The organism is Burkholderia ubonensis (genome assembly GCF_902833085.1).
Classification (GTDB): domain Bacteria; phylum Pseudomonadota; class Gammaproteobacteria; order Burkholderiales; family Burkholderiaceae; genus Burkholderia; species Burkholderia ubonensis.
The window spans coordinates 376,503-432,238 of sequence record NZ_CADFEB010000009.1 but is presented as its reverse complement, the minus strand read 5'-3'; the positions used below and the strand labels follow the sequence as shown (position 1 = coordinate 432,238).

Here is a 55,736-nt window from a genome sequence, read left to right as displayed (position 1 = left end):
CGGTCGACACGATCGCCGGCAACTGACGCAACCCCGGCGCGCGCGGCGCGGCGGCGATCCGTTCGCCCGCCTGCGCCGCGCGCTGCCGCCCGAAAGCCTCATGCCCGCCTTGCGCACGTTCGTGCTCCTGTAGAATCCCTCCACTCGCTTGACACTCGTCCCCGCTTGCCCGACCCGGGCGACGCGATGCGTGCGCCGTGCGCCATCCGCGCCCGGCGCACCTCGTCGACGAGGCAGGCCGCGCCTTGGAGACGCGGCGCCGATTCAGACAATTAATTCGAATACCGATCGCCCTGACCATGCAAGCTTCCGAATTGAGCGGCGCCCCGCGCGCCGCCGAGCGCGCGCTGACGCGCAGCGACTACAAGACCCTCGGCCTCGCCGCGCTCGGCGGCGCGCTCGAGTTCTACGACTTCATCATCTTCGTGTTCTTCGCGCCCGCGATCGGGCAGCTGTTCTTTCCGCACGACATCCCCGAATGGCTGCGCGTGCTGCAGACCTACGGCATCTTCGCGGCCGGCTATCTCGCGCGCCCGCTCGGCGGCGTGATCATGGCGCACTTCGGCGACCTCGTCGGCCGCAAGCGGATGTTCACGCTGAGCGTGCTGATGATGTCGGTCCCGACGCTGCTGATGGGCCTGCTGCCGACCTACGACACGGTCGGCATCCTCGCGCCCGTGTTGCTGCTGCTGTTCCGCATCCTGCAGGGCGCGGCGGTCGGCGGCGAGGTGCCCGGCGCGTGGGTGTTCGTGTCCGAGCACGTGCCGTCGCGCCACATCGGCTACGCGTGCGGCACGCTGACCGCGGGCCTCACGGCCGGCATCCTGCTCGGCTCGCTCGTCGCGGCCGGCATCAACCGCCGCTACGCGCCCGCCGAGGTCACCGCGTTCGCGTGGCGCATCCCGTTCCTGCTCGGCGGCGTGTTCGGCCTGTTCTCCGTCTACCTGCGCCGCTGGCTGCACGAGACGCCGGTGTTCGCCGAAATGAAGGCGAAGAAGGCGCTCGCGGCCGAGATCCCGCTGAAGGCCGTGCTGCGCGACCACGGCCGCGCGGTGATCGTGTCGATGCTGCTCACGTGGATGCTGTCGGCGGCGATCGTCGTCGTGATCCTGATGACGCCCGCGCTGCTGCAGAAGCAGTTCCACCTGTCGCCGGCCACGACGCTGTTCGCGAACAGCATCGCGACGCTGTGCCTGACCGCCGGCTGCATCACCGCGGGCTCGCTCGCCGGCTGGATCGGCGCGAAGCGCGTGCTCGGCCTCGGCGGCCTCGTGCTGGCCGCGTGCTATTACCTGCTGTTCGCGCAGGTCGCGGCCGACGCGTCGACGCTGCCGCTCTACTACGGGATCGCGGGCTTCGCGGTCGGCGCGATCGGCGCGGTGCCGTTCGTGATGGTGAAGAGCTTCCCGGCGGTCGTTCGGTTCTCGGGAATCTCGTTCTCGTACAACGTCGCCTATGCGATCTTCGGCGGCCTGACGCCGGTGATCGTGTCGCTGATGATGAAGTCGAATCCGCTCGCGCCGGTCGTGTACGTCGCGGCGATCTGCGTGCTCGGCGCGATCGCGGTGCAGTTCGCGAAGGACGCGGACTGAGCGAAGACGGCGCGACGCCTCACGCATGAAAGACAACGCCACGGTCGAAAGTCCGTGGCGTTGTCGTTTGCGGGGTATCGCAGGCGTCTGACCGGCGGCGTTCAGCCGTTCGCCGCGACGGCCGACGCTGGTGCAGCCGCCTTGCCGTAGTCGACCGGCTGGTCGGCCGGGCGCGGCGTCTCGCCGGCCCGCTCGATCCAGCCGCCGCCCAGCGCGCGATACAGGTCGACGAGGCTGGTCCAGCGCGCGAGCCGCGCGGTAATCAGCGTCTGCTGCGCCGCGTACAGGTCGGTCTGCGCGGTCAGCACCGACAGGTAGCTGTCGACGCCGTTCTTGTAGCGCAGGTCCGACAGGTCATAACGACGCTGCTGCGCGTGCTCGTTGCGCTCGAGCGCGCCGATCTGCCGGTCGTACGTGCCGCGCGCAGCGAGCCCGTCCGCCACTTCGCGGAACGCCGACTGGATCGCCTTCTCGTAGTTCGCGATCTCGATGCGCTTCTGCACGTTCGCGAGATCGAGATTGGCGAGGTTCGCGCCGCCCTCGAAGATCGGCATCGCGATCTGCGGCGCGAACGACCACGCCGCGGTGCCGGCCTTGAACAGCCCGCCGAGCGTCGGGCTCGCGGTGCCGAACGCGCCCGTCAGCGAGATGCGCGGGAAGAACGCCGCGCGCGCCGCGCCGATGTTCGCATTCGCAGCAAGCAGGTTCTGCTCCGCTTCCATGATGTCCGGACGACGCGCGAGCAGGTCCGACGGCAACCCGGCCGGAATGTCGGTCAGGAAGTTCTGCGCGTCGAGCGGCATGCCCGCCGGCAGGTCGTCCGGCAGCGGCTCGCCGATCAGCAGCACCAGCGCGTTCACCGCCTGCGCGCGCGCACGCGCCTGCGCCTGCTGGTTCGCTAGCGCCGTTTCGACCACGGTCTGTGCCTGGCGCAGATCGAGCTCCGAGCCCGTGCCGTTGTCGAACCTCAGCTTCGTCAGGTCGTACGATGCCTGCGCGGTCTTCAGCGTGTCTTTCGTCACCTTCAGCAGGTCGTCGGTCGACAGCACCGTCAGGTACTGGTCGGCGACCTGTGACACCAGCAGAATCTCCGACGCCTTGCGGGCCTGCGCGGTCGCGAGGTATTTCGCGAGCGCCTGGTCCTTCAGGCTCTGGAGCCGGCCGAACAGGTCGAGCTCCCACGACGCCTGCAGCCCGACGTTGTAGGTCGTCGTAATGTTGCGTCCCGGAATGGCCGTCAGCGAGTTCGGCAAGCGTGTGCGATTGCCGGTGCCGACCGCGTCGAGCGTCGGCATCAGGTCCGCGCGAGTGATCTGATACTGCGCACGTGCGGCGGCGACGTTCAGCACCGCAACCCGCAGGTCGCGGTTGTTCTTCAGCGCGATCTCGATCAGCCGCTGCAGGCGCGGATCGACGAAGAACTCGCGCCAGCCGATGTCGGTCGCCGCCTGGCCGTTCGCGCTGCGCGCGCCGGCCGCCGCGGCCGGCTGCGTCGCATAGACGCCGCCGGACGGGAACGCCTGCGCGACGGGCGCATCCGGCCGCTGGTAATGCGGCGCCATCGTACAGCCCGTGGCGAAGAGCGCGACCGCCGCGGCGGCCGCAACACGGATCCGATTCATGTTTCTCCCGTTGCGCGCCGTCGCGGCGCGCGTTGTCGATGGCGCGCTCATACGGTCTCCAGCACGCGCGCGCGTTCGCTCGTCGCCGCCTCGCGATGCCGCTTCGCGATCAGCGTGTACACGGTCGGCAGCACGAACAGCGTGAACAGCGTGCCGACCAGCATGCCGGTCGAGACCGTGATCCCGATCGCGAAGCGGCTGGCCGCGCCCGCGCCGCGCGCGAAGATCAGCGGCACGAGCCCGGCGACCATCGCCGCGGTCGTCATCAGGATCGGCCGCAGCCGCACGGCGGCCGCGTGCTCGATCGCCGCGCGCCGGTCGAGGTTCTGCGTGCGCTGCAGCTCGTTTGCGAAGCTCACCATCAGAATCCCGTGCTTCGAGATCAGCCCGATCAGCGTGACGAGCCCGATCTGCGTATAGATGTTCAGCGTCGCAAAGCCGAGATACAGCGGCACGAGCGCGCCGCACACCGACAGCGGCACCGACACGAGGATCACGAGCGGATCGCGCAGGCTCTCGAACTGCGCGGCGAGCACGAGGAAGATCACGACGAGCGCAAACACGAACGTGACGGTCAGCCGGTTGCCCTCCTGCACGTACTGGCGCGATTCGCCGAGCCAGTCGATGTCGTAGCCGGGCGGCAGCGCCTGCTTCTGCAGGAACTCGACCGCCTGCCCCATCGTCACGCCCGGCGCTGCCACGGCCGACAGCGTCGCCGAGTTCATCTGGTTGAACTGCGTGAGCGCGTTCGCCTGGCTGCCGTTCGACACGTGCACGACCGTCGCGAGCGGCACCATCTTGCCGCTGCGCGTCTTCACGTAATAGCGGTTCAGCATGTCGGACGACAGGCGCTCCGCGCGCGCGACCTGCGGGATCACGTCGTACGAGCGACCATTGTGGTCGAAGCGGTTCACGTAGTTCTCGCCGACGAGCACCGCGAGCGTATCGGCGATGTCCTTCATCGTCACGCCGAGCGCGTTCGCCTGGTTGCGGTCGATCGTCACGCCGACCGCGCGGCTGTCGAACGTCAGGTCGCTGTCGACGACCGCGAACAGCCCGCTCTTCGACGCGGCGGCCTTCAGCTTGCCCATCGTCGCGAAGATGTCCTTGAAGTCGGCCGGCGCGCGCAGCACCATCTGGATCGGCAGGCCGCCGCTCGACGCGGGCAGCGACGGCAGCAGGAACGTGAACACCTGGTCGCCGGCGATCGCGTTCGCGCGCGCCTGCACGAGCGCCTGCAGATCGGCGGCGCCGCGCGTGCGCTTCGACCAGTCGACGAGGTTCACGCCGGCGAAGCCGAGATTGGCGCCGCCGACGCCGTTCAGCACGAAGCTCGTGTCGGCTTCCGGCAGCGAGCGGAACACCTTCTCGACTTGCGGCGCGTAGCGTTCGAGGTAGTCGAGGTTCGCGTACTGCGGCGCCTTCACCTGCAGCATGATCGAGCCCTGGTCCTCCTGCGGCGCGAGCTCGCGCTTCACGCCGCTGAACAGCAGCCCGATGCCGAGCAGCACGCCCGCGCCGAACACCAGCACCGCCGGCCGCGCGGCCAGGCTCGCGTGCAGCAGCAGCCGGTAGCCGTGCGTGACGCGCGACAGCGTGTGCTCGATCGCGCGCGCGATGCGCCCTTCCGACATCCGGCTGTCGAGCAGCAGCGAACTCAGCATCGGCGACAGCGTCAGCGCGATCAACGCCGACACGCACACCGCGCCCGCGAGCGTGAACGCGAATTCGCGGAACAGCGATCCGGTCAGCCCGCCCATCAGGCCGATCGGCGCGTACACGGCGACGAGCGTGATCGTCATCACGATCACGGGCGACGCGATCTCGCGCGCGCCGAGCAGCGCCGCGCGCGCGGGCGGCTCGCCGGATTCGATGTGCCGGTGGATGTTCTCGACGACGACGATCGCGTCGTCGACGACGAGCCCGATCGCGAGCACCATCGCGAGCAGCGTGAGCAGGTTCAGCGAAAAGCCGGCGGCGAGCATCAGCGTGGCGGAGCCGACGAGCGCGAGCGGAATCGTCACGACCGGGATCACGACCGCGCGGAACGAGCCGAGGAACAGGAAGATCACGATGACGACGATCGCGATCGCCTCGACGATCGTCTCGCGCACCTCGTCGATCGACGCGTTGACGAAGCGCGCGACGTCGAACACGTCGCCGATCCGGATGCTGGCCGGCTTGTTGCGCTCCATCGTCGGCAGCAGCGCCTGCACGCCGCGTACGATGTCGAGCGGGTTGCCCGACGGCGTCGCGTTGATCGCGATGTTCACCGCGCGGTGGCCGTTCATCAGCGCGCTCGCGTTGTATTGCTGCCCGCCGAGCTCGATGGTCGCGACGTCGCGCAGCCGCACGAAGCTGCCGTTCGCATCGGACTTCACGACGAGGTTGCCGAACGCGCCGACGTCGGTCAGGTCGGTATTCGCGGAGATGTCGGCGACCGTGAGCGCGCCCTTCACCTGGCCCGGCGCGGCCTGCACGTTGTTCGCCTTCAGCGCGCCTGCGACATCCGCGGCCGACAGCCCGTGCGCGGCGAGCCGCGACGCGTCGAGCCAGACCCGCATCGCGAGATTCTGCCCGCCGACGATCTCGGCCGACGCGACGCCCGGCACGGTCGTGACGAGCGGCTGCGCGACCCGCACCACGTAGTCGGTGATCTCCGGAATCGACAGCGTGTCGCTCGAGAAGCCGAGATACATGACGGCCGTCGGCGCGTCGGTGAGCTTCGTGATCACCGAGTCGTACGCGCCTTCGGGCAGCTTGTACTTGACCTCCTGCACCTTCGCCATGATTTCCGTCATCGCGCGGTCGGCGTTCGCGTTCAGGCGCAGCCGCGCCTTCACGACGCTCTTGCCCTGCGTCGACGTGGAGCTGAGGTATTCGATGCCGTCCGCGGTCGCGATCGACTGCGCGATCGGCGTCGTCACGAAGCCCTGCATCAGCGCCTGCGACGCGCCGGGATACGCGGTCTCGACGCTGATCGTCGCGCTCTCGAGCATCGGGTACTGGCGCACCGGCAGCGCGCCGAGCGAGCGCAGCCCGATCAGCAGGACCAGCAGGCTGCAGACGAGCGACAGCACCGGCCGCCGGACGAAGATGTCGGTGAAGCGCGCGCCTTGTGTGGGGCCTTGTGAGGGTCCATGTGTGGGCTGGCTCATCGCACGCTCTCCCGTTGCGCGGACGCATCGGCGAGCGCCTGCACCTTCGCGCCCGGCGCGACGCGCAGCTGCCCGGTCGTCACGACCACGTCGCCGGCGCGCAGCCCGTCCTCGACGACGATGCGGCCCCGGTCGCGCGCGCCGATGCGCACCTGGCGCACGCGCGCCACGCCGACGCCGCGCGCGTCGCGCTGCTCGACCACGACGACGCTGTCGCCCGCCTGCGACGTCTGCACCGCGGTATCCGGCACGCTGATCACCGCGTCGCGGCCCGGCAGCGCCAGGTGCGCATCGATGTACATGCCCGGGCGCAGCAGCTGGTCGGCGTTGGCCACGGTCGCCTGCACGGTGATGTTGCGGGTCTCGTCGCCGACCTGCGGCTCGATCGCGGTCACGCGCCCTTCGAAGGTGCGGCCCGGGTAGGCGTCCGTCGTCACGCGCACGGCTTGTCCGAGCGCGACGCGGCTCAGCGCCTTCTGCGGCACCGTGAAGTTCGCGTGCAGCGCATCGAGATCGGTGAGCGTCACGATTGCATCGCCCGGATTCAGGTACTGGCCGAGGTTCACGCGCCGCAGGCCGATCACGCCGGAGAACGGCGCGCGGATCAGCTTCTGCGTGATCACGGCCTGCGTCTCGCGGATGTCGGCGCGCGCGGCATCGAGCTCGTAGCGGCGCGCGTCGAAGGTCGCCTTCGGTTCGGCGCCGTTCGGCACGAGCTGCTCGGCGCGCGCGAACTGCCGGCGCGTGTAGTCGGCTTTCGCCTGCAGCCCGGCGAGCTTCGCCTGCTCGGGCGCATCGTAGAGCTGCACGAGCGGCTGCCCGGCGCTCACGCGCGAGCCCGCGACGAAGCGGATGTCGACGACGCGCCCGGCGACTTCCGGCGCGATCGTCACCTGCCGCACCGCTTCGAGCGAACCGACCGCATCGAGCGACGGCTGATCGGCGCGCGGCGCGACGACGACGGTTTCGACAGGCAGCGGCGCTGCGGGCGCGGCCGGCCGGTCGGCGGCCGACACGCGTTCCATGCGCCACAGGAACAGCGCGCCGAACAGGACGGCCAGCGCGCCGACGGTATAGAACGTTGAGCGTCTCATGGGAATCTTCCCGATCAAGTGAGTCATGGTGTCAGTGTGGTCGGGCCCACACGCGCCAGATGTCAAATTTTTGAAGGCCCGTTTAAATATTTCGTGCGGCGTCCGTACGAAAAAAAAGAGCCGCACGTCCGGAGGCAACCGGACGTGCGGCCTGAAAGCGCCCACCGCCGTGGTCAGGATCGGGGAGTGAGCGGGCGCAGCGCGTCAAGGGACCACGCGCGCGCATACGGATGCCACATCGCGAGCAGCACGGCGCCGAGCAGCAGCAGCGGGTTCGTGCTCACGGCCCCGCACATCAGGAACAGCGCGGACATCGCGGCGGCCGCGGCGATCCCCCAGCCGGCCGCGATGCCGAGCAGGATCGACAGGCCCGCGCCGAGCTCGAGCCACGGCACCGCGACGTTGATCGCGGCGACGTGCGGCAGCGCGAACCGGCCGATCGCGTCGACGAGCGCGAGCCGCACCGCGTCGGGCGCCGCGGCGGAGCGGGTGGCCGCGGCCGCGAGGAACGGCGCGGCGTCGAAGCTCCCGGCGAGCTTCGACAGCCCGGCCCACGCCCAGAACACGCCGAGCACGACGCGCAGCGCGAGCGCGGCGGCCGCCCTCATCGCGCCACCTGAACGTGCAGGCGATGCAGTTGCCGGAACGCGAACGAGGTCACGCCCAGCAGGCACAGGAACATCACCGCGATCGCCGCGTTGGTCGCGATCGGCAGCGCGCTCACGATGCCCGACGCGAGCGACCCGAGCACCAGCATCAGGCAGCCCTGCAGGCTCGCCGCGGCGCCCGCGCGCCCCGGAAACAGCGCCATCGAGCGGGCCATCGCGTTCGAGAAGATGAAGCCCTGCGCGAATGCGATCAGCATGATCCCGCCGAGCGCGGTGACGAGCACGAGCGCGGTGCCGCTCGACGCGACGCACGCGACGCCGAGCGCGAACAGCACGATCCCGCCGCGCATCAGCTGCTCGCCGCTGTAGCGCTTGATCAGGCTGCGGTTCAGCGTCGTGCCGCCGAGGTAGCACAGGCCGACGGCGAGCGCCGTCGATCCGAAGTACGACGCGCTGTGACCGAGGCGATGCTGCACGATGTACGGCCCGATCACGTTCCACATCAGGAACGCCGAGAAGCTCATCCCGAGCATCCCGACGGCGGACAGGAAATGCGGATCGGACAGGATCTCGCGGTAGCCCGCTATCGTTTGCGCCGGCGTGCGCCGCATCTCGGGCCGCAGCGACTCGCGCAGCCCCGCGAACGCGAACGACAGCACGACGAGCCCGTAGCCGCAGTAGACGACGAAATTCCAGCGCCAGCCCGCCATCTCCTGCACGATCCCGCCGACGTACGGCGCGATCACCGGGCCGAGCCCGAACGCGAGACTCAGGTAGACGATCGCGACGCGGAAACGGTCGCCCTTCACGGTATCGACGAGCACGGCGCGCGCGACCACCTGGCATGACCCGATCGCGAAGCCCTGGATCGCGCGACCGATCATCAGCGCCTCGAACGACGGCGCGGCCACCGCGAGCGCGCTGCCCGCGATGAACAGCGCGAGGCCGGCCAGTACGGACGGCCGGCGCCCCCACCAGTCGGCGAGCATGCCGAACGCGAGCTGGCCGAGCGCATAGAACACGAGCGTGATGGTGATCGTGTTCTGCATCATGCTCGGCGCGACGCCGAGCTCGTGGCCGATCGCCGGAATGCTCGGCGCGTACAGGTCGATCGCGATCCCGCCGACGCTGTTGATCAGCGGCGCCAGGAACACGAGAAAGTTTTCGTATTGTTTGGAATCGGACATGGGGACGTTCCAGATGTAACGAGGCGGGCCGGCGCCGAAGCGCACGGCCCACCGGGATCAATGACCGGTCGCGGCGAGCGCGACGTGCCGGGAAGCGCAGCGCGGCGGCGGCTTGTCGTCGAGCGGGCTCCAGGCGGGCAGCTCGTCGCGCGCGGCCATGCCGCCGATCTTCACCATGATCACGCGCGGCGCGTTGTCGTAGTACGTGCCCCAGTCGACGTGCTGGTCGCGCACGCGGCTCACGCATGCGTGACCGAGATCGTCATAGCCGATCTGCAGCGACTGCACGATGTGCCGCACCCGCTCGGTCGCCGTCATCAGCACGTACCGGTAGTGATGCTGGGCGAGCGTGCGGAACACGTTCGCGATCAGGTAGCGCCCCGCGCCCTTCGAGCCGAACGACGAGAACTGCCCGAGTTCGACGAGCTCCGCGCGCGACAGCCCGTACAGGTGCGTCAGCGACTCGTCCAGATAGTGCTCCGAGAAGAGCGGGGCGCTGTCGCCCCAGCTCAATCCGACGCACGCGTAGCCGGGCAGCGTCATCGCGCGGTCGGTCAGGCACCAGAACTGGTCGGGACGCGGCTCCGGACGCGCGCCGTGCGCCTGGTAGTAGTTCTGGGCGACCGCCAGCTGCATCGCGCGATAAGCGGCCTGCCCCGGATGGAAAGTTCGTACGATGTGCACGTTCGGCTCCCGATCAGTACAGCGACGCCGCGAGATCGCGCTCGATCAGTTGCCGGCGCGGCCGGCCCGTGACCGTGTAATAGTCCTTGCGGAAGCGCTCGATGTCGGCCACCACCCGCACGCGCCGCACCCGCGCGAAATCCGCGAGCCGCGGCTCGAGGCGCGCCATCTCGCCGCGAATCGCCGCCTCGTCGTGCTGCGACAGCACGATCGCCGCCGGCTCCTCCCGGCCTTCGCCGAACACGACGATGTCGTCGATCAGCGCGCTTTCCTTGTAGACCGTCTCGACCCACTCCGGCGAGATGTTGCGGGCCGTCGACAGGATGATCACGTGCTTCTTGCGGCCGGTGATGTACAGGTAGCCGTCGACGATCTCCGCGATGTCGCCCGTGTGCAGGTAGCCGTCGGTCAGCTCGCACGACGTGTCGTCCGAGTTGTAGTAGCCGGCGCACAGCGTCGGGGTGAGCACGCGCAGCTCGCCGTCGACGATCGTCGGCACGATGCCGTCGAGCAGCGGGCCGGCGGAGCCGATGCGGCGATGCCCCGGATGGTTCAGCGAGATGATCGAGCTGTTCTCGCTCAGGCCGTACGCTTCGTAGACCTGCACGCCGCGCTTGTCGAGCGATTCGAGCACGGTGGCCGGAATCTTCGCGCCGCCGGTGATGATGTGCGGATTGCGGCGGCCGAACAGGCTCGTGACGCTCGTCGATTCGAGCAGCGCGTCGGCTTCCTCGAGCAGCTTCGGCGGCAGGTACAGGAAGTTCGGATCGACCTGCGCGATCAGGCCCAGGTAGTCGCGCGCATTGCCGCTGCGCGCGCCGTACTCGGCATAGCGCGCCGGCATCAGCGTCAGCGAGCCGCCGGACAGGATCGGCAGGAACACGCCGAGCACCTGTTCGATCAGCAGGCTCATCGGCACGATCGACAGGTAGTCGAGCGGCGCCTGCGGCACGCGCTTCAGCACGTTCGTCACGAGCAGGCCGACCGCCTCGTCGCGGATCTTCACGCCCTTCGGCTTGGACGTCGTGCCGGACGTATGGATGATCCCGCAGATGCCGGGCTCGATCCGCTCGCCGGCCGGCGCGCCCTGCGCGGGCCACGCGCTGCGTTCGCTCGCGGCGTCGAGGCACGCGATGCCGGGCAGGATCGCGCTGATGCGCGCCGCGGTGTGCGCATCCTGCGCGAAGATCGCGGTGGCCTTGTGCAGCAGGCTGCCGATCTGCTCGTCGGAGAATTCGATCGGCACCGGCAGCAGCACGGCCTTCACGCGGAAGATCGCCAGCATCGTCGCGACCCACGTGTAGCTCGAGCGGGCGGCGATCCCGAACACGAGCCCGCTGCAATCGCCGTACACGTCCTGCAGCGTCGCGGCGATGCGCTCCACGTCGGCGCGCAGTTCCGCGAGCGAATAGTCGCGGCCTTCCATTTCGCGCACGACGATCCGGTCCTGTGCTTCGGCGAAATGACGTTCGAGAAGTGCGCTGATCATGCAATGGCTCCTTTGCGATAGCTTTGGGCGCCGAAGATCCGGCGGCCCGTGTCCGCGAGGCGGCGGCGGCCGTGCATCACGCGGGTGTTGTCGATCACGACGATGTCGCCCTTGTTCCAGAACAGGTCGTACGTGTAGCGTGCGGTCACGTCCTTGATTTCGTCCCACACCTCGAAATCGATGTCGGTGCCGTCTTCCCACGTGATGAGCGGCGGTTCGTAGTTCACGCTCGGGCCGAGCAGCGAATTGCAGAACGCGCGGCGGCCGGAGAAGCAGCTCGTGGTGATCGCATCCGTCACGCGTTCGGACGACACGAGGAACTGATCGAGCCGGCGGTAGTGCTGGCCCGGCACGCGCTGGTTGACGACTTCGAGATGCGTGTCGTTCACCTCATGCGCGCTCACCTGCAGCTCGATGCTCAGGAACCGCTGCACGTTCGGCCAGGGAATGCGGCGCGCGTACTTGATCTTGCGCTGCTCGAACAGGCGGCGGGTGGCCGGCGACAGCTCGTGCAGCACGCGCAGGCCGTCGCAAATCGTCGTCTCCGAGCCGACGCGCGCCGGCTCGAGGCAGAAGAACCACTGCAGGTCCGGCGTGAACGGCAGGTTGCCGTTTTCCTGGTGCAGGCCCATCTCGAGGTGGCCCGCGTCGATTTCCGCGGTGTTCTCGGTCGACGCCTTGCGCGCCGGATCGAACGTGACGCGCGCCGAGTGCTGGCTGACGAAGCGGTTGAAATCCTCGAGCGTGTCCGCGAAGTTGCGGTAGATCACGACGCCCGAGTGGGCAAGATTTTCGTACAACTGATCGGTATCGACGATATCGATCGCCTTCTGGCCCGGCTCCAGGCTCTCGATCAGTTCGAAGCCGAAACGCGGCAACGGTTTGTGGTGGACCTGCGCGGTGCCTACGTCAACATCCATCATGTGTGCCTCTCACTCTCAGTGTGGTTAGTCTTGGTGTGTTCGAGTCTTGGCCTCGTCGAACACCACTCAATTTACCGACACGAAGCGGCACGCCGTTTTAAAAATTAAAAGCTGGATGTAATTTTGTTGAGAGATTCGTGAAAAAGCCTGCCGGGTGCTTCTTCACGCGAAAGAATCGGCCGGGCGGCGCGCCCGCCGGCACGCGCCGCCGCGGCCCGCTCAGAGCGCGTGCGCCGCGCCGGGTTCGAGCGCGTTCGCGCTCGCGAGATCCTTGAACAGCATTCGCATGCTGCGGATGTCGTGGTTCTTTTCCATCTGGGTCGCCCAGATCACGTCGAGCGTGAAGGTCGGAAAGCCGAGCGGCACGTCGCAGATCTGCACCGACGGCGGGATCGACAGGTACGGAATCAGCCGTTGCGGCAGCGTCAGCACGACCGGCAGCCGCGAGACGATGTTCAGGCAGGCCTGATACGTGTTCGCCCGCGCGACGATGTTGCGCGAGCGCCCGAGCTTCTCGAGCCAGCCGTCGATCATGTTGCGCTCGGAGATCCACGGCGTCGGAAACACGTGATGCATGTCGCAGAATTCGTCGAGCGTCACGCGCGTCGTCGGCGCGAGCTTGCGCGATGCGGTCAGGCACACGAACGTGTCGGACAGCACCGACTCCCATTGCAGGTCCGGATGCAGCCGGTGATAGCCGGGGCCGAAGCCGGTCGCGAAGTCGATCTCGCCGGCGAGCAGCCGCTCGACCGGCAATTCGCGGCCGAGCCGCTCGACGATCAGCGACGTCTCGCGACCGCGCTTCATGAACGATTCGAGCACGCCCGGCAGCAGCAGCAGCTCGAAATACTCCGGCGCGCACACGCGAATCACGCGGTGCGCCGCCGCGGCGACCTGGTCGTCGTCCATGTCCGCGCAGTGGTTGACCGCATCGATCACGTTGCGCAGATACGGCTCGATCGCCTCGGCTTTCGGCGTCGCCACGAGGCTGCCGTGATCGACGTCGAACAGCACGTCGTGAAAGCAGTTGCGCAGCCGCTTCAGGCAATAGCTGACGGTCGGCTGGCTGATGCTCAGCACCTCGGCGGTGCGGCGCGCGCTCTTGTGTTCGTACAGGCACAGAAACACCATCACGTCCTGCAAGTCGAGTTGGCGCAATACGTTGTTGTTGAGCACGATATGTCCTGGTCGTTTTTCGTTGTGTTTTTCGTTGTGTTTGTCGTTGTGATGCATGCGGGCCCTCTCAAGCCCGCACGGCTCGGCGCGCGGTCCATGCGCGCCGGCCGCGTTGCGCACGTTACGCGCCTAGCCGGTCCCGTCGTCCGGCGCCAGCGCCTCGCCCGGCAGCGCGAGCAACGCGGTCTTCAGCAGCGCGGCGAGCGCCGCGCGCTCGCCGCGGTTCAGTCCGCCGAGCAGCAGGTCCTGCGTCTCGACGTGCACCGCGACGGCCCGGTCGATCAGCGCGAGCCCGTCCGGCGTGAGCCGCACCGCGAGCCCCCGGCCGTCGTGCGGGTTCGGCACGCGCTCGACGAGGCCCGCCTGTTCGAGCCGCATCAGCCGGTTGGTGATTGCGCCCGACGTGATCATCAATGAGCGGTACAGTTGCGTCGGCGACAATTCATACGGCTTGCCCGCGCGCCGCAGCGTCGCGAGCACGTCGAACTCCCCTTCCTTGAAACCGAACGGCGACAACGCCTCGGTGCGCGCCTTTTCACAGTGCTTCGCCAGCCGCGCCAGCCGGCCGAAGATCTCCATCGACGTCACGTCGAGCCCGGGCCGCTCGTCGCGCCATTGCGCGACGACCCGGTCGACGTGATCGACGCGATCGCTGGATGCCTGAGCGCTCATGAATATCCTCGCATCTGATGAGGTCATCGAACCCCGCTTGTCATGAATATATCTCAATATTAAGATAACCACGAGAGCGCACGTGGGCGCGCAACGGAGCATAAATGGCAAAACTATCATTCAAAGACCACGATCTCTATTACGCGGACATCGGCAGCGGCCTGCCGATCATGCTGATTCACGATCTGGGCAGTTGCGGACTCGCCTGGGCACGCCAGGTGCCGTTCCTGCGTCACGCGGGATATCGCGTGATCGTGCCGGACCTGCCCGGTCACGGCGCGTCGTCGTATCCGTCGCGCACGCTCGCGATGGGCGAGCTCGCCGCCGACCTGGAGAGCCTGCTCGATCATCTCGGTCTCGACAGCGCGGCGCTCGTCGGCCTGTCGCTCGGCGGCGCGATTGCGCTGACGATCGCGATCGACGCGCCGTCGCGCGTCGGCAAGCTGGTGGTGTGCAACGGCTGTTCGAACCTGGTCGCCGACGACCACATGCGGCGCGTCGCGCAATGGAAAGCGGGATTCCAGCGTGGCGACGGCCCGGTGCGCTGGTTCGAGGAGATGTGGCCGTCGCTGGTCAGCGCGGAATTCGCGCAGTCGGAGCGAGGGGAAATTGCGTATCAGATCGGTCATGCGCGCGCGGCCGCGACCGACGCGGCGCATCTCGCGCGCATATGCGACAGCATTGCGAGCTACGACGTGCGGCGCCGCCTGAATCTCGTGCGCAGCGAAACGCTGGTGCTGCACAGCGAGGACGACGGCGTGTATCCGCCGGTCGAAGGCCAGCGTCTCGCGGCGATGATCCCGGGCGCGCAGTTCGGTTCGCTGCCGGGCAGCGGCCACCATCCGAACATCGATCGCGCCGACACGTTCAACTGGACGCTATTGCACTTCCTGTCCGGTCACGATCCCGCGTTCGCCGCGCGCGCCGAGCCGCCGGGCCTGCCGTTTCAGTAGGCGGCCGGGCGCGCGTTCAGCGCAGGCCCGAACCGTACGACGAAGCGGGCCGGCGCACGCCGTCGATGCTCACGCCGCCCGCGCCGGTCACGAACAGCAGCAGGAAGCCGCCGGCGATCGCGACGTTCTTCCAGAAATGGATCACCATCTCGTGCTGGACGGCGGGGTTCGTCGCGTCCCAGAAATTGTGCCCGACCACCGCGGTCGCCAGCGTGTAGAACGCCATCAGCAATGCGAGCGGCTTCACCTTGTAGCCGACGATCAGCAGCAGCGCGCCGAGCCCTTCGATGGCGACGACGACCGGCGCGACATAGGTCGGAAACGGCACGTTCAGGCCACGCAGGTAGCTGACTAGGTCGCCGTAGCCGAGCAGCTTCATCACGCCGCCCCACAGAAACAGCGCCGCCAGTGCCAGGCGCGCGAAAAAAATGACGGCGGAATCGACGGGACGCGTCATGCCTTTCTCCTCGTTGCGGTTCGGCCTGCCGAGCGGGTCGCGGCCCGTGCGGCCCGCGGGCCTGAGCGGCCCGGCAAATGGGCCAGCATAGAGGCTCTTTCGGGCGAGTCAAAGCAAAAGGTTGTAGCAAAACGTTGCAACCTCGCTCAATCCCCGCGGATCTGCCGAAAATTCATCAGCAGATTCATGGTCTTACCCTGCCCATGTAAAGCGAGTGGCGGTGCACCGACTCCTTCTACGTGACGGCAAACGCGACGGGACTGCGACCTGTCAACCGGCCATTTGCGGTTAGGGTCGTCACCGTTAATCCTCTCCCCGGAAATAGTGAAGCCGCCCGAAGGCGGCTTCACTCGACCATCGTCCTGCCCTCTACCGGCTGTTGACCATTAGCGCTTCAATATCAGTGGTATCCCAACGTCCTCGACGCATCGCCTCAGCCAACATCCCAAGCGTCAGCGGGACTAGGTCCGCGTCTCGATGCTTCTTCGAGAACAGCCCAAGAATCGACTTGATTACATCGAGACTGTCGGGACCGAAGTACCGACTGTATGGAAAGCCTTGGGCCTCCACGCCGAACTTCTCGGCCCATTTGTCGACGAACTCGACGGCATCAAGGCCCGTCAAGCGCAAGTCCTCCTCGAGTCTGCTGTCCGGCGTCAACTTCAACGGCCCCCCGAAGATCGGCTTGCCTAGTTCTTCCCGGGCAAAGGCTTCAAGTTGATCCCAAATCGCATCCGCCATTACAGCACCCGATCTTCAGGTTTCACGATCCGGTTGTACGATGCCACCGTGTTTCGCATGATGAGAAAAACATCTATCGACACTACCACGACCCCAACCACAGGAATAGCCCGTCCGACAAACGCCCCAAGATTCCGAGTCGTTGCGATGCGGAGACCGCCAACACCTGCCTTCGTAATGGTAGGCAAGCGAATTCGGACATTGTAGGGCAGCATATTTCGCGCGGCCATCGATATAACCGATGTTCCCGATACCGCACCGCCGAGCTTCCCCGAAACCGGCACATCGTTCTGACCTAGCAATATTGCTGCTGCACCGGCAAGGTCGGAGAATCCGAGTTGCTTCTGAATTTCGTCGATCGCCACATACACGAACAAGTCGGCAGGCGTGAGGTTGCGGTGAATGCCATAGGTATATCGGTTTTCGCTCATCGTTTCCCAAATTTTAAGCGTGGCGGCGCTGCTCTCTCGGCGCAAGGGCATGTCCCGCGAAGTCGCTACATTATCTGATCGGGCAACGTAGAAACGGCTCGCTGCTTCAGGACCGGCTTTATCGTGTATGAAAACGCGACGGGCGTATCTGCTTGATTCGATTCGCTTTCGGATGCAAGAAAAATATTTCCCCTTCAAATCAAATGCTTAATGGAATCAAAACGGCCAGGTAACGTCGCAGCAAGTCTTAATACGACGCAGGAGCCTCTGCGCGGAGAAACCTCACAAATGTTTAACGCGCGTCGCTCAACAACACGCCCTTCTTGAACAGAAAGCAGCCGTAGCCGCGCGACTCGCCGGTGACGATCACCGCATACGCCTGCTGCGCGCGCGCGTAGAACGCGAACCGGTCGATGCCGGCGAGCGGCACCGCGCGCCCTTCCGCGCGATCGATCTCGGCCTGCACTTCGCGCTGCACCGGCGGGACGGTAACCGGATCGCCGACGACTTCCATCCGCGCCGCGGGCGCATCGACGAACGTGTCGAGCGGCAGCACGGACAACACCGCGTGCACGACCCGCGCCGAATCGGCGCCGTCGATGCGCAGCGCGCGGCCGACCGCCGTATGCCGCGCGACGGACTCCGCCGGAAAATTCGCATCGCAGATCACCACTTCGTCGCCGTGGCCCATCGCACGCAGCGCGTGCAGGATGTCGGCGTGCAGCAGCGGATCGAGGTTCTTCAACATGACGGCAGATCTCCGGGATTGTGAACGAACCGCATACGTTACCCGATCCCGGCGGCCGCTGCGCGCCCCAAACGAATGCGGGCGCCGCGAAGGCGCCCGCATGCCGATCGGCCGTCCGATCGCCAGCGCGTCAGGTCACCGGCGCAGGATTGAACAGCGCCAGCGCGTTCGCGAGCTTCCATTGCTCGGCCCACGTGCGGCGCTTGCCGCTCGCGACGTCGAGCATCAGCCGGAACAGTTCCCAACCCACGTCCTCGATCGTCGCCGCGCCGGTCGCGATCTGCCCGGCATCGAGATCCATCAGGTCGTGCCAGCGGCGCGCGAGGTCGCTGCGCGTCGCAACCTTGATCACCGGCACCTGCGCGAGACCATACGGCGTGCCGCGCCCGGTCGTGAACACGTGCAGGTTCATCCCCGCCGCGAGCTGCAGCGTGCCGCAGATGAAATCGCTCGCGGGCGTCGCCGCGTACAGCAGCCCCTTCTGCCGTGCGCGCTCGCCCGGCGGCACGACGCCGGCGATCGGCGCGCTGCCCGATTTCACGATCGAGCCCATCGCCTTCTCGACGATGTTCGACAGGCCGCCCTTCTTGTTGCCGGGCGTCGTGTTCGCGCTGCGGTCGACGCGGCCGCGCTGCAGGTAGCGGTCGTACCAGTCCATCTCGCGGATGATCGCGCGCGCGACGTCCTCGTTGGCCGCACGCGACGTGAGCTGCGCGACGCCGTCGCGCACTTCCGTCACCTCGGAGAACATGATCGTCGCGCCGGCGCGCACCAGCAGGTCCGCCGCGAAGCCGACCGCCGGGTTCGCGGTCAGCCCGGAGAACGCGTCGCTGCCGCCGCACTGCACGCCGACCACGAGATCCGACGCCGGGCAGGTCTCGCGGCGGCGACGGTTCAGCCGCTCGAGATGCGACTCGGCCATCGTCATGATCGAGTCGATCATCGAGTTGAAGCCGACGTGCGCGGCGTCCTGCAGGCACACGACGCCGCCGTTGTCACCCGGTTCGCCATCGGCCGCGACCGGAATCGCGCCCGGCGGCAGCAGACGGTCCGGCTGCAGTTTTTCGCAGCCGAGGCTCACCGTCATCACCTCGCCGCCGAAGTTCGGGTTCAGGCTGATGTTGCGCAGCGTGCGGATCGGGATGTCGGCATCGGGCGCGTCGATCGCGACGCCGCAGCCGTACGTGTGCTCGAGCCCGACCACGTCGTCGACGTTCGGGTAACGCGGCAGCAGCTCGGCCTTGATCCGCTTCACCGCGTGCTCGACGACGCCCGACACGCACTGCACGGTCGTCGTGATCGCGAGGATGTTGCGCGTGCCGACCGAGCCGTCCGGATTGCGGAAGCCCTCGAACGTATAGCCTTCGAGCGGCGGCAGCGGCGGCGCGTTGCGGGTCGCGAGCGGCAGGTCGTCGAGGCCCGGCGGCTCGGGCATGCGCATCGTGCGCTCGTTGACCCAGCTGCCGCGCCGCAGGTCGGCCAGCGCGTAGCCGATCACGATGTTGTAGCGAACGATCGGATCGCCGGCCGCGAGATCGGCCAGCGCGACCTTGTGCCCCTGCGGCACGCCCTCGCGCAGCGTCAGCCCGTCGGCGAACGTCGCGCCCTCGGGCAAGCCGCCGTCGTTGACGACGATCGCGACGTTGTCGTCCGGATGCACGCGGATATATAGAGGAGAAGCAGTCATCGAAATTCCTGGCGGCTACGGGCCAAATTGTTAGTCATCATATGACATTGAACACCACCGGAGCATCGTACGTAAACCCTTATCCGGAAAGACCCTATCACGGTGCCGACAGCAAACCGCTTGCACCGCCTTTGCCATCGTTGTACGATGACATACAACGACATCGCCACTCTTGGCCCGCATGACGTTCCTGACGAACCCAGCACTCGCGCTAGACGGACGACCCAATCATGACTTCTCCGCAAGAACTCAAACAGATCATTTCCCACGGCCTGCTGTCGTTTCCGCTGACGGATTTCGACGCGAACGGCAACTTCCGCCCGACGACCTACGCCGAGCGCCTCGAATGGCTCGCGCCGTACGGCGCGACGGCGCTGTTCGCCGCGGGCGGCACGGGTGAATTCTTCTCGCTCACGCAGCGCGAGTACTCGGACGTGATCCGCGTCGCGACCGAGACCTGCAGGGGCAAGGTGCCGATCCTGGCCGGCGCGGGCGGCGCGACGCGGGTCGCGATCGAATACGCGCAGGAAGCCGAGCGCCTCGGCGCGAGCGGCATCCTGCTGATGCCGCACTACCTGACCGAGGCGAGCCAGGAAGGCATCGCCGAGCACGTCGAGCAGGTGTGCCGTGCGCTGAAGATCGGCGTGGTGGTCTACAACCGCGCGAATTCGAAGCTGAACGCGGACATGCTCGAGCGCCTCGCCGACCGCTGCCCGAACCTGATCGGCTTCAAGGACGGCGTCGGCGACATCGAGAGCATGGTCACGATCCGCCGCCGGCTCGGCGAGCGCTTCTCGTACCTCGGCGGCCTGCCGACCGCCGAAGTCTATGCGGCGGCGTACAAGGCGCTCGGCGTGCCGGTGTATTCGTCGGCGGTGTTCAACTTCATCCCGAAGACCGCGATGGAATTCTACGAAGCGATCGCGAAGGACGATCACGCGACGGTCGGCCGCCTGCTCGACACGTTCTTCCTGCCGTATCTGCAGATCCGCAACCGCCGCGCGGGTTATGCGGTCAGCATCGTCAAGGCGGGCGCGAAGCTCGTCGGCCGCGATGCGGGCCCGGTGCGCGCACCGCTCGTCGACCTGAACGACGAGGAAGTCGCGCAGCTCGACGCGCTGATCAGGAAGACGGGGCCGCAGTAAGCGGTTCGCAGGCCGGTATGACGGAGCGGCCGAGCGCCGCTTCGCGTGTGATGCAGGGCAGCCCGGCACACGCCGGGCTGTTTGCGTTCGGGCGGGATCGGTCGGTGCGAGATTGCGCCCCGGCCGCCGCCGTCACATCTTCGCAATGCTCTCGACGATCGCGCGGCGCACACGCTCCAGCTTCGCGCTGGCCACGGCGAACCGGGTGCTGTCGCTGCCGCCCGGCTTGTCGCCCAGGAGCTGCTCCCGGACGCTCGGGTCGACGACCGTATCGAAGAACTGCCGCACGGTCAGCATCGCGTATTGCTTCGCGCGCGCGAGCTGCTCGTTGGCCTGGGTCAGCGCGGCGAAGCGGGCAGCCGGGTCCTTGTCGTCGATGCTGCGCCGGTACTGCAGCGCGAATACCAGCGCCTCCATATCCAGCTTGAATCGGCGCACGGCCGCGCCGAAGGCAAGCGAATGCGCGTCGGCCCCGGTGACGGGGCGGCCCTTGTTGATCGTCACGTCGAAATCGCTGCCGCCCAGTTCACGCTGCAGTGCGAACAGTTCGTTGCTGAGGACGCGCCCTTCGCTGTATTCGCCGACCTGGCTGCGGACCGATCGTGCGACGTCGCCGATCGCCTTCCACAATCCGGCGGCGAACAGGTGATCGCCACGCTTGCTGATGTTCATTGCGTCTGTTCCCTCGTTCTGATTTTTCTCGATCTCTCAGGCTTCGCTCGCGGGCCTGACGGCCCGAAGCTCCGCTACTGTAGGAGAAAATCCGGCGACGCGAAAGCCGGCGACGCATAATGCCCGGCAAAGCTCGCATTAAGGTACGCGAAATGCTCGATCTGGAAGACCTTCGCCTCATTCGCGCCATCGGGGCGTCACGCTCGCTGGCCTCTGCCGCGAGGCTGCTCGATCTCACGCCCCCTGCCGTCACGATTCGCCTGCAGAGAATGGAGGAGCGGCTGGGCGCAAGGCTCGCCGTGCGGAAATCGAACGGGATTTCCTTGACCGACGAGGGGCAGCGGCTCTATCAGGAAGCGCTGGATATTCTCGAGCGAGTGGAGGCCTTGCCGGTCCATATCTCGGGGGAGCACGGGGAAGTGCAAGGCACGCTGCGCGTCGTCGCCCCTTTTGGCTTCGGGCGGAAGTACGTATCCCGGATCGTGCGCGACGTGCAACAGGCGCATCCCAAGCTCGAAATATCGCTGCACCTGTCGGAGAGCCCATTGGCCCATGCGTCCGGCGCCGACGTGGTCGTGCACATCGGCACCCTCAAGTCGTCGTCCTGGGTCGGGTATCCGCTGGCGCCCAACGAGCGATTCCTGTGTGCGAGCCCGGCGTACGCACGCCGCATCAAGGCGCTGAATCACCCGACCGACCTGGCACGCTACGACTGCCTGTGCCTGCGGGAGAACGACGAGGACGTACCACGATGGCGCTTCTCGCAGGAAGGCGACCCTCGACGGTCCACCGTCATCCGCGTCGCAGGCGCGCTTTCCTCCAATGACGGCACCGTCATCACGGAATGGGCGCTGGCCGGGCTCGGGATCGTGGAACGCTCCGAGTGGGACGTCGCGCCATTGCTGGCGAACGGCAAGCTCGTCAGGTTGCTGCCCGACTGGCGGTTGCCGTCCGCACCGGTGACCGCGCTCTTGCCGTCGCGAACGGGCAGGTCCGTCCGGCAGCGGATTTTTCTCGAAACCGCGAAGCAGTTCCTCAGCCCGCCGCCCTGGCGCAACAACGCATGAGGGATTAAACGTCGCTTAATGATGGATTAGGCAGCCGTTAAGCACATCGGCAGTCGTCGGGCCTACAGTGTTCGCGTCGATAACACCTCGAGGCGAACGCATCATGGGCATTCAGACGCTCGACACCCCCGCCGCATTGATCGATGCCGGTCGCATGCGTCGCAACATCGAACGCATGCAGGCGCATCTGGACAAGCTCGGGGTCAAGTTCCGGCCCCACGTCAAAACCACCAAATGCCGGCACGTCGTCGACGCGCAAATCGCGGCGGGCGCGCAAGGCATCACGGTCTCGACGCTCAAGGAAGCCGAACAGTTCTTCGCGGGAGGGGCCCGGGACATCGTCTACGCGGTCGGCATGGTTCCCGCCAGGCTTGGCCAGGCGCTCGCGCTGCGCCGCCAGGGCTGCGACCTGAAGATCGTCACCGACAACCTGCATGCCGCGAAGGCGATCGCCGATTTCGGGCGCGAGCAAGGCGAGCGCTTCGAAGTCTGGATCGAGGTCGACGTCGACGGTCATCGCTCCGGCATCCAGCCGGAGGACGAGCTGCTGATCGACGTGGGGCGGGTGCTCGTCGATGGCGGAATGATCCTCGGCGGGATCCTGGCCCACGCCGGCTCCAGCTACGAATACGACACCCGGGAAGCGTTGGTGAAGATCGCCGAGCAGGAGCGCAGCCGCACCGTGCGCGCCGCGGAACGCCTCAGGGCTGCGCGGCTGCCTTGTCCGGTCGTGAGTATCGGGTCGACGCCAACCGCACTCTCGGCCGAAAACCTCGAGGGCGTCACGGAAGTTCGGGCCGGCGTCTACGTGATGTTCGACCTCGTCATGCACAACGTGGGCGTTTGCGCGCTGTCCGAGATTGCGCTCTCGGTGTTGACCACCGTCATCGGACATCAGGAAGAGAAAGGCTGGGCGATCATCGACGCGGGCTGGATGGCCATGAGCCGGGATCGTGGAACGCAGCGTCAGGCCCGGGATTTCGGCTACGGCCTGGTATGCGCGGAAGACGGTGAAGTGCTCGGCGAGTACGTCGTGAGCGCGGCCAACCAGGAGCACGGCATCGTGTCGCACTTGCGCACGCCGGACGCAGACATCGCGAAGCGATTTCCGATCGGCACCCGCCTGCGCATTCTGCCGAATCACGCGTGCGCCACCGGCGCGCAACATCCCGAGTATCACGCCGTGGGCGACGATGGCTCGGTACAGACCTGGCCGCGATTCCATGGATGGTGAGCGAGTCCCTGGTGGGGGCGAATGCCGCGACTCGCGAGAGGCTCAGTTACTTGGCGTCGTTGTACACGGTTGCGCGCGATACGCCCAAGTGTTGCGCAATCGTCTCCATCGACCGCCGCAAGTCCAGATAGCCCTCTTCCTTGAGCGCCTGCATCAGCGCCCTGCGCTGGTCGGTACGAAGCGCCTGCGGCGTGGTTGCCAAACCGACCGCGAACCGGTCGATCCGCTCGCGAAGCGAGTCGGCGGTCGATGGGTCCAGCGATTCCTTGACCCCCTCCCCGCTGGGAACCGAAAACTGTTCCAGCAGTGTCGCGATGCTGCGAAACAGCGTCACGTCGACGTTCAGGCAGAGGGCGGCGAAGTAATGCCCTTCGGAATCCTTGATGCCGATCGACGTGCTTTTGGCCTGGCGCCCGTCGCTGAACCGATTCGCATAGTTCGCGAGCACTTGCGGATAGCTGTCGTCCGCAATGCGAGCCAGGCCGAGTTCCGTCGCGGGGTCGCCAACCTCGCGCCCGGACAGGTTGTTGTGGATGGCGAGAATCGCGTGCTTCGGCGAGCGCAGGTCGTGAACCACCACCTCCGTAAACGGCGCCAGCGTCTCGCCCAGCCCCGCTGCGATTTGCTTGACCTGCTCGAGAATGACCTGCTGTTCGCCGGTCAGTCGTTTCTTAGCCATCCTGGACTCTTCATCTAAATTTGGTCGCATTGTATAGGTTCTGCGCAGCGCCGCACGACTTGACTGTTCGTCCAAGTTTATACAAACTGCCAAAACTCCCGACTGGCATTGCGCCAGACAGGCTGACCTGACGATGCCGACAGACGCCCAACTCCTTCTCCTCGACCGGGATGCCGTCGAACCCGCCCTTCAAGCCGAGCAAGTCATGGCCGCGGTTCGCGAAGCCTTTGTCCTGCACAGTCAAAGGGCCGGACGGGTTTTTCCTGTGGTCCGCGAAAAGCTGCACACGGGCGGCGTATTCGGCATCAAGTCCGGCGACGTCGCAAGCCAGGACCTTCTCGGATTCAAGGCGGCCGGATTCTGGCCAGGCAACCGGGGCCGGGGCGGCGAGCCTCACCAGGCAACCGTCGCGCTGTTCGACCCGCACACGGGCCGCCCGCTTTGCATCATGGACGGCAATGCGATCACCACCGCCCGGACCGGTGCGGCGGGCGGCCTCGGGCTGCAACTGCTCGCGCGCCCCGAGAGCACCCGAATCTGCGTGTTCGGCACGGGGGTACAGGCGCGCGTCCAGCTCGCATACGCACTGAAGCTGCTGCCGCAGCGTTGCACGGTGCAGTACGTGAACGTCGGCGGCGAGCCGGAGCCGGGGTTCGAAGCGGCATTCCGGGACCAATGCGCGATCCGCGTGGCACGGGACCGCAACGATGCGGTGGCGAACAGCGACGTCGTCATCACCGCCACGCCGGGCGGCGGCGCGTTGTTCGATGCCGATGCGGTTCAGCCGGGCACCCACCTGACGTGCGTGGGCGCCGACACGGCAGGCAAGCGCGAACTTCCGGACGGCGTGCTGGCGCGTGCGCGCATTGTCGTCGACGACCGGGAGCAGGCGCGCGGCATTGGCGAGTGTCAATGGGCGCCGGCGCTGCCGTGCACCGAAATCGGCGACCTTCTTGCGGGAGCGGCGTCCATCGATCGCTCGCCGGGCGACATCACGGTATTCGACATGACCGGGCTCGCGCTGCAAGACTTGACGGTCGCGCGTTTCCTCTATGATCAGGCCATCGGGAACGGAGCCGGCATCTCCGTTCCCTGGCCTTGGTGAAACACATCTGACCAGCGAATCTCACATGACCACGACTTTCGAACTTCCCACCTTCGCCGACGTCGAGGCAGCGGCAACGCGCATCGCCGGCATTGCACATCGCACGCCCGTTCACACGTCGCGCACGCTGAACGAACTGATCGGCGCAGAGGTGTTCGTCAAATGCGAGAATTTTCAGCGCATGGGCGCCTTCAAGTTTCGGGGCGCCTTCAACGCGCTGTCGAGATTTTCGCCGGAACAGCGCAAGGCCGGCGTCGTCGCGTTCTCCTCCGGAAACCACGCGCAGGGCATCGCCCTTTCCGCGCAGATCCTGGGCATCCCGGCAACGATCGTGATGCCGCACGATGCTCCCGCGGCGAAGGTCGCGGCGACCAAAGGATACGGCGCCGACGTCGTCATTTACGACCGCTATGCCGAGGACCGCGAAGCAATCGGCCGCCGCCTCGCCGACGAGCAGGGCCTCACGCTGATTCCGCCTTACGATCACCCGGACGTGCTCGCCGGACAAGGCACCGCCGCGAAGGAGCTGTTCGACGAAGTGGGCGCGCTCGATGCGCTGTTCGTGCCGCTGGGCGGCGGCGGGCTGCTCTCCGGCACCGCGCTGTCGACCCGGGCGCTCGCGCCGCAATGCATGTTGTACGGCGTCGAGCCGGAAGCCGGAAACGACGGCCAGCGCTCGCTGCGCAGCGGACAAATCGTCCACATCGATACGCCCAGGACCATCGCCGACGGTGCGCAAACCCAGTACCTCGGCAACTACACGTTCGCCATCATCAAACGCGACGTGAATGATATCGTCACGGCGTCGGACGCCGATCTGGTGAACGCGATGAAGTTTTTCGCGACGCGCATGAAGATGATCGTGGAGCCGACCGGATGCCTCGGGCTGGCCGCCGCGCTGAATGCGAAGGAATCGCTCGAGGGCAAGCGCGTCGGCATCATCATCAGCGGCGGCAATATCGACCTCGAGCGGTTCTGCTCGCTCGTGGCGTCGTAAGCGTCGGCGCCGGGCGGTGCGGTTCCGGTGACGCAACCTGCAACGTGTCGGGACAATTGAATACCATGTCATCCATGTATGAGAAGCTGGTCGCGTTGCTCGACCGTGAAGGCGCCAGGTATCGGGTGATCGAACACCCGGCGGAGGGACGCTCCGACCTGGTTGCGGCCATTCGCGGGACGTCACCGGGGCAAGGCGCGAAAGCGATGCTGTGCAAGGGCAAGGACGCCGGGCAGGCGTTGATTCTCGCGATCCTTCCCGGGGACAGGAAGCTGGACTTCAAGAAGGTCGCGGCAGCGGCCGGGCTCAAGAAGGCCACGCTCGCGTCAGCCGACGAAGCGCAGCATGAAACCGGGTGCGCGATCGGGGCGATCCCTCCGTTCTCGTTCTCGTCGACCATCAAGCTGATCGTCGATCCGGATCTGATCGGCAGCTTCGATGAGATCGCGTTCAACGCGGGCCGGCTCGACCGATCCATCGTGCTCAGTTCGGCCGATTACGTCCGGATCGCCAATCCGCTCCTTCAGCCGCTATGCGTCTAGGCAAGGTATCCGCCATCTCGTTCGACCTCGACGACACCCTGTGGCCGTTCGGGCCGGCCGTCGAGCGTGCCGAAGCGACGCTGCATGCATGGCTGCTCGAGCACGCGCCCAATACGGCGCGCATCCTGCCGACGCGGCAAGCGCTGAGCCAGTTGCGCAGCGAATACGAGCGCTCGCGCCCGGACCTCGTCAACGACTATCGTGCGCTGAGAATCGGTTCGATCAGGCTCGCGCTGGAGCGGGCGAAGGAAGACGTCGACCTGGCCGAACACGCATACCGCGTGTTCTTTTCCGCCCGGCAGCAGGTCGAGTTCTATGACGACGTCCGGCCGGCGCTGGCGTGGCTGAGCGCCAGGTTTCCGCTCGTCGCCGTGACGAACGGCAACGCGGACCTCCGGCTGACCGGCGGCAGCGAGTTCTTTCGTGACACGTTCAGTGCGGGTGCGCTGGGCACCGCGAAGCCCGAGCCCGGAATATTCCACGCGGCCGCGAGAGCGGCGAACGTGCATCCCGCGGAATTGCTTCACGTGGGTGACGATTTTCATCTCGACGTTCTCGGGGCATTGAACGCCGGGCTGCAGGCTGCGTGGCTGGTTCGCCGGAATCATCCCGAAATGGAACGCGTGGAGCCCGACACGCGCTCCCCGCACCTCACCATTCACGACTTGTCGATGCTGTGTCGCGCCCTCGGCGGACCGGTCGACTTGTCTTGATGGTGATACGGGGAACCGCGCGATAGCGCCCGCGAGCGGGCGCCATCCTCTTCAAGGTTTTCGCAGGCCCGCGCTCACGTCGCGTTGCCGTCGCGCAGACGCGGAATCCCGAGCGGGTTCGCTTCCTGCAGCCCTTCCGGCAGCAGGTCGTCCGGGAAGTCCTGGTAGCACACCGGCCGCAGGAAGCGGTCGATCGCGGTCGCACCGACCGACGTGACTGCCGGGTTCGACGTCGCCGGGAACGGCCCGCCGTGCACCATCGCATCGCACACCTCGACGCCGGTCGGGAACCCGTTGACGAGCAAACGCCCCGCCTTGCGCTCCAGGATCGGCAGCAGGCGGCGCGCGAGCGGCTTGTCGGCCGCGTCCATCTGCAGCGTCGCCGTCAGCTGGCCCTCGAGCGCGTCGAGCACGCGCGCCAGTTCGTCGACGTCGCGGCAGCGCACGATCAGCGACGACGGCCCGAACACCTCATGGCTGAACGCCGGCTCGTCGAGAAACCCCTGCGCGGACACCTCGAACAGCGCGCCGCTCACGTCGCAGGCGCCCTGCGCCGCCCCGCCCGCGCCGAGCTGGCGCACGCCCGGCAGCTCGGCGAGCTGGCCGCGGCCGGCGCGGTACGCGTCGGCGATGCCGCGCGTCAGCATCACGCCCGCCGGCTTCGCCGCGAGCGCCTGCGCGGCGGTCGCGGCGAAGCGGTCGAGATCCGGACCGTCGAGCGCGAGCACGAGCCCCGGGTTCGTGCAGAACTGGCCGACGCCGAGCGTCAGCGAATCGACGAAGCCCGTCGCGATCGCGTCGCCGCGCGCGGCGAGCGCGGCCGGGAACAGCAGCACCGGGTTGATGCTGCTCATTTCCGCATAGACCGGGATTGGCTGCGGGCGCGCGTTCGCAAGCTGCGTCAGCGCGACGCCGCCCTGCCTCGAACCGGTGAAGCCGACCGCCTGGATCGCCGGATGGCCGACGAGCGCCGCGCCGATCACGCGGCCCGGCCCGATCAGCAGCGAGAACACGCCGGCCGGCATCCCGCACTTCGCGACCGCCGCGCGAATCGCGCGGCCGACCAGCTCGGACGTGCCGAGATGCGCCTCGTGCGCCTTCACGATCACCGGGCAGCCGGCCGCGAGCGCCGACGCGGTGTCGCCGCCGGCGACCGAGAACGCGAGCGGGAAGTTGCTCGCGCCGAACACGGCGACCGGCCCGAGCGGAATCTTCTGCAGCCGCAGGTCGGCGCGCGGCAGCGGCGTGCGCGCGGGCTGGGCCGGATCGATCGACGCGGCGAGAAAGCGCCCGTCGCGCACGACCCGCGCGAACAGGCGCAGCTGGCCGACCGTGCGGCCGCGCTCGCCCTGCAGGCGCGCCACCGGCAAGCCGGTTTCGGCGTGCGCGCGCTCGATCAGCGCGTCGCCGAGCGCGACGATCTCGTCCGCGATCGCGTCGAGGAACGCGGCGCGCGCCGCCAGCGGCTGCGCGCGATACGCGTCGAACGCGTCGCGCGCGAGTTCGCACGCGCGCTCGACGTCGGCCAGCCCGCCGACGCCGAACGCCGGCGCGTCGATCGCCGCGCCCCGCGTCGGGTCGAACGCGTGCAAGGTTCCGGCCGAGCCGTAAACCGCATCGGCGCCGATCAGCATCTCACCTGTCAGTTGCATGGGTGTGCTCCGTGGTTCGGGAATAGGTCACCTATTGTAGCCCAACAGATATGATGTCTGCCGACTAGATTTTGGCGTGCCGAGTTCGAATCGCGAGCCATGCCGCGACTGAATAGCCGTCTACATAGTGGGATTCTGCGGCACTAGCGAAAGGGAAAACCCGGGTTACGCCGCGCGGCCACTCGTCACTAAACTGCACGCCATGTCATACGACGACGTACGTTAAAGTGCCTAATCAGACCTCCTCCCGCGATCTCCCGATCGACCTGGCCCGGGCCGCGCGCCGCACCGCCGTGCGCTACTGGATCCTCGCGATGCTGTTCGTCGTCACGACGCTCAACTACGCGGACCGCGCGACGCTGTCGATCACCGGCACGCCGATCCGCAAGGCGTTCGGCATCGACCCGGTGACGATGGGCTACATCTTCTCGGCGTTCAGCTGGGCGTACGTGCTCGCGCAGCTGCCGAGCGGCTGGCTGCTCGACCGCTTCGGCGCGCGGCGCGTGTATGCGGGCAGCATCTTCCTGTGGTCGGCGTTCACGCTGCTGCAGAGCACGATCGGGCTCGGCGGCAGCGCGGCGTTCGCGGTCGCGGCGCTTTTCGTGATGCGCTTCGCGGTCGGCATCGCCGAGGCGCCCGCGTTCCCCGCGAACGCAAAGGTCGTCGCGAGCTGGTTCCCGACCGCCGAACGCGGCACCGCGTCGGCGATCTTCAACTCCGCGCAGTACTTCGCGGCGGTCGTGTTCTCGCCGCTGATGGCGTGGCTCACGCACGCATACGGCTGGCACCACGTGTACCTGTGGCTCGGCCTCGCCGGCATCGCGCTCGCGCTCGTTTGGCTGCGCGTCGTGAAGGACCCGGCCGATCATCCGGCGGTGAACCGCGCGGAACTCGAGCACATCGAGCAAGGCGGCGGCCTCGTGCGCACGAACGCACGCGGCAACGGCGCGCCCGCCGAGAGCAGCAAGGTCGCCGGCTGGTACTACGTGCGCCAGCTGCTGTCGAACCGGATGCTGATCGGCGTCTATCTCGGCCAGTACTGCGTGAACGTGCTCACGTACTTCTTCCTGACGTGGTTCCCGATCTATCTCGTGCAGGCGCGCGGGATGTCGCTGCTGAAGGCCGGCTTCATGACGTCGCTGCCCGCAATCTGCGGGTTCCTCGGCGGCGTGCTGGGCGGGATGCTGTCGGACGCGCTGATCCGGCGCGGCGTGTCGCTGACGCGCGCGCGCAAGATCCCGATCGTCGGCGGGATGCTGCTGTCGATGGTGATCATCGGCTGCAATTACGTCGACAGCGAAGCGCTCGTGATCGTGCTGATGGCGCTGTCGTTCTTCGGCAAGGGCATCGGCTCGCTCGGCTGGGCGGTCGTCGCGGATACCGCGCCGAAGGAAGCGATCGGCCTGTCGGGCAGCCTCTTCAACATGTTCGGCAACACGGCGGGGATCGTCGCGCCGATCGCGATCGGCTACCTCGTCGGCGCGAGCGGCTCGTTCAACGGCGCGCTGGTGTTCGTCGGGCTCAACGCGCTCGTCACCGTGCTGAGCTACCTCGTGATCGTGAAGGACATCAGGCGGGTCGAATTGCGGCATCGCGCCGCGTGAACGATCGGAAGGGTTCGACGGCCGCTGCGCGCGGCCGCCGTCCGCATCAGCTCGCGGAACGCACGGCGCCCAGCATGTCGTGCACGCCGGACGTCATCAGCGCAAGAAACGCCACCAGGCCGACGTAGCAAAGCGCATAGGTCGCCTTGGTCTCGATCGACGTCGCGTAATAGACGCGGTTCTCCGGCGCGTCGGGATCGTAGCGCCACGCGCGCTTCAGTTGCGGCAGCGCGAGGATCGCCATCACGATCAGCAGCGGGCTCGGCCGGTACACGAACAGCGCGACCAGCACCGGCACACCCGCGAACCAGATCCGCGGCGACAGCACCGCGGTGATCCGCCCGCCGTCGAACGGCGACAGCGGAATCATGTTGAACAGGTTCAGGAAGAAGCCCGTATAGGCGAGCGCGAGCAGCAGGTTGCTGTCGTACTGGCGCGCCGCCGCGTAGCAGGCGAGCGCGCCGAGCGTGCCGACGAACGGTCCGGCCAGCCCGACGTAGGCCTCGGTTTCCGCGTCGTGCGGCATGTCCTTCAACTGGATCCACGCGCCGACGAACGGGATGAAGGTCGGCAGCCCGACGGCCAGCCCGCGCCGCTGCGCGGCCAGGTAGTGGCCGCCTTCGTGCACGAGCAGCAGCGCGACGAAGCCGGCCGCGAACCGCCAGCCGTAGAACAGCGCATAGACCGCGATCGAAGCCAGCATCGTGCCCGCCGAAACGAGCACCTTGCCGAGCTTCAGGCCGCCGAAGATCAGCAGCAGCAGCTTGGTCATTCCTTGCGCTCCGTGTCGGCCGCGTCGGCGATCGCGGGGGCGGGAGCGGCGGCCTTCGGCTTGCGGCCGAAGAAGCGCTTCAGCGCCACGCCGCCGCCCAGCAGCGCGACGAGGCCGACCTTGAAGAACTTCGCCACGAACGCGCCGATCACCGCGAGGAGGCCGAGCTTCTTCGCGCCGACGCCGACGATCAGCGCCGCGAGGCCGTATTCGGCGACGTGGTCGGTCGACTTGTTGAAATCGGCATAGCGCTTGCCGTCCTTGAAATCGATGTGCGCGAGCAGATCGTCGGCCGACGGCTTGTATTTCGGCAGGTCGTCGAGGCTCGACACCAACGTCAGCGACAGGTAGCCGTCGCGGCCGAGCGCGAGCGTCCGGTAGTTCGCGCCGTCGGTCACCGGGTTCGGGAGCGCGCCCTTGTCGCGCATGATCGACGACCAGACGAGCCGGTGCTTGTTGGCGTCGTACGCCGGAGGCTGCGCCCAGCCGACCACCTCGAACTCGGGCAGGCCGCGCTCCTTGCGCGACGCGTTGCCCTCCTCGGTGCCCTCCTTCAGGCTCGCGAGCAGCTCGTCCGGCTTCCAGTCCTTCGCGTCGTCGTCGCGGATGTAGCCGCTCGGCTCGAACGACACGACCGACATCCAGTCGGCGTCCGGATCGGCGGGGAGCACCATGCCGACCAGCTTCGACTCGTCGACGGTGTTGCCCATCGCGCGCAGGTAGCGGCCCGCCTCGACCGCCGGCACGAATCCCTCGCCCTGCGTCAGCTTCAGCACCGCCTGGTGCTTCAGGTCGATATCGGCCGGCCCCTTCACGACGGCTTTGTTCAAGGCCGCCGACGCGGCATTCATTTCCGCTTGCGCGGATTCGGTCTGGGCACGGCCGGTCGTGGCGGCGAGCGCGAGGAACGCCGTGCAGGCGATCAGTGCGACTGTCTTTTTCATTCTTCGATTCCCCCGGGAATGGCTTGTTGTCGATGTGCGCGGCTGCCGGTGCGGCGCCGCCTCTCAGGTTGCACGGCGCAATGGTAACGCAGCGCCCGGCCGCGGCACGACGCTTGCCCCCGGAGTACGCGTCACCGCCGCTCCAGCGCCAGCTTCACGCCGAGCCCCAGCAACACGACCCCGCTGACGCGATGCATGCGGGTCAGGATGCGCGGGTTGCGGCGAATCGATGTCGACAGCAGGCCGGCGAACAGCGCGACCGGGCCTTTGACGAGAAACGTCAGGCCGGCAAACGTCGCACCCAGCACGAATACCGACAGCAGCGGACGTGCCGCATCCGCCTGCACGAACTGCGGCAGAAAGGCCAGGTAGAACAGCGCGATCTTCGGATTCGACACATTCGACAGCGCACCCTGTGCGAACGTGCGCAGCGCCGATTCCGGCGCGCGGCCGCCGCTCGACAGCGTCAGTTCTCCCGACGAGCGAAGCAGCGTGACGCCGAGGTACAGCAGGTACAGCGCGCCGGCCAGCTTCAGCACCGTGAACAGCCATTCGGATGCCTGAAGAAGCGCCCCCAGGCCCAGCGTCGCGAGCATCGTGTGCACGATGAGCCCGACGCTGACGCCCGCCGCGGTGACGACGCCCGTGCGGGTGCCGCCGGAGAGCGTGCGCGACATCACGAGGACCATGTCCTGGCCCGGGGTAAGGATGATCAAAAGGGAGGTGGCCAGGAACGGCAACCATGAGACGTGCAGCATCGGACGACTCCTGAAAGGGTGGGTGGTCGTCAGATTATGGCCATCCTCTCGTAGCGATTGGATGCAATCTTGGCCATGATCGGCTGTGAATTTGGCGCTATTCTCCAATATTCACAATCGTGGTAGTGAATCATGCCAATCAAGCTCGATGCGATCGACAAGCGCATTCTGCGTGCGCTGCAACAGAACTCGAACCGGACGAACGCCGAGCTGGCGCAGCATGCCGGGCTCTCGGCTACCCCCTGCCTGCGCCGCGTTCACCAGTTGGAAGAGCAAGGCGTGATCGACGCGTACGTTGCGCTGCTGAATCCCGCGGCCGTCGAGTTGAGGTTTACGGCTTTTGTGCGCGTCACGCTGGAACGCCAGGACAAAGCGACGGTGGAACACTTCGCGCGGGAAATCGAAAATGCGCCGGAAGTGCTCGAATGCCATCTGATGGCCGGCAGCTACGACTACCTGCTGCGCGTCATCGCCAAGGATCTGGACGACTTCCAGCGCTTTCAGATGGAGACGCTCACGCGGATCGCCGGGGTACGCAACATCCAGACCGAGATCCCGCTGAAGCGGATCAAGCAGACGACCCGGCTCCCGATCTAGAAACGAATACGTGGGCGCAGCCGCGTCGAACGCCACACGCGTTCGTCACGGTCACGTATACAGCGACGCCTCGGGCAGCGCCCCCGTCAACGCAAACCGCCCGACATCCCGCAGCCGGTAGTCGAGCGGATCGTGCAGCGTATGCGTGCGCGCGTTGCGCCAGAACCGGTCGAGCCCGAGCGACGCGGCCGTCGCCCGCGCGCCGCACGCATCGAACAGCGCTTCGCCGTTCTCGAGCGCCGCGCGCTGCGCGACGATCTTCGCTTCGGATACCGCCAGCGCCACCTCGGCCCGCCCGTCGGCCGTCAGCGCATCGCGCAGCGTCCATGCGCGCTGCAACGCATCGGCCGCGCGATCGGCGAGCGCCGCGGCGGCCACCGCCTGCACGTGCATGTCGCCGAAGCGCTGCAGCGTGTACGGATCGTCGGTCGCGCGCTCGACGCCCGCATGAATCCACGGCCGCCCTTGCCGCAACACGTATTCGCGCGCGTCGGCCAGCGCGCCTTCGGCGAGCCCGACGAACAGGTTCGTCAGCACCAGTTGCGACACCAGCGTGCGCAGCGTCGCGCGCGGCGTCGGCGGCGCTTCCGAGCGATGCAGCACTTCATCGGGCGCGAGCGTCACGCCGTCGAACGTCACGCTGCCGCTGTCGGTCTGGCGCTGGCCGATCGGGTCCCAGTCGTCGTTCACGGTGATGCCCGCGCGCGCGGTCGGCACCACGCCGAACACGGTCCGGCCGAGCGCCGGATCGTGCGCGGACACGGTCATCCGCTGCGAGCCGCGCGTGCCCGAGCAGAAGCCTTTCACGCCGTCGAGCCGGTAGCCGCCGTCGGGCGTCGCGGTCGCGACGAGCCGCGTGTCGAGCGGATTGACCGCATTGCCCCACCACCAGCGATGCGCGACGGTCCCGCGCAGATAGCGCTCGCGCTGCGCGGGGCTGCCCCACACGTCGACGCTCACGACCTGCAGGCACTGGAAGCCGACCAGATGCGCGAGCGCGCTGTCGACGCGCGCGATCTGCCGGATCGCGTCGTAGATCGCGGGCCACGCGGCTTCCTGCCCGCCGAACGCGTGCGGCACCGCCAGCGTCAGCAGGCCCGCATCGGCGAGCCATTGCTTCTCCTGCGCGGCGTGGCCGCCCGCGCGATCGCGCGCGGCGGCACTGCCGCGCAGCGCGTCGATCACGCGCGCAAGCGCGTCCGGATTCAGCACGGGCGCATCCGTTTCGAGGGCAAGCGTCGCCGGGCCGCGCGGATCGTTCATGCGAGCGCTTCCTGCGCGACCGGCTCGCCCGACAGCGGCACCAGCGATCCGAGCGCGGGCCGCCCGGTCAGCCGCGCGAGAATCTCGCGGCGCCAGTCGTCGTAGATCGCGCGATAGTCGGCGATGTCCGCGCCGAACACCTCGGCGGTATGCGCGTATTCGTCGTGCAGATAGCCGTCGAGCCGCCGCTGCGTTTCCTCGTCGGCGTCGATCACGCGCTCGATCAGCGCGTCGCGCTCGGCCGCCGGCAACGCGGCCAGTTTCTCGAACCACCATTCCACAATCTGCACGCGATGCCATTCCTCGTCGGGACGGATGCGGTTCTCGCCGTGCTCGCGCATCGCGCCGTCGGCGATGCCGCCGGTCTTGCGCTGAATCCACAGCTTCGCGAGGATGTGCAGCTCGTAATGCCATTCGAATGCGAGAAAGCCCGCCAGGTCGCGCACCGGCAGGTCCCCCAGCCGCGCCCAGTGCGCGGCGACGAGCGCGTCGATCTCCGGCAGCGGATCGCGCCCGGTCAGCTCCAGCACGCGCTCGCGGCCGATCACAGCATGCGCGCCGTCGTCGCCGAGCTGGCGCGACAGGATCAGCTGGAAATGCGGATCGTCGCGGAACAGCGTGTCGATCGCCTTCGCGACGACCTGTACGATGAACAGGTCGTGCGACGCCATCTTCGTGTAGTAGTCCGCAACGGTAGCCAGCTCGTCCGCGTTACGCGGCTCGCGCGGCGGCGCGGCGAGCTTGGCCGGAAAATCGGGACGATGGCGGCGCGCCACGTCCAGGAACAGGGCTTCCTCGAACTGGGCGTTCCACTCGCGCGGCGCGCCGATGGGCAAGGTCATGATGATTCGGTCTCTCAGGATCGTTGATTGGAAGAGCAGGCGCTTGTGGCGCCTGCTCAGGTACGCCTGGCCAGTCTTCGGGCCAGGCGGTCGCCCGTGACTTGCACGGCCGAGACGAGCGCGATCAGGATCACGATCACGGTCGCCATGACGGTGGTGTCGAAACGCTGGTATCCGTAGCGGATCGCGAGATCGCCGAGCCCGCCCGCGCCGACCGCGCCCGCCATCGCGGTCGAGCCGATCAGCGCGACCACGGTGATCGTGAAGCCGCCGAGCATGCCGGGCAGCGCCTCCGGCAGCAGCACGTGCCACACGATGTGGCGGCGCTTCGCGCCCATCGCGAGCGCGGCCTCGATCAGCCCGCGATCCACTTCGCGCAGGCTCACCTCGGCCACGCGCGCGAAAAATGGAATCGCGGCGATCGACAGCGGCACGACGGCCGCCCACACGCCGATCGTCGTGCCGATCAGCACGCGCGTGAACGGCAGCAGCGCGACGAGCAGGATGATGAACGGCGTCGAGCGGAACACGTTGACGATCGCGCCGAGCGCCGCGTTCAGGCCGCGCCGCGCGTATATGCCGCCCGGCGCGGTCGTCACGAGGATCACCGCGAGCGGCGTGCCGACGAGCGCCGCGATCGCCGCCGACGCCGCGACCATCGACAGCGTGTCGCGCATCGCGTCGAGCAGTTCGGGCCACCAGAGCTCAAACATAGCCGAGCACCTCCGCGTGGTTCGCATGGCGGCGCACGCGTTCGAGCAGCGCGGCGAGCGCGCCGGGCGCGCACGCGTCGGCCGCCGACGCGATCACGAGGCGGCCCTGCGCGCGCCCCTGAATGCGCTCGACGCCGCCGTGCAGGAACCGCACCGAGCCGCCGAGCGCCGCCGCGAGCGCGCCGACGTCCGGCTCGCCGCCGCTCTCGCCCGTATAGCGCAGGTCGAACACGACCTGCGCGCCGTCGGGCAGTGCCGCGTGCGCGGGCAGCGGCTGCACGCGCGCCGCGAGTTCGGCCGGCAGGTCGTGCACCAGCGTACTGAGCAGCGCGCGCGTCGCGCCGTGCTGCGGCGCGCCGAACACGCGCCACACGGGGCCCGTCTCGACGACCTCGCCCTGCTCGATCACCGCGACGGTGTCGCACACCGCGCGGATCACTTCCATCTCGTGCGTGATCAGCACGATCGTCAGGCCGAGGCGGCGATTGATGTCGGCGAGCAGCGCGAGGATCGACTGCGTCGTCTCCGGGTCGAGCGCCGACGTCGCCTCGTCGCACAGCAATACTTCAGGATCGTGCACGAGCGCGCGCGCGATGCCGACGCGCTGCTTCTGGCCGCCGGACAGGCTCGCCGGGTATGCGTCGCGCTTCGCGGTCAGCCCGACCAGTTCGAGCAGCGCCGCGACCTTGCGCGCGCGCTCGGCCTTCGGCACACCGGCGATCTTCAGCGGCAGCGCGACGTTCTCGGCCACCGTCTTCGCGGACAGCAGGTTGAAATGCTGGAACACCATTCCGGTGCGGCGGCGCAGCGCGACGAGGCCGTCCTCGTCGAGCGCGCCCACGTCGACGCCCTGCACGCGCACGCGGCCCGACGTCGGCCGTTCGAGCCCGTTGACGAGCCGCAGCAGCGTCGACTTGCCCGCGCCGCTGCGGCCGATGATGCCGAACACCTCGCCGCGCCGCACGTCCAGCGTCACGTCGCGCAACGCGGCGGCCTGCCCGCGCGGCGACGCGAACACCTTGCCGACCTGCTCCAGCGCGACGGCGACGCCGTCCGCGGCTGCGGCGCCGGCCCGATCGGCCGCGCGCGCTTGCGCATCACGGCCGGCGCGCGCGGCCGACGTGTCGACGAAACCCAGCGTATCGAAAAATTGCGTCATCGCGTTGCTCCGTCGTGCTCACGCATGCGCCGGCTCGTGCGCGGCCGCCGGCCGGTGCCGCGCGCCCGCATGCCACGCGGGCAGGCGCGCGCCGGCGCCGAACAGCTTCTCGCGCAGCGTCGGCGCGGGATCGTAGTCTTCCTTGTAGACGCCGCGGTTCTGCAGCTCCGGCACGACCCAGTCGACGAAATCCTCGAACGACTCGGGCATCACCGTGCGCGTCAGGTTGAAGCCGTCGATGCCGGTCTCGTCGATCCACGCCTGCAGCTCGTCCGCGACCTGCGACGGCGAGCCGACGATCGGGTGATAGCGGCCGCCGAGCGACATCTGGTCGAGCATGCGCCGCACGGTCCACGCGCCGCTCGTGCTCTTCTTCGAGATCGCGTCGACCGCGGACTGGATCGAATCGGTCTTCACGTACGAGATCGGCTCGTCGAGCCCGTACTTCGCGAAGTCGATGCCGGTCGAGCTCGCGAAATGCGCGAGGCCGGCCTCGGGGCTCGCGTAGCGCCGGTATTCATCGAACTTCTCGCGCGCGAGCCGTTCGTTCTCGGCGGTGACGACGGTCACACCGGCAAAGATCTTGATCGACGCCGGATCGCGCCCTTGCCGCGCCGCCGCCGCGCGGATGTCGAGCACCGCCGCGCGCGCGGCCGCCTTGCTCTGGCCGCTCACGAACACGCACTCCGCGTGCCGGCCCGCGAACTCGACGCCGCGCGCCGACGCGCCGGCCTGGTACAGCACCGGCGTGCGCTGCGGCGACGGCTCGCACAGATGGATCGCGTCGATCGAATAGAACGGCCCGTCGTGCCGTACGCGCCGCACCTTGCCCGGCTGCGCGAACACGCGCGCGTGCGCGTCGCGGATCACCGCGTCGTCGTCCCAGCTCTGCTCCCACAGCTTGTAGACGACTTCCATATAGTCGTCCGCGCGCTCGTAGCGGTCGTCGTGGCCGATCTGCTGCGCGAGGCCCATCCCGCGCGCGGCGCTGTCGAGATAGCCGGTGACGATGTTCCAGCCGACGCGCCCCTTCGTCAGGTGATCGAGCGTCGACATGCGCCGCGCGAACAGGTACGGCGGCTCGTAGGTCAGGTTCGCGGTCACGCCGAAGCCGAGATGCCGCGTGACCTGCGCCATCGCGGGCACGATCAGCAGCGGATCGTTGACGGGCACCTGCACCGATTCGCGCAGCGCGGCGTCCGGGCCGCCGCCGAACACGTCGTACACGCCGACGATGTCCGCGAGGAAGATGCCGTCGAACTTGCCGCGCTCGAGCGTCTTCGCGAGATCCGCCCAGTAGTCGAGATCGGTGTAGTGCGCGGAGCGGTCGCGCGGGTGGGTCCACAAGCCGTGGTTGATGTGCCCGACGCAGTTCATGTTGAACGCGTTGAGGAGGATCTTCTTCTGGTTCGCCATGCGCGCCTCCGTCACCACGCGATCGCGTACAGCGAGCCGAACGCGTTGTCGAGCGCCTTGCGCACCGCGGGCGAGGTCTGATAGATCGCGATGAACTTACGGATGCGCGCGTCGTTCGCGCTCTCCGGCCGCACGACCCACTGCAGCGCGTAGTTCTTGTTCTCGGTGCCGTCGAACAGCAGCGCGCTGTTCGGGTCGGTCGTGCCCGCGAGCTTGATGAAGCTCGGGTAGCCCTGCGCGAGATCGACGTCGTCGAGCGAACGCGCGAGCTGCGACGCCTCGAGCGCGATGATCTTCAGGTGCTTCGGGTTCGACACGATGTCGTGCGTCGTCGCGCGGTAGTCGACGCCCGGCTTCAGCGTGACGAGCCCCGCGCGCTGCAGCAGCAGCAGGCCGCGCCCGCCGTTGACGGGATCGTTCGCGATCGCGACCGTCGCGCCGTCCTTCAGCTCGCTGAAGCTTTTCACCTTCTTCGAATAGAGGCCGATCTTCATGATCGTGCCCGGCGCGATCGACACGAAGTTGTAGCCGCGCTGCTGCTTCGCGTTCTCGAGGAACGGGACGTGCTGGAAGTAGTTGACGTCGATGTCCTTGTTCGCGAGCGCCGCGTTCGGCGTATTCCAGTCGGTGAATTCGATGATCTTCACGTCGAGCCCCTGCGCCTTCGCTTCCTTCGCGGCGATCTTCAGCGCGTCGATCTGCGGGGTGGTCGACACGCCGACCTTCAGCGGCGCGGGTTCGGCCTGCGCGCCGGCCAGCAGGGCCGCGCCGAGCAGCGCGGCTGCGAGCAGGCGGACGAAGCGCGCGAACGACCGGGAGGAAAAGCGGGCGAAAAAAACGGCATGCAGCATGGAAACCACTCTCCTGTCCAAAGACGGTATCGATGCATGAGCGAACCCGCGGCGAACGCGTGGGCGCTCTCCGGACGGTCGTCGCATCGGAAAAGGATCAGCCGATGATAGAGAGCGTTGGGAGGGCGGTCTACGAAGCGATTGTGCGAAGAAAATCGCACCAGGAGATATGAGCGGCGCGCGTCGAGGCAGTTGCCGACTTATTCATGCTGTCAGGGGAGTAGCGACCGGACCTTGTCCCACCGGATATCGACGGGCACCGGAAGCTTACGTGTCGCGAAGCGCTTCAATAGCTCCGGCAAACCGTGGCGCGGGCGCGCCAGGTAAGCGCGAATGTCGGTCGTCACTTCGTCCAGGGTCCAGCCATCCATTTCATCAGGCATCGCCAAAGCAGAAATGTTGTGCCGATAGACTGGCGCGACCTCTTCCCTGAGTATGTGTTCAAGCTCGTCAAGCGAATATCCGGAGCTCTGCAGAATGCCGGCGACCCACTTATAGTCGTGGTCCTGCAATTCGCGGCCGACGAAGAGTTCGGCGAGCGCTTGCCACACGGGGGCGCGGCGCTTCGTGTCCAATGGTTCCATCACGGTGTTATCGGGCGGGTTCGTGGGTATAGCGTACCAAAGGCAGCATCCGCACCATAGGCGGCCAGCATGCCTCCCACGAACCCGACAACGGCGACACATACCGGTGCGGCAGCAGCGCATAGCCCACCAGCCACCGCAGCCGCGCCAGTTGCCCAGCCACCGACAATTCCGGCGCCGGCCAAGGTTCCTTGTCGAGCAACTTCGCGCGGCTTGTTGTCCGATTCCGCGACTTCATAAACGGCGATCGCCAGCGATACGAGCAGGTAGTTGTCGCCTCATTCATGCCGTGGGCTACGTATCCGTGGCAAGCGACGCCATGGCGACGACCGACACCAGGCTGAAATCTCGGCCCGGCCGGCTGGCGAAATTCCGAAACATCGGAACGACCACCCTGCACCCCTTTCCGCAGACCAAACAATTCCATTAAAAATCAATGACCTGCAAACGCGCCGACGGTCCCGCTTCTGGCACGGACGTTGCGTAACAGTCCGCACACATGCCGCGAAGCGACGCCGGCATGCCAAATCCAAGGAGACACGTCTTGCAGACCTCTACGTCCACCCCGATCCAAGCGGAGCCGATCGCCGAGCCCCGTTCCGACACGCGCACCCGTTTCTGGCCGGAAGGCTGGTGGAAGCTGATGGAAATCCGCATCGGCATCATTCCGCTGCCGATCTACTTCATCCTGCTCGCGCTGATCGTCGGCTTCTCGGTCACCGGAAAGGTGCCCGGCGAGATCTCGATGGCGATCGCCGTGCTCGCGTTCTTCGGCTTCACCTGCGCGGAACTGGGCAAGCGCCTGCCGCTCCTGCGCAACATCGGCGCGGCGGCGATCTTCGCGACCTTCGTGCCGTCCGCGCTGACCTACTATCACGTGCTGCCGAAGCCCGTGCTGACCCTCACGACCGAATTCACGAAGTCGACGAACTTCCTGTACCTGTTCATCGCGTCGATCATCGTCGGCAGCATCCTGAGCATGGACCGGCGCGTGCTGATCCAGGGCTTCCTGAAGATCTTCATCCCGCTCGCGGCCGGCTCGATCGCCGCGGCGATCGTCGGCACGGCCGTCGGCACCGCGCTCGGCCTCGGTGCGCGGCACACGCTGCTGTACATCGTCGTGCCGATCATGGCGGGCGGCGTCGGCGAAGGCGCGATTCCGCTGTCGATCGGCTATTCGGAAATCCTGCACCTGCCGCAAGGCGAAATGTTCGCGGCCGTGCTGCCGCCGGTGATGCTCGGCAGCCTGACCGCGATCATCCTGTCCGGCGCGCTCGACATGCTCGGCAAGCGCCTGCCGCACCTGACCGGCAACGGCCGCCTGCAGGTCGGCGAAAGCGGCGACATGACGCCGGAAAACGAAGAGATCCGCGGCCACGTGGACGTCACGCACATCGCGGGCGCCGGCATCACGGCGATCACGCTGTACCTCGTCGGCCTGATGGCGCACAAGCTGTTCGGCCTGCCCGCGCCGGTCGCGATGCTGTTCCTCGCGGTGCTCGTGAAGCTCGCGCGCGCGGTGTCGCCGCCGCTGCAGGAAGGCGCGTTCGTCGTCTACAAGTTCTTCTCGACCGCCGTCACCTATCCGCTGCTGTTCGCGATCGGCGTCGCGATGACCCCGTGGGACAAGCTGACCGCCGCGTTCACGCTGGTCAACGTGATCACGATCGTCGCGACGGTCGCGACGCTGATGGGCACGGGCTTCGTGGTCGGCCGCCTGATGAAGATGTACCCTATCGACACGGCCATCGTGAACGCATGCCACAGCGGGCAAGGCGGCACCGGCGACGTCGCGATCCTGACCGCCGCGAACCGGATGCAGCTGATGCCGTTCGCGCAGATCGCGACGCGCATCGGCGGCGCGATCGTCGTCACGGTGACGCTGATCCTGCTGGCGCATCTCGGATGACGCGTCGCCGCGCGTCCGCTCGCGACGGCCATGCGATGCGCAGCGCCGCCGCCGGTTCGCCCGGCGCGCGGCGCGCGCATTCGGCGGGCGAGCGGCAGGCCGGCGGCGGGCATCGATGAGGGCGAACGTGCAGACGAGTTTCAAGGGAATCGCGTGGTGGGGTTGGGCGGCGGCGGTCGCGCTGTATGTCGGCGTGACCGCCGCCGCGGTCGAGTTCGCGTGGGATCGCGCGATCGACGGGCTCGAGGAGGTCGGCGCGCACCGGCTCGACCTGTACGCGGCGAGCCTGAAGAGCGAACTGGGCCGCTTCGAGCTGCTGCCCGCGCTCGTCGCGCGTCAGGACGGCGTGCGCGCGCTGCTGAAAGCGCCGCCGGATGAATCTCCCGACCTGCTGCACACGGTCAACACCTACCTCGAAGCGGTGAACCGCGACGCGGGCAGCGGCGCGGTCGACGTGATCGACCTGCAAGGCTCGGTGATCGCCGCGAGCAACTGGAACCAGCCGGTCAGCTTCGTCGGCACCAACGTGTCGTACCGGCCTTACTTCAAGGATGCGCTCGCGCACGGCAGCGGCCGCTTCTTCGGCATCGGCACCAACACCGGCATTCCCGGGCTGTATTTCGCGAGCGCGGTCCGCGACGACGGCCGGACGCTGGGCGCTGCAGCCGTCAAGGTCAGCGTCGACGCGCTCGAATTCGCATGGCGCGCGCCCGGCGTCGCGGCGATGGTGGTCGACGGCAACGGCGTGATCGTCATCTCGACCGAACCCGAATGGAAGTTCGCCGCGCTGCGGCCGATCACCGCGCAGCAGCAGCGCGACATCCAGGCGTCGCGCCAATACGCGGGCCGCACGGTCGAGGCGCTGCCGTACCGGCGCGTCGGCGGCTGGAACGCCGCCGCATGGCTCGGCCAGTTTCCCGACTTGCGCCGCCCGGGGCACACCGCGCGCTACCTAGTGATGTCGCGGCCCGCGCCGCAGGCCGGCGATTCGCTGATGGTGCTGCTCGACGTCGCCGGCGCGCGGCGCCAGCAGCAGATGGCGTTCGCGTTCGTGACGGGCGCGTTCCTGATCGCCGCGCTTTATGCCGCGTATGCGATCCAGCGCCGCCGCACGATCGCCGCGCGGCTCAATGCGCAGGACGCGCTGCGCCGCGCGAACGACCGGCTCGAATTGACCGTCGCGCAGCGCACGGCCGCGCTGACGGCCGCGAACGAACGGATGCAGCAGGAGATCGTCGAGCGCGAGCGCACCGAGCAGCGCCTGCGCGATTCGCAGCAGGAGGTCGTGCATGCGGGCAAGCTCGCGGTGCTCGGGCAGATGGCCGCGGGCCTCACGCACGAGCTGAACCAGCCGCTCGTCGCGATCCGCACGCTGTGCGACAACGCGCGCACCTTCTTCGAACGCAACCAGCCGGCGCAGGCGCTCGCCAATCTCGAACGGATCGGCAAACTCGTCGACAGCATGGCGGTGCTGACCGGCGAGCTGAAGACGTTCGCGCGCAAGCCGGACATCGAGCGCGTCGCGGTGTCGCTCGGCGAAGCGGTCGCGCATGCGCGGCTCATCTACGATGCGCGGATTCGCGACGAAGGCGTGACGCTCGACGTGCGGATCCCGCCCGGCACGACCGTGTACGCGGAATCGAGCCAGCTGCAGCAGGTGATCGTGAACCTGCTCGGCAACGCGCTCGACGCGGTGCGCGACGCCGCCGCGCGCACGATCGTCATCGAAGCCGGCGAGTCCGATCCGCAAGGCCGCGTGCGCTTCACGATCGCCGACAGCGGCGCGGGCATCGCGCCGGACGTGCTCCCGCACCTGTTCGAGCCGTTCGTGACGACCAAGCCGCGCGGGCAGGGCCTCGGGCTCGGCCTCGCGATCACGTCGCGCATCGTCGAAGGGTTCGGTGCGAAGATCACGGCCGCGAACCGCGACGAGGGCGGCGCGCAGTTCAGTATCGATTTCGCAGCGGCCACGCTGCAAAGGACAGAGCATGGAAGATGAGATTCGGGTGCTGGTCGTCGAGGACGATGAGAACGTCCGGATCGGCGTCGAGCAGGCGGTCGCGCTCGCCGGGTTTCAGGTAAGCGCGTACGCATCGGCGGCCGACGCGCTCGCGCACGTCGCGCCCGGCGCGCCGGTCGTGATCGTGTCGGACGTGCGGATGCCGGGCATCGACGGCTTGCAGCTGCTCGACCGCGTGATGGCGATCGATGCGCAGATCCCGGTCGTGCTGATCAGCGGCCACGCGGACATCTCGACGGCCGTCGGCGCGATGCAGGTCGGCGCGTACGACTTCATCGAGAAGCCGTTCTCGTCCGACGTGATCGCCGGGCGCGTCGCGCGCGCGGTCGAGAAGCGGCGCCTCACGCTCGAGGTGCAGGGCCTGCGCGCGGCGCTGCACAACTGGCAGGGCATCGAGGCGCTCGTACTCGGCAAGTCGCCGGCGATGGCGGACGTCCGCAAGAAGATCCTGCGGCTCGCCGATACGTCGGTGTCGGTGCTGATCACCGGCGAGACGGGCACCGGCAAGGAGCTGATCGCGCGCAGCCTGCACGATTTCGGCGGGCGGCGCGATGCGCATTTCGTTGCGCTGAACTGCGGCGGGCTGCCGGAACAGGTATTCGAGAGCGAGCTGTTCGGCCACGAGGCCGGCGCGTTCACGGGCGCGATCAAGAAGCGCATCGGCAAGATCGAATGGGCGCATGGCGGCACGCTGTTCCTCGACGAGATCGAGACGATGCCGGTCGCGCTGCAGGTCAAGATGCTGCGCGTGCTGCAGGAGCGCGTGGTCGAGCGGCTCGGCGCGAACGAGCTGATTCCGGTCGATTGCCGGGTGGTCGCCGCGTCGAAGGCCGACCTCGCCGAGCTCGCGGCCGACGGGCGCTTTCGCGCGGACCTGCTGTACCGGCTGAACGTCGCGCAGATCGAGCTGCCGCCTTTGCGCGAGCGCCGCGAGGACGTGCCGCTCTTGTTCGAGCACTTCGTGCTCGCGGCCGCGCGCCGCTTCGGGCAACCCGCGCCCGTCGTGAGCGCTGCGCAGGTGTCCGAACTGATGACGCACCAGTGGCCCGGCAACGTGCGCGAGCTGCAGAACGTCGCCGACCGCTTCGTGCTCGGGCTGACCGGCGACAGCCTGCTGTCGGCGGCCGGCGGCGCGCCCGCGAAGGGCGGCACGCTCGCGGAACAGCTCGCGTATTTCGAGCGCATGCTGATCGAGGACATGCTGCGCCGGCACCACGGCAACGTCGCGGATGCCAGCGATGCGCTCGGCATGCCGAAGAAGACGCTTTATCACAAGCTGCGCCACCTGCGCGGCGATGCGCAAGCCGAAGGCGGCGACGCGTAATGCACGCGGACGGCGGCATACGGACGGCGAACGAGGATCGTACAGGCATGGATCGCATCAACCTCACCGAGCAGGGCCTGACCGACGGCTACCTGATCCGGGGCGTCACCCGCGCGCAGAAGACGTTCCGGCCGGGCGACTGGCCCGAGCGTCTCGCGGGCGTGATCACGCTGTTCGTCGGCGAAAAGCGGCCGGGCTTCCCGAGCGCGCTGACGCGGCTCGCGACGCCCGTCGTCGACGGCGGCGTCAAGTGCCTGCTCGTGTCGCACGAATTGCAGGCCGCGTGCCCCGACGCATTCGAGTTCGTGATGCGGTTTGCCGACGACAACGACCTGCCGGTCCACGCACGCGCTGTACCCGGCTTCGCGGTGCGCTGACGACGCGCGGAAACGCTCGCCCCTACGCCCGCCGGGCCCCTCTCCCGCCCCTCCTTCACGCCGCGCCGCCGCGCGGCATCCCGCCTTTCGTTTCGCATACAACCATCGGACGAATGCCCTGCCCGATCGAACGCGCTCGCCCTGATGGGGCTTTGCGGGCTCACCATCAATAAAATTGATCGATGCGATGAAAATTATGCGTTTTGCTTAAACGCCGCGGTCGGGCATAGTTGCGACGTGATGACGCACCTGTGAGTTTTTTCAGTCATGAACATGCGAATCGAGCCTTCGGTGCTCGCGAACCCCGACCTGCAATTTGCGACGCTGTCGTCAGGCATCAGCCTGCCGTATGTCGAGCAGGGCACGGGCGCGCCGATGGTGTTCGTTCATGGGTCGCTTTGCGACTATCGCTACTGGGACCCGCAGCTCGCTGCGCTGTCGGCGCACTATCGCTGCATCGCGCCGAGCCTCAGTCACTACTGGCCGGCGGTTGAAGCCGGCATCCAGAACGAGTTCAGCTGGCAGAACCACGTCGACGAGCTCGCCGAATTCATCGACGCGCTCGACCTCGGCCCGGTGCATCTCGTCGGCCACTCGCGCGGCGGCAGCGTCGCGTTCAACGTCGCGCGCCACCATCCCCACCTCGTCGAGACGCTGACGCTCGCCGATCCGGGCGGCCCGCTGCAGCAGGAAGGCGTGCGCGAAGCGACGCTGCCGCCGGCCGCAATCGCGCTGCGCACGAAGGCCGTGAGCCTGATCGAGAACGGCGACGTCGACGCAGGGCTCGAGACGTTCGTCGACTCGGTCAGCATCCCCGGCGCGTGGAAGAAGAGCACCGCGAGCTTCCGCACGATGGCGATCGACAACGCGAGCACGCTGCCGAAACAGTTGCGCGACCCGCTGCCCGCGTATTCGCGCGATGCGGCCGCGGATGTCGCATGCCGCACGCTGCTGATCGACGGTCAGCGCAGCCCGAAGATGTTCCGCCACAACGTCGACACGCTCGCGCAGTGGATCGGCGACACGCAACGGCAAACCGTCGCCGGTGCGTCGCACGGGATGAATGCGGCAGCGCCTGGCGTGTTCAATCGCTACGTTCACGAGTTCATCGCGGCGTAATCGTTCGGGCGGCGCGTTCGCGTTCTCCCCCGCCATGTGGCGCCGCGGTCATGTAGATCCGCTTGCGGACAGATCCCGGACGGTCTCGGTGGTCGCGCGGAGAGCAGTCAGCGGACGCCCGGCATCTACCGGCAAACGACCTTCGCATCCGGCCGCCCGCCCTGCGCGATGGCCAGGTCGTTGCCGTTGTCGTCGGCGCCGACGCCCATTTCCGTGTACGAGTAGACGGACCGATACGCACGCCCGTCGTAACGGTAATAGGTGTTCTGGTGCTCGGCCATGCTGCTCCGCGACGACGTCATGAGATCAGGCATCCCGTTGCAGGTGCTTTCAAGCACGCCGACCGGGCCGTCATCGACGGCCAGCAGCGGATCGTGGCGCCCGTGCCGCGCGCGGTAGATCCACGCCGGCGCATTGACCTGATTGCCGCTCATCTCGCAACTGACGAACAGCAGCGTGCCGTGCGGCCCCTTGCACGTTTGCGCAGTCAACGCCTCGTTGCCGCATTCGCCGGCGAGCGCCTTGCGTGCGCGTGCGCCGAGCGGCGCCAGCGCCGCGGCAACGGGCGCGTCGGCAGGCTCCGATGTGCAGAGCCCCTTCCCGCGCGGCCATGCCGGATGCGCGTTCAGGTACACGGGCGACAGCGCGGCAATGACAGCGTCCAATGCACGATCGACGCAACGCGTGTCCTTGCAACGACCGATCGCGCGGTTCTGCGCGGCAAGCTTCGGGTCGAGATTCCATGGGTCGTTCACGACCGCGAGCGACGCATACTGAAGAAAGCGCGCGGTGAACACCTTCTCCCGCAGCGCCGGGTTGTCGCAGGTACCGGGCGGGAATGCGCCGCGCGCGGCGGCGGCATCCTTCAGCAGGCTGTCGTCCGGCGAGTCGGACGGCGTGCGGACGTCGAGACAGGGTTGGAGCAGCAACTGTGTCGATACATAGCTGCCCTCGGCCTGACCGCTGCGCGGAAGCACCCGCGGCCCTTCCGCATGAGCGTGCGATGCAACGGCCAGCGCGCAGGCCAGCAATGCGACGCCGAATGCCAACGTGTTTCGAGGATTCATCAGTGTGAGCGGCCCGCCCGGGCGCTTCGATCGAAGAGGGGAAAACCGCCGGGCATGCGATGCGCCCGGCGGCGCTTCGCGCGATTGTAGCCGCGACCGCCGGCGATACGCCGCCTAGACCTGCGGCTCAGCCTTCCGCGTCACCGCATCCGGCAGCCCGAACACCCCATCGAACGACCAGTTGTAGACGAACGTGAAGATCGGGAAGAACACGATCAGCACGGCGTCGTACAAAAACGCCTGCAGCAGCGACACATCGAGCCACCACGCGATCAGCGGGATCAGGAACGTCACGAGCGCGACCTGGAACCCGATCGCGTGCAGCACGCGGCGCCCCACGGAGCGGGTCGTCGCCGCGCGGCGACGCTCCCACGCCTCGAACGCGAGGTCGTACAGGAAATTGACGACGACGCCCGTCGTCGAGATCATCACGCCCAGCATGCCGCTTTTCGCGGCGCCCGCGCCGCTCAGCGCGCCCAGCGTCGCCGACGCGATCAGGATGCCGAGCACCTCGAACAGCACGACATAGACTATGCGTCTCTTCCAACCTTGCATGAACATCCACCTTCGAATCTGACAAGGCGTCGAGACTAGCAGCGGACCCGCGGTCCGCAAAAGTCAGGTTCTTTCAATTTCGCTTAAAGGAGGCCTCCCGTGCTCACCAGCGACCACATCGACATGCTGCTGACCGTCATCGACAAGGGCTCCTTCTCCGCGGCGGCGCGCGCGCTGGGCCGCACGCCGTCGGCCGTCAGCATGGCCATCGCGAACCTCGAGGCCGAACTGGGCCTCGTGCTGTTCGACCGCGGCACGCGCGAGCCCACGCCGACCGCGGCGATGGCGGCGCTGCTGCCCGACGCGCGCTCGATCGCCGAACGGCTGCAGGCGCTTCGCGCGCATGCGCAGCATCTGTCGGAAGGCGTCGAAGACACGCTGCGCATCGGCATCGCGGCCGAGATCGACGGCCGCCCCGTCGCGCGGGCGCTCACCGCGGTCGCAGCGAAGTACCCCGCGCTGGCGATCAGCGTCGTCACGGCGCCGCAGGACGTGATCGTCGACGCGCTGCATCGCTGCTCCGTGGATCTCTGCGTGGCCTTCGGCGGGCTCGATCTCCACCCGCAGGAGCAGATTCATGCGCTGTGGACCGAGACCCTCGTCGCGGTGGCCGCGCCCGGCCATCCGCTGATTGCCGAATGCGCGCGTCCGGAAGCGATCGAGCGGCTGTCGGGCTTCCGGCAGATCGTGATCGCCGACGCGGACCGGCCGCTGACCGACATCCGGCCGGTGATCGGCAACCGGACGTGGAAGGTCAACGACATGGCCACCGCGATCTCGCTCGTGAAGGCCGGCCACGGCTGGGCGAACCTGCCGGCCTCCGTCATCGGGCGTCAGGTTGCCGACGGCGAACTCGCGCCGCTGACGTTCGCCAATATTCGCAACGGCCTCGCGCTGCCCGTGTATCTGCGCTTGCCGAAGCACACGGGGCTCGGCAAGGCGGCCGACGAACTGGTGCGCGCGCTGCGGGCTGCCGGCGACGAGGTGTAACCGGTGCGGCGGCATCCCGCCGCACCGTCGGTCGGGGCCGGATGGGGCTGACCGTTAGTTGCGTTCACTGCGCCGCCGCGGCGCTCCGGATCGAATCGACGAGCGACGCGTTGTCGTAGCGTCGTCCGGCAATGCCCCATCCGCCGTCGACCGCGTGGACGACATTCACCCAGACTTGCGCCGGCGTCAGCCGCCCGCCCGCTCGCCGCAGCACGATCGCGGTCGCCCGTTCGACGAATTGCCGCTGCGCGTCGGGCGCCGCGAGCGCCACGGCGGGCAGCTTCAGTTCGACGAACGCCGCGGGCTCCGCGCGCCCGCGCACGAATGTGCGGTTGCGCGGCAGCACGTTCAGCGTGCCCACCACGTTCGGCGCCAGAAACGCATTCCCGGTCAACCCCTCGACATCCAGCAACGCATCGGTCAGTTCGGCAAACACCGGCCCCTCGTCGTCCGGCGTGAAAACCCCTTCGGATACTGTCAGCGTGATCGGCATCGCACACCTCCTGGTCAGGTCATGGTCAGGTCATCGGAATCGTGACGTAATATAAATATCAGTCACTCTCTATACATTAGACACCGGTCGCTCTCTATGCAAGATAAAGAGCGATCTCTCTGAAACGAGCCAGTCATGCGTTATTCGATCGAGCACAAGCACGAAACCCGCGCGCGCATTCTCGATGCCGCGAGCCGCCTGTTCCGCGAGGAGGGGTATGGCGGCTCCGGCATCGGTCCGCTGACGAAGGCGGCGGGCGTCACCAACGGTGCGTTCTACGGCCACTTCAAATCGAAAGGCGAAGCGTTCCGCAGCGTCGTCCTTGCCGGCCTCGACCAGCTCCGGCAAGGCGTCGCGGCGTTCAAGGCCGAGCACGGCGCGCGCTGGTGGTTGCCGTTCGTGTCGTTCTATCTGGGGCCGCGGCGCACCTGCGCGCTCGGCGAAAGCTGCGCGCTGCCGAGCCTGTCACCGGAAGTGATGCGCGCCGACGACGACACCCGCGACGCTTACGAACAGGCGTTGCGGCAGATCGTCGACGAAGTGTCGTCCGGGCTGGGCGACGCGCCCGACGATGCGCGCGCGATCGCGTTTCTCGCGCTGCTTTCGGGCGGCGCCACGCTCGCGCGCGCGGTGCGCGATCCCGCGCTGGCGGAGCGCATCGCCGATGCCGTCGGGCAGTATGCGGTGGCGATCGCGGAACGCACGGAAGCGCAGCCGGAGAAACGGGAATAGTGGACTGCGGATAAGTCACTCATCGAACCTTTGCTGCCGAATCGGGCGTCGCGCAACCGCCGATACGCGGGACGCAAGCCGACGCCGGACCGAGCGGTGCTGACCGGCAACGTATTCGTGCTGGGCTCGGGCATCGCCTGGAATCTGCTGCCGCACGTCGTGGGTCCGTCAAGACGATGAACCCATCCGGCGGTGTTCCTGAACGGTACGTCGTGACCGCTTTGGTCAACGAAACGCCGCAGACTATCGACCGATTCCCATAACGACATATTCAATAGCATCAACGGGTCATCGAACCCGCGAATTCCGTCCGGCGGCATCGCCCTCGGATGACTGCAACCGCCAGACGAAGCACGGCGAGCGCTCGGCCAATGCGTTGATGTCCTTCAATTGCGTGACGAAGCTCGGCATCAGCGGCGTGTCCAGCGGCGCGCGCGTGCAAGATGCTCCGTTGCGCCAAATAGCAAGCGTTACCTGTCGTGATCGCCTCATCTCGCTTCGAAGTGAGCCTGCGAGCCGGCGGGAATGGCGCTGTCCGATACCTGCGACGCCAGTTCCGCCGCTACGGCATTAGCCCCGGCCTTGATGAAGATGTCGAGGTCGGACGTGGGCAGGAAGCGCTTCATGATCGCCTCCAGCTCGGCCTTCCCGGCATCGTCCAGGCTGCAATTGCCGTTGGCGAGCCGGGCCACCGCCGCGCGATAGCACCCGATATAAGCACGCTGCGCAGCAATCATGTCGAGCGGCTTGCCCGCCTGGCCGTGACCCGTATAGAACAGTGCGACGTCGCCAGACAGACGTTCGAGCGCATCGAGGCTGCGCAGCCAGTCCGCCGTATGGCCGTCGTTCATGAAGGAATGGACGCCGTTGAAAACCATGTCGCCGACGAAGGCGACACGCCGGTGGTATCCCACGGTCCAGACCAAATCCCAGTGCGATTCGCCCGGGCCGAACTCCCTGGCCTCGAACGGCACGCCATCGAAATGCAGCACGTCGCCGTCGCGCACGAAGCGATTCGGGAAGGTGCGCCGTGCCGGCCAATCGTCGCCGAACACCGACTGCCACTGGACGGCCTTGGCATCGTCGATACGGCGCATCGCCTCGTCGACGCCCCGCGTGGCGATGACCGGCACATCGTCGAGACCGCGGATCAGCTCGCCGACACCGTTGTAGTGATCGGGATGCCCGTGCGTGATCAGCACCGCGAGCAAGGGTTTGCGCAGCGCATCCAGCCGATCACGCACCTGACGCGCATCCGATACAGTCATCATGGCGTCGATGGCCACGACACCGTTCGGCAGTTCGACCAGGAACGCGTTGGTGAGGAAGGTGCGCGCACCGGAGGTGCAGGTCACCACATTGATTTCAGGCTCGTTGAAACCGATCAATTGAAGGCCCGCTCGTTAAGAAGCTGTTGCAAAGTTATTCGGACGCTGTCTCGAGTTTGTTCCAGCAAATCAAGCAGCACGCGAGCGAGAGGCATGCCTCATGCACGTGTGCATACCGTTCGTAGCGAATCTTGGGCCGCCTGAATACATGAAGCCAGGCAAAGGAACGTTCGATGAACCAGCGTGTTTTACCGAGACCACTGCCGTGAGACGAACCGATTTGGCAAGCAAGGGTGTGATGCCGCGTTCGCGTAGACGCTGCCGGTGCGGCTCGGAACTGCAGCCCCGGTCGCCTTGAACAATCTTCGGTTTGCACAGAGGACGTCCGCGTTTTCCTCGGATGGGACGCCCGCTTCGGCAGCAAAGGTTCGATGAGTGATCACAGCTCGTCGTCTATCAGTTCTTGGGGCATCGCTTCCTGGTCGGCAAAACAAGACAGAAAGTTAACACCCTCTCGAAAAAGTTGACAGACCCAATCCGTAACCTCGCAAATGCGTTTTAGCGACGAATCGCTGAAACCGACTGCCGGTCGTGCGCTGACGCCTCGACCGCCGACTTCCGCGGCCGCCCCACGCCGGACGTCGACTTGATGCCGCCTCTACGTCGACCTCGCAGTGCGGTGCTCCCTGTAGATGCCTTCATCGCAGGACGGCCTCGCTGTTCGTGTATAAAGGAGGCAACCTTGGACATGCGGAGGCCGGTGTGGCCGATACCCCACCCTCGAACACAAAGCCGGCTGCGGAAGGCTTGCGCAAATCGGGTTGGCGTCGTGCCAAGCCATGGGCCATCGGCGGCGGCATCGGCCTTCTGCTCGCCAGCTTGCTGGCGGTCTTGAGCCCTTTGCGGGAAAAATCGGATGAACGGGCGCTGACCGACCTGGGATTTTCCAGGGGCACCTGCAATGACAGCAATGGTTCAGCTGTCACACCCGATTCAGGCTGCCTGGCTTTGCGGGCAAAGCCGGAATTGACGACGGTGCAGGTCGCGGCCGCGATGCCACGTCTGAGAAAGCTCGGCCTGAGGCTCGAGCTGAACCTGGCAGACACCGAGGTCGATAGCATCGACTCGCTGAATGGACTGGATCGCCTGGAATCTCTCGACCTCACGGGCACCCCGGTCTGGAACATCGAGGCGCTGAGGGGAATGCGTTCCCTTAAGAATCTCGTACTCCACCGCACCAAAGTCGAGAACATCGATGCGCTAAAAGGATTGACCGGCCTGCAATCGCTCAATCTCTGGGAGACCCGGGTCTCCAATCTCGATGCGTTGAAGGACCTGACCGACCTGCGGCAACTCGACATTCGCGACACGCAGGTTCGGGATCTCGACGCGCTCGGGAAATTGCCTCACCTGGAAACACTCAAACTGGGCGGTGCCAGGAATGTCCGCGACATCGAGCCGCTCGGCCGGCTCACCACTCTTAAGACGCTCGACCTCAACGAGACCCAAGTCGAGAGCCTTGATGCGTTGAAGAAGTTGCACGATCTGCAAGCACTCTATCTGGCAAACACGCCCGTCCGAAACATCGATGTGCTAACGGAAATGCCCAAGCTGACCACGCTCGTGCTCGACGGCTCCAAAGTCGAGAACGTCGCTGCGACGCGGGGATCGGTCCAACTGGAAACACTCGTTCTTGCGCGCACGCAAGTCACGAACATCGATGCGCTGAAGAGCCTGACGGGCCTGAGAAGACTCAATCTCGCCGACACCAGGGTCGAAAACATCGATGCGTTGAGCGGCCTGACGGGTCTCCAGATGCTCAATCTCTTTCGCACCAGGGTTCGGAATATCGACGCGCTAAAGGGGCTGACCGGTCTGCAAGAGCTCTATCTCGCAAACACGCCGGTCCAGAACGTCGAAGTACTGAAAGGCCTGACCGGACTGCGAGAGCTCGTTCTTTACGGCACCATGGCCAGCAACGTCGATGAGCTCAAAGCGGCCTTGCCGAACACTCGAGTCGTCTGGTGAATGGTTCAATGAACGTCCTCGAAAGACGCTAGACTTCGACACACCGGCTGAACGATTTCATCAATTCGTTGCATCGACGGGTTGAATCCGCAGCCGAACGCCGACAGTCTGCCCCGCACTCCCCGCCAATCCTCGATAACCCGATAAAAAACCCCGATCCGCATCACCACGAATCGGGGTTCTTCGCTACACACGCATTCCGGCGGCCCATCCCGAGCCGCCGCACGCACCGCCTGCTCAACGCGCAGCAACATCCTCCTTCCGCGCCGCATCACCAACCGCCGCCGGCGCATCCCCCCAGCCACCACCCAGCGCCCGAATCAGGTTCACGGTCGACACCGCCTGCGTGCCCGTCAGCGCATTCGCCTGCAATTGCGACACGAGCACCGAGCGCTCGCTGTCGATCACGTCGAGATAGCTGACCTCGCCTTCCTGATACTGCGTGCGCGACAGCTTCGCCGCGCGCCGCGACGCGTTGACGGCCGCGTCCTGCGCGCGGATCTGGTCGTCGAGCAGCCGCAGATCGGCCAGGTTGTCCTCGACCTCGCGGAACGCGACGAGCACCTGCTGCCGGTAGTTCGCGACCTGCTCGTCGTACTGCGCGCGCGCCTGCTGCACGCCCGCCGCGCGCCGTCCGCCGTCGAACAGCGGCAACGTCAGCGCGGTGCCCGCGAACGGCCCGAGCAGGAACGTGCGGCTCGACCACAAGAACAGGCTGCCGAGCGTCGACGCCTCATAGCCGAACGCCCCCGTGATGTCGAGCTTCGGGAAATACGCGGACTTCGCGAGACCGATGCGCGCATTCGCCGCCGCCATCGCGCGCTCGGCCGCCGAGACGTCGGGGCGACGCTCGAGCAGCGCCGACGGCAGGCCCGCCGGGATCTTCACGCCGACCGGCACGAGCGGCGTTTCCTTGAACGCGAAGTCCGCCGGCGCCTTGCCGAGCAGGATCGCGAGCGCATGCTCGGACGCCGCGCGACGGCGCGCGACGCCGACCGCATCGGCCTGCGCGGTCGCCAGTTCGTTCTTCGCGCGCGACACGTCGAGCTCGCTGATGTCGCCTTCGTTGAAGCGGCGCTGCACGAGCTTCAGCGCCTGATCGCGCAGTTCGACCGTGCGGCGGTACAGGTCCTGGTCGGAATCGAGCTGGCGCAGCTCGAAGTAGTTCTGCGCGACGTCCGCCTGCAGCGCGAGCTGCACCGAGCGGAACAGCGCCTCGCTCTGCGCCTGGTCCGCGCGCGACGCCTCGACGTTGCGGCCGAC

The 55,736-nt window shown here is 67.2% G+C and carries 54 protein-coding genes and 3 pseudogenes (1 of these 57 only partly in view); 21 read left to right on the top strand and 36 right to left on the bottom strand.

From position 1 onward, the window contains the following. Together HWX31_RS26200 and HWX31_RS26195 are read left to right on the top strand one after the other, a co-directional pair. Positions 1-26: the end of a branched-chain amino acid ABC transporter substrate-binding protein gene (locus HWX31_RS26200; RefSeq protein ID WP_174964272.1), read on the top strand. It extends 1,111 nt beyond the left edge of the window; the window shows 26 of its 1,137 coding nt (coding positions 1,112-1,137); the start codon falls outside the window, past its left edge; it ends in the stop codon at positions 24-26. Between the two features lie 273 nt (positions 27-299). Beyond that, on the top strand, positions 300-1,592 hold the full coding sequence (locus tag HWX31_RS26195) for an MFS transporter (protein ID WP_045564008.1): 1,293 nt from the start codon (positions 300-302) through the stop codon (positions 1,590-1,592). Positions 1,593-1,693: 101 nt separating this feature from the next. Here HWX31_RS26195 and HWX31_RS26190 read toward each other — a convergent pair whose 3' ends face one another. The 10 genes from HWX31_RS26190 to HWX31_RS26145 form a co-directional block, all read right to left on the bottom strand. Beyond that, complete coding sequence (locus HWX31_RS26190) at positions 1,694-3,214, bottom strand: efflux transporter outer membrane subunit (protein WP_174964271.1); 1,521 nt, start codon at positions 3,212-3,214, stop codon at positions 1,694-1,696. 47 nt (positions 3,215-3,261) lie between these two features. Beyond that, positions 3,262-6,372: an efflux RND transporter permease subunit gene (locus tag HWX31_RS26185; protein WP_174964270.1), complete on the bottom strand. Its 3,111-nt coding sequence runs from the start codon at positions 6,370-6,372 to the stop codon at positions 3,262-3,264. Next, on the bottom strand, positions 6,369-7,466 hold the full coding sequence (locus tag HWX31_RS26180) for an efflux RND transporter periplasmic adaptor subunit (RefSeq protein ID WP_174964269.1): 1,098 nt from the start codon (positions 7,464-7,466) through the stop codon (positions 6,369-6,371). The genes HWX31_RS26185 and HWX31_RS26180 overlap by 4 nt, the downstream gene beginning before the upstream one ends. A gap of 173 nt (positions 7,467-7,639) precedes the next feature. Beyond that, entirely contained in the window at positions 7,640-8,074 is a 435-nt protein-coding gene (locus tag HWX31_RS26175; protein WP_174964268.1) for a DoxX family protein, read from the bottom strand. Then, positions 8,071-9,261: a multidrug effflux MFS transporter gene (locus tag HWX31_RS26170; protein ID WP_059618023.1), complete on the bottom strand. Its 1,191-nt coding sequence runs from the start codon at positions 9,259-9,261 to the stop codon at positions 8,071-8,073. Before HWX31_RS26170 ends, HWX31_RS26175 begins: the two co-directional genes overlap by 4 nt. Before the next feature lie 57 nt (positions 9,262-9,318). Next, positions 9,319-9,945 carry a thermostable hemolysin gene (locus tag HWX31_RS26165; RefSeq protein WP_059614178.1) on the bottom strand — a complete coding sequence of 209 codons (627 nt, stop codon included), beginning with the start codon at positions 9,943-9,945 and terminating at the stop codon, positions 9,319-9,321. Positions 9,946-9,958: 13 nt separating this feature from the next. Further along, the gene (locus HWX31_RS26160; RefSeq protein WP_174964267.1) at positions 9,959-11,434 is read right to left on the bottom strand and encodes an AMP-binding protein; all 1,476 of its coding nucleotides are present in this window, start codon (positions 11,432-11,434) and stop codon (positions 9,959-9,961) included. Beyond that, positions 11,431-12,354, bottom strand: a complete 924-nt coding sequence (locus tag HWX31_RS26155) for a TauD/TfdA family dioxygenase (RefSeq protein WP_232427226.1) — start codon at positions 12,352-12,354, stop codon at positions 11,431-11,433. Before HWX31_RS26155 ends, HWX31_RS26160 begins: the two co-directional genes overlap by 4 nt. A 222-nt stretch (positions 12,355-12,576) precedes the next feature. Further along, positions 12,577-13,533 (bottom strand): LysR family transcriptional regulator, encoded by a 957-nt coding sequence (locus HWX31_RS26150; protein WP_010094234.1) that lies wholly within the window; start codon positions 13,531-13,533, stop codon positions 12,577-12,579. A gap of 129 nt (positions 13,534-13,662) precedes the next feature. Further along, on the bottom strand, positions 13,663-14,205 hold the full coding sequence (locus HWX31_RS26145) for a MarR family winged helix-turn-helix transcriptional regulator (protein WP_174964266.1): 543 nt from the start codon (positions 14,203-14,205) through the stop codon (positions 13,663-13,665). A gap of 104 nt (positions 14,206-14,309) precedes the next feature. Between HWX31_RS26145 and HWX31_RS26140 the strand changes: the two genes are divergently transcribed. Continuing rightward, positions 14,310-15,158 carry an alpha/beta fold hydrolase gene (locus tag HWX31_RS26140; protein WP_174964265.1) on the top strand — a complete coding sequence of 283 codons (849 nt, stop codon included), beginning with the start codon at positions 14,310-14,312 and terminating at the stop codon, positions 15,156-15,158. 16 nt (positions 15,159-15,174) lie between these two features. Here the strand turns inward: HWX31_RS26140 and HWX31_RS26135 are convergent, their stop codons facing one another. The 5 genes from HWX31_RS26135 to garD form a co-directional block, all read right to left on the bottom strand. Beyond that, a complete protein-coding gene (locus HWX31_RS26135; RefSeq protein ID WP_174964264.1) occupies positions 15,175-15,615 on the bottom strand; it encodes a DoxX family protein in 441 nt (146 codons plus the stop codon). A gap of 369 nt (positions 15,616-15,984) precedes the next feature. Then, positions 15,985-16,356: a DUF1493 family protein gene (locus HWX31_RS26130; RefSeq protein WP_174964263.1), complete on the bottom strand. Its 372-nt coding sequence runs from the start codon at positions 16,354-16,356 to the stop codon at positions 15,985-15,987. Continuing rightward, the gene (locus HWX31_RS26125) at positions 16,356-16,787 is read right to left on the bottom strand and encodes an STM2901 family protein (RefSeq protein WP_174964262.1); all 432 of its coding nucleotides are present in this window, start codon (positions 16,785-16,787) and stop codon (positions 16,356-16,358) included. Before HWX31_RS26125 ends, HWX31_RS26130 begins: the two co-directional genes overlap by 1 nt. A gap of 292 nt (positions 16,788-17,079) precedes the next feature. Next, a complete protein-coding gene (locus HWX31_RS26120) occupies positions 17,080-17,535 on the bottom strand; it encodes an RbsD/FucU family protein (RefSeq protein ID WP_174964261.1) in 456 nt (151 codons plus the stop codon). 130 nt (positions 17,536-17,665) lie between these two features. Further along, the gene (gene garD, locus HWX31_RS26115) at positions 17,666-19,222 is read right to left on the bottom strand and encodes a galactarate dehydratase (protein WP_174964260.1); all 1,557 of its coding nucleotides are present in this window, start codon (positions 19,220-19,222) and stop codon (positions 17,666-17,668) included. A 230-nt stretch (positions 19,223-19,452) separates the two neighbouring features. Between garD and kdgD the strand changes: the two genes are divergently transcribed. Further along, the gene (gene kdgD, locus HWX31_RS26110) at positions 19,453-20,367 is read left to right on the top strand and encodes a 5-dehydro-4-deoxyglucarate dehydratase (RefSeq protein ID WP_174964259.1); all 915 of its coding nucleotides are present in this window, start codon (positions 19,453-19,455) and stop codon (positions 20,365-20,367) included. A gap of 132 nt (positions 20,368-20,499) precedes the next feature. Here the strand turns inward: kdgD and HWX31_RS26105 are convergent, their stop codons facing one another. Continuing rightward, positions 20,500-21,039: a hypothetical protein gene (locus HWX31_RS26105; RefSeq protein WP_174964258.1), complete on the bottom strand. Its 540-nt coding sequence runs from the start codon at positions 21,037-21,039 to the stop codon at positions 20,500-20,502. A 152-nt stretch (positions 21,040-21,191) separates the two neighbouring features. Between HWX31_RS26105 and HWX31_RS26100 the strand changes: the two genes are divergently transcribed. Further along, entirely contained in the window at positions 21,192-22,106 is a 915-nt protein-coding gene (locus HWX31_RS26100; RefSeq protein ID WP_059681620.1) for a LysR family transcriptional regulator, read from the top strand. Positions 22,107-22,209: 103 nt separating this feature from the next. Then, complete coding sequence (locus HWX31_RS26095) at positions 22,210-23,340, top strand: DSD1 family PLP-dependent enzyme (protein ID WP_174964257.1); 1,131 nt, start codon at positions 22,210-22,212, stop codon at positions 23,338-23,340. A gap of 46 nt (positions 23,341-23,386) precedes the next feature. Here HWX31_RS26095 and HWX31_RS26090 read toward each other — a convergent pair whose 3' ends face one another. After that, on the bottom strand, positions 23,387-24,019 hold the full coding sequence (locus HWX31_RS26090) for a helix-turn-helix transcriptional regulator (protein ID WP_174964256.1): 633 nt from the start codon (positions 24,017-24,019) through the stop codon (positions 23,387-23,389). A gap of 133 nt (positions 24,020-24,152) precedes the next feature. On the opposite strand from HWX31_RS26090, the gene HWX31_RS26085 reads away from it, so the two are divergent. The 4 genes from HWX31_RS26085 (at position 24,153) to HWX31_RS26070 (ending at position 27,376) form a co-directional block, all read left to right on the top strand. Beyond that, complete coding sequence (locus HWX31_RS26085) at positions 24,153-25,124, top strand: ornithine cyclodeaminase family protein (protein WP_174964255.1); 972 nt, start codon at positions 24,153-24,155, stop codon at positions 25,122-25,124. Between the two features lie 25 nt (positions 25,125-25,149). Next, positions 25,150-26,121, top strand: coding sequence for a threo-3-hydroxy-L-aspartate ammonia-lyase (locus tag HWX31_RS26080; protein WP_174964254.1), 972 nt, complete (start codon positions 25,150-25,152; stop codon positions 26,119-26,121). Positions 26,122-26,195: 74 nt separating this feature from the next. Next, positions 26,196-26,663, top strand: coding sequence for a YbaK/prolyl-tRNA synthetase associated domain-containing protein (locus HWX31_RS26075; RefSeq protein WP_174964253.1), 468 nt, complete (start codon positions 26,196-26,198; stop codon positions 26,661-26,663). Beyond that, complete coding sequence (locus tag HWX31_RS26070; RefSeq protein ID WP_174964252.1) at positions 26,654-27,376, top strand: HAD family hydrolase; 723 nt, start codon at positions 26,654-26,656, stop codon at positions 27,374-27,376. The genes HWX31_RS26075 and HWX31_RS26070 overlap by 10 nt, the downstream gene beginning before the upstream one ends. Positions 27,377-27,450: 74 nt before the next feature. Here the strand turns inward: HWX31_RS26070 and HWX31_RS26065 are convergent, their stop codons facing one another. Further along, complete coding sequence (locus HWX31_RS26065) at positions 27,451-29,028, bottom strand: aldehyde dehydrogenase (NADP(+)) (protein ID WP_174964251.1); 1,578 nt, start codon at positions 29,026-29,028, stop codon at positions 27,451-27,453. Between the two features lie 227 nt (positions 29,029-29,255). Between HWX31_RS26065 and HWX31_RS26060 the strand changes: the two genes are divergently transcribed. After that, positions 29,256-30,632: an MFS transporter gene (locus tag HWX31_RS26060; RefSeq protein WP_279613158.1), complete on the top strand. Its 1,377-nt coding sequence runs from the start codon at positions 29,256-29,258 to the stop codon at positions 30,630-30,632. Between the two features lie 46 nt (positions 30,633-30,678). Here the strand turns inward: HWX31_RS26060 and HWX31_RS26055 are convergent, their stop codons facing one another. The 3 genes from HWX31_RS26055 to HWX31_RS26045 all read right to left on the bottom strand — a co-directional run bounded on the left by HWX31_RS26055 (position 30,679) and on the right by HWX31_RS26045 (position 33,106). Further along, positions 30,679-31,404, bottom strand: a complete 726-nt coding sequence (locus HWX31_RS26055) for a site-2 protease family protein (protein WP_174964250.1) — start codon at positions 31,402-31,404, stop codon at positions 30,679-30,681. Beyond that, a complete protein-coding gene (locus HWX31_RS26050) occupies positions 31,401-32,348 on the bottom strand; it encodes a DUF2167 domain-containing protein (RefSeq protein WP_174964249.1) in 948 nt (315 codons plus the stop codon). The genes HWX31_RS26055 and HWX31_RS26050 overlap by 4 nt, the downstream gene beginning before the upstream one ends. 131 nt (positions 32,349-32,479) lie before the next feature. Then, entirely contained in the window at positions 32,480-33,106 is a 627-nt protein-coding gene (locus HWX31_RS26045; protein WP_174964248.1) for a LysE family translocator, read from the bottom strand. 132 nt (positions 33,107-33,238) lie between these two features. Here HWX31_RS26045 and HWX31_RS26040 point away from each other — a divergent pair, with 132 nt between their 5' ends. After that, entirely contained in the window at positions 33,239-33,703 is a 465-nt protein-coding gene (locus HWX31_RS26040) for an Lrp/AsnC family transcriptional regulator (RefSeq protein WP_174964247.1), read from the top strand. A gap of 51 nt (positions 33,704-33,754) precedes the next feature. Here HWX31_RS26040 and HWX31_RS26035 read toward each other — a convergent pair whose 3' ends face one another. From HWX31_RS26035 to HWX31_RS26005, 7 genes are all read right to left on the bottom strand, one after another. Beyond that, a complete protein-coding gene (locus HWX31_RS26035) occupies positions 33,755-34,966 on the bottom strand; it encodes an acyl-CoA dehydrogenase family protein (protein ID WP_174964246.1) in 1,212 nt (403 codons plus the stop codon). Further along, entirely contained in the window at positions 34,963-35,808 is an 846-nt protein-coding gene (locus tag HWX31_RS26030) for a hypothetical protein (protein ID WP_174964245.1), read from the bottom strand. Before HWX31_RS26030 ends, HWX31_RS26035 begins: the two co-directional genes overlap by 4 nt. Before the next feature lie 56 nt (positions 35,809-35,864). After that, positions 35,865-36,521, bottom strand: a complete 657-nt coding sequence (locus HWX31_RS26025) for a methionine ABC transporter permease (RefSeq protein ID WP_010099728.1) — start codon at positions 36,519-36,521, stop codon at positions 35,865-35,867. Then, on the bottom strand, positions 36,514-37,680 hold the full coding sequence (locus HWX31_RS26020) for a methionine ABC transporter ATP-binding protein (protein WP_174964244.1): 1,167 nt from the start codon (positions 37,678-37,680) through the stop codon (positions 36,514-36,516). Before HWX31_RS26020 ends, HWX31_RS26025 begins: the two co-directional genes overlap by 8 nt. An 18-nt stretch (positions 37,681-37,698) precedes the next feature. Continuing rightward, positions 37,699-39,096: an LLM class flavin-dependent oxidoreductase gene (locus tag HWX31_RS26015; protein ID WP_174964243.1), complete on the bottom strand. Its 1,398-nt coding sequence runs from the start codon at positions 39,094-39,096 to the stop codon at positions 37,699-37,701. Positions 39,097-39,107: 11 nt separating this feature from the next. Further along, complete coding sequence (locus HWX31_RS26010) at positions 39,108-39,947, bottom strand: MetQ/NlpA family ABC transporter substrate-binding protein (RefSeq protein ID WP_059715289.1); 840 nt, start codon at positions 39,945-39,947, stop codon at positions 39,108-39,110. Between the two features lie 212 nt (positions 39,948-40,159). After that, complete coding sequence (locus HWX31_RS26005; protein ID WP_059775774.1) at positions 40,160-40,531, bottom strand: DUF7079 family protein; 372 nt, start codon at positions 40,529-40,531, stop codon at positions 40,160-40,162. A gap of 568 nt (positions 40,532-41,099) precedes the next feature. Here HWX31_RS26005 and HWX31_RS26000 point away from each other — a divergent pair. The 5 genes from HWX31_RS26000 (at position 41,100) to HWX31_RS25980 (ending at position 47,280) form a co-directional block, all read left to right on the top strand. After that, on the top strand, positions 41,100-42,440 hold the full coding sequence (locus HWX31_RS26000; protein ID WP_415493032.1) for a 2-hydroxycarboxylate transporter family protein: 1,341 nt from the start codon (positions 41,100-41,102) through the stop codon (positions 42,438-42,440). 115 nt (positions 42,441-42,555) lie between these two features. Beyond that, a complete protein-coding gene (locus tag HWX31_RS25995; RefSeq protein WP_174964241.1) occupies positions 42,556-44,439 on the top strand; it encodes a sensor histidine kinase in 1,884 nt (627 codons plus the stop codon). Then, a complete protein-coding gene (locus HWX31_RS25990) occupies positions 44,429-45,784 on the top strand; it encodes a sigma-54-dependent transcriptional regulator (protein ID WP_174964240.1) in 1,356 nt (451 codons plus the stop codon). Before HWX31_RS25995 ends, HWX31_RS25990 begins: the two co-directional genes overlap by 11 nt. 47 nt (positions 45,785-45,831) lie before the next feature. Further along, positions 45,832-46,161 (top strand): DUF3579 domain-containing protein, encoded by a 330-nt coding sequence (locus HWX31_RS25985; RefSeq protein ID WP_174964239.1) that lies wholly within the window; start codon positions 45,832-45,834, stop codon positions 46,159-46,161. Between the two features lie 267 nt (positions 46,162-46,428). Continuing rightward, a complete protein-coding gene (locus HWX31_RS25980; protein WP_174964238.1) occupies positions 46,429-47,280 on the top strand; it encodes an alpha/beta fold hydrolase in 852 nt (283 codons plus the stop codon). A gap of 125 nt (positions 47,281-47,405) precedes the next feature. On the opposite strand, the gene HWX31_RS25975 is transcribed toward HWX31_RS25980, so the two are convergent. Together HWX31_RS25975 and HWX31_RS25970 are read right to left on the bottom strand one after the other, a co-directional pair. Continuing rightward, positions 47,406-48,347: a hypothetical protein gene (locus tag HWX31_RS25975; RefSeq protein WP_174964237.1), complete on the bottom strand. Its 942-nt coding sequence runs from the start codon at positions 48,345-48,347 to the stop codon at positions 47,406-47,408. Positions 48,348-48,461: 114 nt separating this feature from the next. Continuing rightward, the gene (locus tag HWX31_RS25970; RefSeq protein WP_174964236.1) at positions 48,462-48,902 is read right to left on the bottom strand and encodes a PACE efflux transporter; all 441 of its coding nucleotides are present in this window, start codon (positions 48,900-48,902) and stop codon (positions 48,462-48,464) included. A 99-nt stretch (positions 48,903-49,001) separates the two neighbouring features. Here HWX31_RS25970 and HWX31_RS25965 point away from each other — a divergent pair, with 99 nt between their 5' ends. Next, the gene (locus HWX31_RS25965; RefSeq protein ID WP_174964235.1) at positions 49,002-49,892 is read left to right on the top strand and encodes a LysR family transcriptional regulator; all 891 of its coding nucleotides are present in this window, start codon (positions 49,002-49,004) and stop codon (positions 49,890-49,892) included. 64 nt (positions 49,893-49,956) lie between these two features. On the opposite strand, the gene HWX31_RS25960 is transcribed toward HWX31_RS25965, so the two are convergent. After that, a complete protein-coding gene (locus tag HWX31_RS25960) occupies positions 49,957-50,385 on the bottom strand; it encodes a hypothetical protein (RefSeq protein ID WP_042584916.1) in 429 nt (142 codons plus the stop codon). 135 nt (positions 50,386-50,520) lie between these two features. Between HWX31_RS25960 and HWX31_RS25955 the strand changes: the two genes are divergently transcribed. Both HWX31_RS25955 and HWX31_RS25950 read left to right on the top strand, forming a co-directional pair. After that, on the top strand, positions 50,521-51,117 hold the full coding sequence (locus HWX31_RS25955; protein WP_174964234.1) for a TetR/AcrR family transcriptional regulator: 597 nt from the start codon (positions 50,521-50,523) through the stop codon (positions 51,115-51,117). 21 nt (positions 51,118-51,138) lie between these two features. Further along, positions 51,139-51,282 (top strand): annotated as a pseudogene (locus HWX31_RS25950) (IS5/IS1182 family transposase); the annotation flags it as partial. Positions 51,283-51,335: 53 nt separating this feature from the next. On the opposite strand, the pseudogene HWX31_RS35420 reads toward HWX31_RS25950, so the two are convergent. The 4 genes and pseudogenes from HWX31_RS35420 to HWX31_RS25935 all read right to left on the bottom strand — a co-directional run. Beyond that, positions 51,336-51,386: pseudogene (locus tag HWX31_RS35420) on the bottom strand (hypothetical protein); the annotation flags it as partial. Positions 51,387-51,405: 19 nt separating this feature from the next. After that, complete coding sequence (locus HWX31_RS35215; RefSeq protein ID WP_279613157.1) at positions 51,406-51,609, bottom strand: DUF3291 domain-containing protein; 204 nt, start codon at positions 51,607-51,609, stop codon at positions 51,406-51,408. Next, complete coding sequence (locus HWX31_RS25940; protein ID WP_174964233.1) at positions 51,606-52,505, bottom strand: MBL fold metallo-hydrolase; 900 nt, start codon at positions 52,503-52,505, stop codon at positions 51,606-51,608. The genes HWX31_RS35215 and HWX31_RS25940 overlap by 4 nt, the downstream gene beginning before the upstream one ends. A gap of 34 nt (positions 52,506-52,539) precedes the next feature. Then, positions 52,540-52,847 (bottom strand): annotated as a pseudogene (locus HWX31_RS25935) (transposase); the annotation flags it as partial. 360 nt (positions 52,848-53,207) lie between these two features. On the opposite strand from HWX31_RS25935, the gene HWX31_RS25930 reads away from it, so the two are divergent. Next, positions 53,208-54,473: a leucine-rich repeat domain-containing protein gene (locus tag HWX31_RS25930; protein WP_174964232.1), complete on the top strand. Its 1,266-nt coding sequence runs from the start codon at positions 53,208-53,210 to the stop codon at positions 54,471-54,473. Positions 54,474-54,710: 237 nt separating this feature from the next. On the opposite strand, the gene opcM is transcribed toward HWX31_RS25930, so the two are convergent. Continuing rightward, positions 54,711-55,736 (bottom strand): multidrug efflux transporter outer membrane subunit OpcM (gene opcM / locus HWX31_RS25925; RefSeq protein ID WP_244143850.1); only part of this gene is annotated, 1,026 nt, incomplete at its 5' end.

What these genes read in the sequence shown, in the direction of transcription:
- HWX31_RS26025 (WP_010099728.1), bottom strand. Translation starts at nt 36,521, where the DNA reads ATGTTTGAGCTCTGGTGGCCCGAACTGCTCGACGCGATGCGCGACACG.
- HWX31_RS25995 (WP_174964241.1), top strand. Translation starts at nt 42,556, where the DNA reads ATGAGGGCGAACGTGCAGACGAGTTTCAAGGGAATCGCGTGGTGGGGT.
- HWX31_RS26075 (WP_174964253.1), top strand. Translation starts at nt 26,196, where the DNA reads ATGTATGAGAAGCTGGTCGCGTTGCTCGACCGTGAAGGCGCCAGGTAT.
- HWX31_RS26015 (WP_174964243.1), bottom strand. Translation starts at nt 39,096, where the DNA reads ATGGCGAACCAGAAGAAGATCCTCCTCAACGCGTTCAACATGAACTGC.
- HWX31_RS26180 (WP_174964269.1), bottom strand. Translation starts at nt 7,466, where the DNA reads ATGAGACGCTCAACGTTCTATACCGTCGGCGCGCTGGCCGTCCTGTTC.
- HWX31_RS26140 (WP_174964265.1), top strand. Translation starts at nt 14,310, where the DNA reads ATGGCAAAACTATCATTCAAAGACCACGATCTCTATTACGCGGACATC.
- HWX31_RS26065 (WP_174964251.1), bottom strand. Translation starts at nt 29,028, where the DNA reads ATGCAACTGACAGGTGAGATGCTGATCGGCGCCGATGCGGTTTACGGC.
- HWX31_RS26040 (WP_174964247.1), top strand. Translation starts at nt 33,239, where the DNA reads ATGCCAATCAAGCTCGATGCGATCGACAAGCGCATTCTGCGTGCGCTG.
- HWX31_RS26005 (WP_059775774.1), bottom strand. Translation starts at nt 40,531, where the DNA reads ATGGAACCATTGGACACGAAGCGCCGCGCCCCCGTGTGGCAAGCGCTC.
- HWX31_RS26100 (WP_059681620.1), top strand. Translation starts at nt 21,192, where the DNA reads ATGCTCGATCTGGAAGACCTTCGCCTCATTCGCGCCATCGGGGCGTCA.
- HWX31_RS26045 (WP_174964248.1), bottom strand. Translation starts at nt 33,106, where the DNA reads ATGCTGCACGTCTCATGGTTGCCGTTCCTGGCCACCTCCCTTTTGATC.
- HWX31_RS26085 (WP_174964255.1), top strand. Translation starts at nt 24,153, where the DNA reads ATGCCGACAGACGCCCAACTCCTTCTCCTCGACCGGGATGCCGTCGAA.
- HWX31_RS26130 (WP_174964263.1), bottom strand. Translation starts at nt 16,356, where the DNA reads ATGGCGGATGCGATTTGGGATCAACTTGAAGCCTTTGCCCGGGAAGAA.
- HWX31_RS26080 (WP_174964254.1), top strand. Translation starts at nt 25,150, where the DNA reads ATGACCACGACTTTCGAACTTCCCACCTTCGCCGACGTCGAGGCAGCG.
- HWX31_RS25970 (WP_174964236.1), bottom strand. Translation starts at nt 48,902, where the DNA reads ATGCAAGGTTGGAAGAGACGCATAGTCTATGTCGTGCTGTTCGAGGTG.
- HWX31_RS26095 (WP_174964257.1), top strand. Translation starts at nt 22,210, where the DNA reads ATGGGCATTCAGACGCTCGACACCCCCGCCGCATTGATCGATGCCGGT.
- HWX31_RS25975 (WP_174964237.1), bottom strand. Translation starts at nt 48,347, where the DNA reads ATGAATCCTCGAAACACGTTGGCATTCGGCGTCGCATTGCTGGCCTGC.
- HWX31_RS26090 (WP_174964256.1), bottom strand. Translation starts at nt 24,019, where the DNA reads ATGGCTAAGAAACGACTGACCGGCGAACAGCAGGTCATTCTCGAGCAG.
- kdgD (WP_174964259.1), top strand. Translation starts at nt 19,453, where the DNA reads ATGACTTCTCCGCAAGAACTCAAACAGATCATTTCCCACGGCCTGCTG.
- HWX31_RS25990 (WP_174964240.1), top strand. Translation starts at nt 44,429, where the DNA reads ATGGAAGATGAGATTCGGGTGCTGGTCGTCGAGGACGATGAGAACGTC.
- HWX31_RS26160 (WP_174964267.1), bottom strand. Translation starts at nt 11,434, where the DNA reads ATGATCAGCGCACTTCTCGAACGTCATTTCGCCGAAGCACAGGACCGG.
- HWX31_RS26070 (WP_174964252.1), top strand. Translation starts at nt 26,654, where the DNA reads ATGCGTCTAGGCAAGGTATCCGCCATCTCGTTCGACCTCGACGACACC.
- HWX31_RS26195 (WP_045564008.1), top strand. Translation starts at nt 300, where the DNA reads ATGCAAGCTTCCGAATTGAGCGGCGCCCCGCGCGCCGCCGAGCGCGCG.
- HWX31_RS26170 (WP_059618023.1), bottom strand. Translation starts at nt 9,261, where the DNA reads ATGTCCGATTCCAAACAATACGAAAACTTTCTCGTGTTCCTGGCGCCG.
- HWX31_RS26120 (WP_174964261.1), bottom strand. Translation starts at nt 17,535, where the DNA reads ATGTTGAAGAACCTCGATCCGCTGCTGCACGCCGACATCCTGCACGCG.
- HWX31_RS26185 (WP_174964270.1), bottom strand. Translation starts at nt 6,372, where the DNA reads ATGAGCCAGCCCACACATGGACCCTCACAAGGCCCCACACAAGGCGCG.
- HWX31_RS26020 (WP_174964244.1), bottom strand. Translation starts at nt 37,680, where the DNA reads ATGACGCAATTTTTCGATACGCTGGGTTTCGTCGACACGTCGGCCGCG.
- HWX31_RS35215 (WP_279613157.1), bottom strand. Translation starts at nt 51,609, where the DNA reads ATGAGGCGATCACGACAGGTAACGCTTGCTATTTGGCGCAACGGAGCA.
- garD (WP_174964260.1), bottom strand. Translation starts at nt 19,222, where the DNA reads ATGACTGCTTCTCCTCTATATATCCGCGTGCATCCGGACGACAACGTC.
- HWX31_RS26035 (WP_174964246.1), bottom strand. Translation starts at nt 34,966, where the DNA reads ATGAACGATCCGCGCGGCCCGGCGACGCTTGCCCTCGAAACGGATGCG.
- HWX31_RS26105 (WP_174964258.1), bottom strand. Translation starts at nt 21,039, where the DNA reads ATGAACATCAGCAAGCGTGGCGATCACCTGTTCGCCGCCGGATTGTGG.
- HWX31_RS25955 (WP_174964234.1), top strand. Translation starts at nt 50,521, where the DNA reads ATGCGTTATTCGATCGAGCACAAGCACGAAACCCGCGCGCGCATTCTC.
- HWX31_RS26135 (WP_174964264.1), bottom strand. Translation starts at nt 15,615, where the DNA reads ATGACGCGTCCCGTCGATTCCGCCGTCATTTTTTTCGCGCGCCTGGCA.
- HWX31_RS26050 (WP_174964249.1), bottom strand. Translation starts at nt 32,348, where the DNA reads ATGAAAAAGACAGTCGCACTGATCGCCTGCACGGCGTTCCTCGCGCTC.
- HWX31_RS25960 (WP_042584916.1), bottom strand. Translation starts at nt 50,385, where the DNA reads ATGCCGATCACGCTGACAGTATCCGAAGGGGTTTTCACGCCGGACGAC.
- HWX31_RS26145 (WP_174964266.1), bottom strand. Translation starts at nt 14,205, where the DNA reads ATGAGCGCTCAGGCATCCAGCGATCGCGTCGATCACGTCGACCGGGTC.
- HWX31_RS26010 (WP_059715289.1), bottom strand. Translation starts at nt 39,947, where the DNA reads ATGCTGCATGCCGTTTTTTTCGCCCGCTTTTCCTCCCGGTCGTTCGCG.
- HWX31_RS26125 (WP_174964262.1), bottom strand. Translation starts at nt 16,787, where the DNA reads ATGAGCGAAAACCGATATACCTATGGCATTCACCGCAACCTCACGCCT.
- HWX31_RS25980 (WP_174964238.1), top strand. Translation starts at nt 46,429, where the DNA reads ATGAACATGCGAATCGAGCCTTCGGTGCTCGCGAACCCCGACCTGCAA.
- HWX31_RS26030 (WP_174964245.1), bottom strand. Translation starts at nt 35,808, where the DNA reads ATGACCTTGCCCATCGGCGCGCCGCGCGAGTGGAACGCCCAGTTCGAG.
- HWX31_RS26190 (WP_174964271.1), bottom strand. Translation starts at nt 3,214, where the DNA reads ATGAATCGGATCCGTGTTGCGGCCGCCGCGGCGGTCGCGCTCTTCGCC.
- HWX31_RS25985 (WP_174964239.1), top strand. Translation starts at nt 45,832, where the DNA reads ATGGATCGCATCAACCTCACCGAGCAGGGCCTGACCGACGGCTACCTG.
- HWX31_RS26155 (WP_232427226.1), bottom strand. Translation starts at nt 12,354, where the DNA reads ATGGATGTTGACGTAGGCACCGCGCAGGTCCACCACAAACCGTTGCCG.
- HWX31_RS26055 (WP_174964250.1), bottom strand. Translation starts at nt 31,404, where the DNA reads ATGACCAAGCTGCTGCTGCTGATCTTCGGCGGCCTGAAGCTCGGCAAG.
- HWX31_RS26175 (WP_174964268.1), bottom strand. Translation starts at nt 8,074, where the DNA reads ATGAGGGCGGCCGCCGCGCTCGCGCTGCGCGTCGTGCTCGGCGTGTTC.